Genomic DNA, 56,486 nt, shown 5'->3' on the forward strand with positions numbered 1-56,486 from the left:
ATCGCAAACCATTGCGGTTGATCAAGATTATCCCGCTCAACACACGCCGGTCATCGACACGCGGCTTACCGTGAGACTTGGGAAAGAAGGGGTCCCACGGTAGGCATGGGTTGACGACAAGCGCGTGCTGAGTGGAATAATCCTCTTCAGTTGCAATGACCTGCGTTGGAGTGATACTCCTGCCGCTTATGACCAGCACAAGGCCCCCTACAGCTAGTGGAAGCGTTGGAGTGAGAAAGGGATATTCGCGCGGATGATGGTCGGGCTGGCTTCTGAACTCGGTGAGTAACAGACCGTGATGATCGACGCAACCTATCTGAAGGCCTACCGCACAGCGACCAGCATGGCCGCAAAAAAGGGGGCGTGGCCGTCTGATCGGTAGTAATAAGGTGGCATGAACACAAAATTGCATGCAATCCGCGACAGCCAAGGGCGGCCGCTCAACCTCTTCGTCACCGCCGGTCAGGTCAGCGATTATATCGGCGCACGGGCATTGCTGAGCAGTCTGTCAAAAGTCAAATGGTTGCCCGGGGATCGCGGCTATGACGTCGACTGGTTCCGAGAAGCTTGCAGGACAAAGGCATACGGGCTTGCATCCCCGGTCGAGAGCAACGCAAGTCACCGGTCAAATACGACAAGCGTCGCAACCGCATTGAGATCATGTTTGGCCGACACAAAGACTGGAGGTGGGTGCCAACCCGCAATGAACGCTGTCCAAAGGTCTTCTGCTCAGTCATCGCCCTCGCCGCAACCATTATCTATTGGTTTTGAGCCCCGACCCTAGTCTCTGTGCCCGTTGATTTGGTTGCAGTTTTCGCTCCGGGCAGATTCAAGCCCATGAACTTCAGGAGGCGTGATGAGCAACTTGTTTTGGCCAACCGATGAACAGATGGCTCGGTTGAAACCGTACTTTCCTAAGAGCAGTTGCAAGCTACGTGTCGATGATTGGCGTGTCCAGAGCTGGATTATCTTCATCAATCCCCATTGGTTGCAGTGGCGTAATACGCCCAAGGAATAGGGGTCGCACTAATTGGGCCATTTGTTACCACTCAACTAGAAAAGACCAGATATGTTCAAAGTTTGTTTTGCCCGTGGTGAAACACGCGGCAAAACGAAATTCAATAGTTTCTGAATCCAATAGGTTTCCGGCAGGTGTTGCGCGTTGCACCGGGTTTCGATCTTCGGACCCTCAGGCGGCCCGGCGGGCCTGGAACAGGTTTATGGCAGCAGGGATGCTGATGCCATCATCTGTGGCGAATGTCGCGAAAGCTTCGGCGACTGCGGTCCGGATCGCCTTGATATCTCCGTCTGAGGCGCCAAAATGAGAAATGACCCGCGAGGCTGGGCCGACGCGCATACACAGTGCCGCAGTTTCCTCAAGCGTGTCCGGCCCGTGAAGGAACAGGGATACGGTTTCACCGCGAATGTCGCATAGTCCGGCGCGCGACATCATATCTGTCACATGTTCGATATCGTGGAAGGCAAGGGGGCCGGGCGCATAGCGATCTACTTTTGGGGGTTGGCCAAGCTGATTTGTGGCCGCGATATAAGGCAGCTTGAACCAAGGGTTGTCCGACAATGGTCCCCATGCTGCAAACGTCATCTGCCCGCCGAGTTTCAGCGCATTTGCCATATTCGCGAAGGCGGCGACCGGGTCCTCGAAGAACATGACGCCAAAACGGGAAATCACCGCGTCCTGGATCCCTTCGGAAAACCCAAAAGTCTGGGCGTCCGCGCATTCGACCTCAACCTGCGTCAGCCCCAAATCCAAGGAACGTTCGCGCGTGCGATGTGCGAAGGGTTGTGAGAAATCGGCAGCCAGAACGCGGCCATTCCGACCGACTTCTTGCGCCGAAGCAATTGTGCTGGCACCGGTTCCGCAACCGATGTCCAACACCCGCATTCCCGGCTTCAGCGCTGCGCGTTCCAGCACAAGACCAAGAACTGGCGCAAGAAGATGGTCAAGCTGGTCCTCGTGGATCAACCATTTGGCCCCAAGAACCGATTTTCCCCAATACTCAGCTTGCTCCTCATTTGCTGTAGTCATGACGGCCCCCTGTCAATGGCCGGATTATGACCTCCGGCGGCGGCGCCGGCCAGATTTTTCGTCATCTCCGCCACCTGTGTTGAACGATGGCGATGGCAGGGTGACAACTTGCGCCAGTTCCGGGAACGGATCTGATTTGTGCGGGATCGCGTTGGCGGCGACGAAATGATCCTGGAATTTCGGCTCGATAGCGGTTTCGATCTTGGTGATTTCGCGAACAACCCGTTCGATTTCGGACCGGGATGAGATGTTGCACAATGCAATGCGCGCGCCGGTCCCGGCGGCATTACCTGCGCTGGAAACCTTTTCCAGCGGCGCATCCGGGATCATTCCCAGTACCATCGCGTGTTTGGTCGAGATATGCGCGCCAAAGGCTCCGGCCAGCACCACGCGGTCGACCTTGTCGACCTTCATTTCGTCCATCAAAAGGCGTGCACCGGCATAGAGCGCCGATTTCGCCAGTTGGATTGCCCGGATATCGCCCTGGGTTACAGTAATGCGCGGGCCGCCATCGGCACTGGCGTCGTGGATTAGGTACGAATGCGTCCGCCCTTCGGGGATGCAGCGCGGCGTGCCGGTCTGTTCGGCCGATCCGATCAGGCCGCCTTCGTCCAACAGTCCTGCAATGCGCATCTCGGCCACGGCCTCGATGATGCCGGAGCCGCAAATGCCGGTGATTCCGGTTGTGGCAACATCCAGATCGAAACCGTCTTCGTCGGACCATTTTTCCGATCCAATGATCCGAAAGCGCGGCTCCTTTGTGGCGGGATCGATTTCAATGCGTTCGATGGCTCCGGGGGCGGCGCGCTGGCCGGAACTGATCTGGGCACCCTCAAAAGCAGGACCTGTCGGCGACGAGCAGGCCAGAACGCGGCTGGTGTTGCCCAACAGGATTTCCGCATTGGTGCCGACATCCACGATCAGGACCAGATCTTCGGATTTGCCGGGTTCTTCCGATAAAGCGACCGCAGCGCAATCCGCGCCTACATGGCCTGCGATACAAGGCAGGATATAGACCTGCGCGCGCGGGTTCATGTTGGTCAGATCCATCTGGCGAGCGGGCAGGGACATGCTTTCGGATGTGGCCAGTGCGAACGGCGCCTGTCCCAGTTCGACCGGATCAAGGCCAAGCAGCAGGTGGTGCATGACCGGGTTGCAGACAAACACGGTTTCCACGATCAGGGCCGCGTCGATCCCGGCCTCGTCCGCGATCGAGGTAGTCAGGTCATTGATCGCCTCACGCACGGCTTTCGTCATCTCCCGATCGCCGCCGGGGTTCATCATTGAATAGGAAACCCGGCTCATCAGGTCTTCGCCAAAACGTATCTGAGGGTTCATCAGGCCCGAGGACGCCTTGACCTCGCCCGTTTCCAGATCGGTCAGGTGCGCGGCGATTGTGGTCGAACCCAGGTCGATGGCAAGGCCGTAAAGGCCGCTTTCGTGCAGACCCGGCCAGATTTCGACGATACGCGCGACGCTATCGTTGTGGCCCTTGTGGACGGCGACCGTGACTTCCCACTTTCCCTTGCGCAGCACAGGCTGAAGCTTGGACATCAGCGACAGGTCCGCCGTCACGGCGTCGATCTTCCACTGTTCACGCAGGGCCCGTTCCAACCGCTCCAGATCGCCGGTGGGCGAGTGCATGTCCGGTTCCTCGACCACCACAAAATACAGGCGCGTCGCAGGGTCCATTGTGATGGCGCGGGCGGCGGCTGCCTTGCGAACAACCTGACGGTGGACCTGGCTTTCGGGTGGGACATCAATCACCACATCGCCCTGGACCGATGCCTGGCACCCCAGACGGCGACCGGGTTTCAGGCCACGCTTGTCGTCATAGCGTTGCTCGACCGCGTTCCATTCGCTTAGCGCGCCGTCGGACACGGTGACGCCGTGCTTGGGAAACTCACCATAGCTGGGTGTGATCTGGCATTTGGAACAGATGCCACGCCCGCCGCAGACCGAATCGAGGTCCACACCCAACTGGCGGGCCGCTGTCAGGATCGGAGTGCCAACGGGGAAATGCCCGCGTTTGCCCGATGGGGTAAAGACGACAAGTGGGTCGGTGGTCATGGAAGGCCTGCCTTTTTGTATTCGCGCGTATGCCGGGCAAGATATGAGTTTGCGCGCAAAGGGAAAGGGCATTCAGCGGCACGTTTTGCGCAGCTTGCGTCGTTTTTTACCAGACCGCCCGCCAACCGGGGCAAACTATTGGCACGCGGGGCTTTCCCTTGGGCTGAATCCGTGCAATAGGGTCGCCGTCAAACGGGGTTTTGCATGGGGTTAGCAAATGCAGATTCGTGAGGCACTCACCTTTGACGATGTTCTTCTGGTTCCGGGGGCATCCAGTGTCCTTCCTGCGACGGCGGATACAACCACGCGTGTGACGCGCAACATCAGCATGAACATCCCATTGCTCAGTTCGGCCATGGACACCGTGACCGAGGCGCGTATGGCCATTGCAATGGCACAGGCGGGCGGAATTGGCGTCATTCACAAGAACCTGTCAGTCGAGGAACAGTCCCGCGAGGTTCGGCGTGTCAAACGGTTTGAATCCGGCATCGTGTACAACCCCGTAACCCTGCGGGCGGATCAGACGCTTGCGGACGCCAAGGCGTTGGTCCAGCGCTACAATTTCACCGGATTTCCGGTAGTCGATGGCGATGGCCGCGTTGTTGGTATCGTGACCAACCGCGACATGCGGTTTGCCACTTCCGAGGACACTCCGATTCACATGATGATGACATCGGACAATCTGGCCATGCTGAAAGAGCCTGCGGACCTGGAAGAGGCCAAGAGCCTTATGCGTGCGCGCCGGATCGAGAAGCTTCTGGTTGTTGATGGCAGTGGCAAGCTGACGGGTCTTCTGACACTGAAAGACACCGAGCAGGCCGTTCTGAACCCCACGGCGTGCAAGGATCATCTGGGTCGCTTGCGGGTTGCAGCCGCAACCTCGGTCGGAGATGCGGGTTTCGAGCGTTCTGGAGAGCTGATTGACTCGGGCGCGGACATCATCGTCGTAGATACGGCGCATGGGCATTCACAGGGCGTTCTTGATGCCGTAAAGCGCGTCAAGGCCCTGTCGAATGAAGTCCAGATTATCGCGGGAAATGTCGCGACAGGTGAGGCAACCAAGGCACTGATCGACGCGGGGGCCGATGCCATCAAGGTTGGGATCGGTCCGGGGTCGATCTGCACGACACGGATGGTCGCAGGGGTCGGTGTGCCGCAGTTGACGGCCATCATGGATTGTGCCGCCGCCGCTGGCGAGGTTCCGGTGATCGCAGATGGCGGTATCAAGTTTTCCGGCGATTTCGCAAAGGCGATTGCAGCCGGCGCATCCTGCGCCATGGTCGGTTCGATGATTGCAGGTACCGACGAAAGCCCCGGCGAGGTGATCCTTTATCAGGGACGCTCTTTCAAATCCTATCGGGGGATGGGCAGCCTTGGTGCAATGGCACGTGGTTCAGCCGACCGGTATTTCCAGAAGGACGCCGCCAACGACAAGCTGGTGCCTGAAGGGATCGAAGGGCAGGTGCCCTACAAAGGGTCGGCCAGCGCTGTCGTGCATCAGCTTGTGGGCGGGCTGCGTGCCGCAATGGGCTATACCGGATGTGCTTCGGTTGAAGAAATGCGTCGCAACTGCACCTTTGTGAAAATTACTGGCGCGGGGCTGAAGGAAAGCCACGTTCACGACGTCCAGATCACGCGTGAAAGCCCGAATTATCGCGTTATGTAATTGCGATGGTTCAACAAGTGGCGCCCTTTACCGGGCGCCGTTTTGGTTTTTACGATGATCTGTTCCGACCATTCGTTTGACGACGGAGTTGCCTTATGACCCCTGCCGCCCGCATTCAGGCCGCCATCGAAATACTGGATGAGATTCTGGATGGCGCACCGGTCGAAAAAGCATTGACCGGATGGGCCCGGCGCAGCAGGTTTGCAGGCTCGAAAGATCGGGCAGGGGTGCGGGATCACGTGTTTGACGGCCTGCGCTGCAAGCGCTCGTTTTCGGCACTGGGCGGATCTGAAACCGGTCGGGGTCTGATGATCGGGTCGGCGCGTGCCAAGGGCGAGGATATCGCCGGGTTGTTTTCGGGCGCACGACATGCACCGCCCCCTGTTGCCGAACACGAGACAAGCCGGGGTTTCTCCTCCAAAGCGGAGGAGTTTGACATCCCGGAATGGCTTTGGCCAAGGTTCAGCGCGTCTTTGGGTGAGGATGCAATTCCTGCCGCCCACGCCCTGCAGTCCCGGGCCCCCGTTCAATTGCGTGTTAATCTGGTCAAGTCCGATGTGACTGAGGCTGTTCGAGTGCTTGAGTCGGACGACATCCTGACCAGACCGCACCCGGCCTGCGACACTGCGCTTGAGGTGATCGAGGGTGCCCGCAGAATCTCGCAAAGCCGGGCGTTTGCGTCCGGGATGGTCGAATTGCAGGATGCCGCGAGTCAGGCAGTCGCCGCATCGATCGACCTTGAACCCGGAATGCGCGTGCTGGACTATTGCGCAGGCGGCGGGGGAAAAGCACTGGCATTGGCGGCCCGGCCCGGAGTTCAGGTTTTTGCCCATGATATCAATGAAGCCCGGATGCAGGATATTCCAACACGGGCAGAACGGGCAGGGGTCAACGTCGAGCGACTGTCCGCTGACGACATCCTGCGGCAAGCCCCATTTGACGTCGTCTTGGCGGACGCGCCATGTTCCGGCAGCGGATCTTGGCGCAGGGCACCGGCTGGAAAATGGGCGTTGACCGAAGCAAAGTTGCAGGATCTTTGCGTCATTCAAGCACAAATACTCGAGCAGATTTCACAACTGACCCATTCAGGCGGGCTGCTGGCTTATGCGACGTGTTCTATGCTTGTCGACGAAAACGAGGCAATTGTGAACGCGTTTCAGACAATGCACCCGGATTGGCGCCTAGCGTTTCAGAAGTCATGGCAGGTGACACACGGAACTGATGGGTTTTTTACGGCACACTTGACGCGACAAGAAACGGAGCATTAACAACCTAAACGAGAGAGTCCTGCATTGATGTTATGTTAAGCGGGAATTAACCGTATTGGGTCCGTCATACTCGGTATCCAACATTCCGAGTCGTTTATGTCTGACACCACTGAGTTTTTTCCTGATCCTTCCGTTCGTCACACAGCTTACGTATCGCGCCTGTTGGCGCTGGCCTTGGTTGCGCTGGGATTGTGCTTTGCACCGTTTCTGAATGCGGTTCCGTCTGAATGGTCGATTGGGCTGATTGTTGTTGGCGGATCTTTGGCAGCTGCTGGAAGTATTGTCGTGTTTCGCGGGCAGTTGGCGGACAGGTGCGCAAGAAACGCAAAATCCGTTATGGCGGCGTTTGTTGAAAAGGACTTGTCCCCATGTCTTATCGCGGACAGTCAGGGTAATATTCAGATCATCAACCAGGCAGCCGTCAGGCGGTTTGGGGCAACGCAGGGGCAGCGTCTCGACCATTGTCTTCGATCTGTCTTTGCCAACCCCGCAGCACTCTTGTTGCGGCTGCAATCGAAGGTCGCCCAAAATGGCCGTGCGCGCGAGGATGCCGTGACGCTGGGTTCGACCATCCCTGTCAGCGTTTTTGGCTTTGGCAATGGGTTGTACTGTTGGCGGTTCGGATTGGACGAAAGTTCGCGTTGGGAAGGTTTGGATATTCCAGTTCTGACGGAAGGTAGAAACGGATCCGTTCTGCAAGCCAATAGCGCTGCGCAGGCACTGTTGGGGGGACAACCCGAAACGTTGGATCAGGCCATTGCCGGTGACGTTCCTGAGCCGGGCAGCATTCTGCAAATCAAGACAGGTGAGGGCGCTGTCCCTGGAACGTTTGTTCAGATTTCGCGATCGGGTATGGTGCGCGATTTTGCCCTAGTGCCGCTGAAAATCGCGCCCGAAAGCCGAACACGGATGACATTCTCGGATTTGCCTGTGCCGGTTCTTTGTCTCTCTCCTGACGGATGCATTCTTGAAGCCAACATATTGGCCAACAAACTGATCGGAGATATTGAGCCCGGTGTGACCAATGTCGTCGCAATCATGCAGGGGCTGGGGCAGCCGGTTCCCGATTGGCTGTCACGCACGGTCGCCGGTGAGGATGGCCCGCGTTCCGAGTTCCTGAAACTGACGCGGAAGGACAAGGATATCTTTATCCAGGTTACACTTAGCCGTGTCCTGCATGAAGGGCAGGTTTGCCTGATTGCGGTTCTGAACGACGCGACCGAACTGAAGACGCTTGAAGCCCAGTTTGTGCAGGGGCAAAAAATGCAGGCGGTCGGACAATTGGCCGGTGGCGTTGCGCATGATTTCAACAACCTTCTGACGGCGATCTCGGGTCACTGTGACTTGCTGTTACTGAGGCACGATCAGAATGATCCGAACTACGGTGATCTTGTTCAGATCAACCAGAACGCCAATCGCGCTGCGGCGCTTGTCAGCCAGTTGTTGGCATTTTCCCGCAAACAAACCCTCAGACCCGAAGCGTTGGATCTGCGCGACACGATTTCCGATCTCATCCATCTTCTGAACCGTCTTGTCGGGGAAAAAATCCGATTGACGCTCAGCCATGATCCGGTGCTCAAGCCAGTTCGGGCGGACAAGCGGCAGCTTGAGCAGGTGTTTATGAACCTGGTTGTCAATGCGCGGGACGCGATGCCTGAAGGCGGGGAAATTCGAATTGAAACCGAGGTCATCGAGATGGCCCAGCCGCTTAGGCGGGACCGGGCGACCGTTCCGCCGGGCGAGTATGTGACGGTCAAGGTGATCGACAGCGGTGTCGGAATTGCAGCGGACAAGCTGCAAAAGGTTTTTGAGCCGTTTTACACAACCAAAAGAACTGGCGAGGGCACCGGATTGGGCCTGTCGACTGTTTACGGAATCGTAAAACAGACCGGCGGCTTCATCTTTGTCGACAGCGCGCAGGGCTTCGGAACCGAGTTCACTGTATTTCTACCGGTGTCGGTTGCCCCGGCTGAGCCAGTGCCATCGCAGCAGGAAAGTCGGGTTCCGCAAAATGCAAAACAGGGTGACGGTGTTGTCTTGCTGGTCGAGGACGAAGCGCCCGTTCGAGCTTTTGCCACACGCGCATTGAGGTTGAAGGGGTACAAGGTGCTTGAAGCGGATTCCGGCGAAGAGGCTTTGCGCCTGCTCGAAGATTCCACTCTGAAAGTCGACGCATTCGTAACTGATGTCGTCATGCCGGGGTTGGACGGGCCGACATGGGTGCGCAAAGCGATGGAAACCCGGCCCGATGTCAGCGTGATCTTCATGTCAGGTTATACCGAAGGCGCGTTCAGCGGTTCAGGTCCCGAAATCGCCAGATCGACCTTCCTGCCCAAGCCGTTTTCGTTGAATCAGTTGACTGAAGCGGTCTTCCAGCAACTGAATTGAACGACTTAGAGCGCGGAGTCATGCAGGGCGAACTCGGCGCCATGTATGTTGCGGAACTTCTGTTCGGTTTCTTCTGGCAAGGCCAAGTCGCCAGGAGGAGATACGTTCTCCCACTGCAGATCAATTTTGACGTTCAGACGGTCCTGAAGAAAGTCCAGAATTTTGTCTTGATGCTCGTATTTGAAAACGTGACGTGCGCCGAAACCATTGCTGCGGGTGCGAAAGAACTGGGTTTGAGTGCCGACATCCGCAAACTCAGGTCGCGGGGTCTGCATGTAGGCTTGAACGAACTCATCAAAAGTCAGGCCACGTGTTGAGTGCGCGTGACCAACGCGGTCCTGACGGCTGCGAAACCTGTACCAGCTACCCAGCCAATCAATGGGTTCGCGTACAACGGCCATGATTTCCATCTCGGTATCGTACACTTTACGAAAAATGTTCTGAAAAAAGCGATCGTACCGGCGAACGGGCGCATGCTTGAGTTCAGGCGGACCAGCGACGACGATATCCGCGTGCTCCCGGAGGGCGGTGTGATAGGCGGTGCTGCCGGTTTTGGGGACCGACAAAAAAGCCAGTCGTTCCTTATAAAAAACAATCATTTACCTGCGTCCTTCTCACGTTCGGCTTTGACGCAGATTGGCGTAAACGGATCTTTAACACAATTCCGGAACAGTGAGTTACATAAGTTTTTGTTGAAATGTTCTACTTTTGGTCCCATAAGGAACAAGAGGCGAACAAAGCAGCGATTGCCGCCCGTTCAAGGGTGTGACAAAAGGGAAAGCGACAGGACAATGGCGGATCTTCTGACGATGAGCGACAAGAAAAACGCAGACAAGCAAAAGGCGCTGGACAGCGCACTGGCCCAGATCGAACGCCAGTTCGGCAAAGGGTCGATCATGAAGCTGGGCGAAGACGCCAGGCAGGACATCGAAGCAAGCTCAACCGGATCGCTGGGATTGGACATCGCGTTGGGTATTGGCGGTCTTCCGATGGGCCGGATCGTGGAAATCTACGGCCCGGAAAGCTCGGGCAAGACCACGCTGACCCTTCACTGCATTGCCGAACAGCAAAAGCGCGGTGGTGTCTGTGCGTTTGTGGATGCCGAACACGCGCTGGATCCGCAATATGCCCGTAAGCTGGGCGTCGACCTTGATGAATTGCTGATCTCGCAGCCTGACACCGGTGAGCAGGCACTTGAGATCACCGATACGCTGGTGCGATCAGGGGCCGTGAACATGGTTGTCGTCGATTCGGTTGCGGCACTGACGCCGAAATCGGAACTCGAAGGCGACATGGGCGACAGTAGTGTCGGCGTGCAGGCCCGTCTGATGAGCCAGGCAATGCGCAAACTGACCGGCTCGATCAGCCGTTCGAAGTGCATGGTGATCTTCATCAACCAGATTCGGATGAAGATCGGCGTCATGTTTGGCAGCCCGGAAACCACCACTGGTGGTAACGCGCTGAAATTCTACAGCTCGGTCCGTCTGGATATTCGCCGTATCGGCGCGATCAAGGATCGTGACGAAGTGGTCGGTAACCAGACCCGCGTGAAAGTCGTGAAGAACAAGGTGGCGCCGCCCTTCAAGCAGGTTGAATTCGACATCATGTATGGCGAAGGCATCAGCAAGATGGGTGAGTTGCTGGACCTCGGCGTCAAAGCCGGCGTGGTCGAAAAGTCGGGTTCGTGGTTCAGCTATGGCGACGAAAGGATCGGGCAGGGCCGAGAAAACGCCAAGCAGTTCCTGCGTGACAACGCCCGCGTGGCGCTGGATATCGAGGATAAGATACGCGCGGCTCACGGTCTGGATTTCGAATTGCCCCCCAATGCGGACGAGGATGATATTCTCGAAGCGTAATCGTCGCGCCGAAGCGAACGACAGAAATCCCACGGTTCCTTTCAGAAGGATGTAGAAAGCACGGAACAGGGCGGTCCTCCAGGGTCGTCTTGTTTCGTTCCGCCAAACCAATGCTGTGGACACTGCGAGGGCACGGGGCTAAACCTTCGCAGACCAAGATGATTGCGCGCTGAGAGAGCCTTATGCCCACGCTGAACGATATCCGATCCACCTTCCTGAACTACTTTGCAAAACAGGGGCACGAAGTGGTGGCATCCAGCCCGCTGGTCCCACGAAACGACCCGACACTGATGTTTGTCAACTCGGGCATGGTGCAGTTCAAAAACCTGTTCACCGGAGTTGAAACTCGCGACTATCAGCGTGCTACAACTGCGCAGAAATGTGTGCGTGCGGGCGGCAAGCACAACGATCTGGACAATGTGGGATACACCGCGCGGCATCACACGTTCTTTGAGATGCTTGGGAATTTTTCATTCGGCGATTACTTCAAGAATGATGCAATCCCGTTTGCATGGGAGTTGATCACCAAGGAGTTCGGGATCGACAAAAGCCGTTTGCTGACCACGGTGTATCACACCGACGACGAGGCGTTTGAGATTTGGAAAAAGGTCGGAGTGCCCGAAGACCGGATAATCCGCATCGCAACCAACGACAACTTCTGGCAGATGGGGCCGACTGGCCCGTGCGGCCCGTGCACCGAGATTTTCTATGATCATGGCGATCATATCTGGGGCGGTCCTCCGGGTTCGGCCGAGGAAGATGGCGACCGGTTCATCGAAATCTGGAACATCGTTTTCATGCAGAACGAACAGTTCGAAGATGGCTCGATGGTGGAGCTCGACATGCAGTCGATCGACACGGGCATGGGGCTGGAACGGATTGGTGCGCTTCTGCAGGGCAGCCACGACAACTATGACACCGACTTGTTCAAGACGCTGATCGAAGCTTCTGCTGAGGCAACCGGCGTGGATCCGTACGGTGATCAGAACGTGCATCACCGCGTTATCGCGGATCACCTGCGGTCAACCTCGTTCCTGATTGCCGATGGCGTAATGCCTTCAAACGACGGGCGTGGTTATGTTCTGCGTCGAATTATGCGCCGGGCCATGCGGCATGCCCATCTGCTGGGTGCCAAGGACCCGGTTATGCACCGCCTTGTGCCTACGCTGGTCCAACTGATGGGCGCGCAATACACCGAACTGGGGCAGGCGCAATCGCTGATCGAGGAATCTTTGCTGCTTGAAGAAACCCGTTTCAAGCAAACTCTGGACCGCGGATTGAAGTTGCTGGATGACGAGATGTCCGGACTGCCTGAAGGCGCGCCGCTGCCGGGGGATGCCGCGTTCAAACTGTATGACACCTATGGCTTTCCACTGGACCTGACTCAGGACGCGCTGCGCGAAAAGGGTCGGACAGTCGATACCGACGGTTTCGATGCGGCCATGGCCGAACAGAAGGCCAAGGCGCGCGCCGCCTGGGCCGGGTCCGGAGAATCGGCGGATCAGGCTGTGTGGTTCGATGTTCTCGATGCTGCCGGGGCTACGGATTTTCTGGGATACGATACCGAAAAGGCCGAAGGTCAGATCGCCGCGCTGATTGTTGATGGTTCTTTGGTCGACAAAATCGGGCAGGGCGGCAGCGGCTGGGTCGTTGTGAACCAGACGCCGTTCTATGGCGAAGCCGGTGGTCAGATCGGCGACACAGGCGAAATTCGCCGTCTGGAAGACCGCGATGATGTGGCGTTGGTCGAAGACACCAGAAAATTTGCCGACGGCAAAGTTTACGCCCACAAGGTGACCGTGGATCAAGGTACGCTTTCCAAGGGCGACGCAGTCGAACTTGAGGTCGATCACGTCCGCCGCACGGCCATTCGCGCGAACCATTCGGCCACGCACCTATTGCACGAGGCCTTGCGCGAAACGCTGGGCGATCATGTGGCGCAGCGCGGCTCGCTTAACGCAGCGGATCGGCTGCGGTTCGACTTCAGCCATTCCAAGGCTCTGACACTGGAAGAGGTTAAGAAAGTCGAACGAGAGGTGAATGATTTCATTCGCCAGAACTCGGCCGTCGAAACTCGGATCATGACGCCCGACGATGCGCGCGAACTTGGCGCGCAGGCATTGTTCGGCGAAAAGTATGGCGATGAAGTCCGCGTGGTGTCGATGGGCAAGGCGCCGACTGGCAAAGGCAGCGACGGGGAAACCTGGTCGATCGAGCTGTGTGGTGGAACGCATGTGCGCCAGACTGGGGACATCGGCACATTCGTTGTGCTTGGTGACAGTGCCAGTAGTGCGGGTGTACGCCGGATCGAAGCCCTGACCGGGGATGAAGCGTTTCGATATCTGTCGGCACAGGATCACCGCGTCGCCCAGATCGCTTTGGAACTGAAGGCCCAACCTGACGATGTAGTGGGACGCGTGAAGTCCCTGCTGGATGAACGAAAGTCCTTGCAAAATGAGGTCGCTCAGTTGCGCCGTGATCTTGCCATGGCTGGTCCGTCGACCGGCGGTGGCGCGGAGGCCAAACAGGTGAACGGTGTCAAATTCCTGGCTCAGGCCTTGAGCGGCGTTTCCGGAAAAGATCTTCCGTCGCTGATCGACGAACACAAAAGCCGCCTCGGGTCAGGGGCGGTGTTGCTGATTGCCGACGCCGGCGGCAAGGCGGCCGTCGCGGCGGGTGTCACGCCAGATCTGACGGATCGGGTCTCCGCAGTCGACTTGGTGCGGGCTGCCGTGGCTGAACTGGGCGGAAAGGGCGGCGGTGGCCGTCCGGATATGGCGCAGGGCGGAGGCAAGGACGCCTCGAATTCGGATGCGGCGATCAAGGCTGCGGAACAGGTATTGGGAGGATAAAATGGCTGCACTCTGGATTGCGCACGTAACAGTGACTGATGCCGAGGCATATGGAAAATACGCCGAGTTGGCCGGGCCAGCCATCGCCAAGCACGGGGGTGAGTTCATCGCCCGTGCTGCGCGTTACGTTCAACTGGAAGGCAAAGAGCGGCCGCGCAACGTTGTCGCCCGCTTCCCGTCACTAGAAGCAGCGGTCGAGTGCTACAACTCGGACGACTACCAGCAAGCGCTGAATCATGCCCGTGAGGCGAGCGAACGCGAGCTGGTTGTGGTTGAAATCACTGAGTAACTGTCAGTTTACAAAGCTCGTCTTGTAGATTTCTTTGGGATACGGCGACAGATCGGCAATCTTTAGCCTATGTCACAATCCATTTTAGAAGCGCGGCCCGTCTATATGGGTTGCAATTTTTTATTAACTATAACAATATCTTACGCAAACTGGATCGTACAATCTTGAAGGTTTCGCGCCGCAATTATGACCGCGCCATCCAACTTCTAGCGCGAAAAAGTCAGATTGAAGATCGAATTTTCGCCCTTTTTTCCGTCCAATTTTTTAAAGTGATTGCCCAAGCTGGGATGTTCGCAGGTCGTTTCCCATGACGGAGTGCGGCCCTGTTTAATGCGCGATCGTGCAAAAAACACAGGATTGGGGTGTAGGAATGTCTTTATTTATTGCACTGGCGAAGCGCTTCCGCACCAGAGTTTTCCCAATATCGGCGTGCGTCGCTACCGTTTGCGTCTTGAGCATCTGCACGATTGCCTCGGCACCGTCAGCACACGCATCCGAGGGAGGCTTTATTCCAAGTGTTGCATCTTCACCGCCACCTTCCGGCGCCATCAACCTTTGCAATCAATACAATTGGGCCTGTGTAGGAAAACGATCTGTATCCATGTCCAGCCAACAGGAATTGAAGGTTGTGGAGCAGGTTAATCGGCGCGTGAATAACTCGACCCGCGAAGTGACCGATCAGTCCCAGTATAACACCCGCGAGAGATGGGCACTGCCAACGGCAAGAGGCGGTGATTGTGAAGACTTCGCCCTGCTGAAGAAAAGAGATTTGATCCACGCAGGGGTAGATCCAAGCAAACTGTTAATCGCTACAGTATTGGACAGGCGCCGGGGGCCGCATGCAGTTCTGGTTTATCGCTCAGCCAACGGCGATTTAGTTTTGGACAACCTCACAAACCGGATCAAGCACTGGACAGCGACGCGGTACCTTTTTCTTCGCATGCAGGACCCAAAACGACCTAGCCACTGGGTGGGTGTTTACGGTCATAGCTGAGCCCAACGCACCTTATTTGAGTTGCTGAGACACGTTGCATGGGTACAAATTCTTTGCACCCATGTTTTTCAGGCAGGTTTCAAAACACGAAGAGCTACGTGTGCGCTGCTAAATGAGCTATCTAGGATCAAATCCGGACGTCTGACCGCAACTTCCGTGATCCCTCACGTTGGCTCTTCTTCACCGCCTGGTTCTTCACCACCCGGCTCCTCGCCACCCGGCTCCTCGCCACCCGGCTCCTCGCCACCCGGCTCCTCGCCACCCGGCTCCTCGCCACCCGGCTCCTCGCCACCTGGCTCTTCACCACCTGGCTGCTCGCCACCTGGCTGTTCACCACCGGGCTGTTCACCACCTGGCTGCTCGCCACCGGGCTGTTCACCGCCGGGCTGTTCACCACCGGGAGTTCCTCCTCCTGTGGTTTCTGGACCACCACTTGGACCGGTCGCTTCAACTCCGCCGCCCGAGTTTTCTCCGCCGGGAGTACCGGTATCGCGGTTCTCATCTGGGTGACCGTCCCCGGATCTTTGATTTGAGGTTCCGGTAGACGCTGTTGGAAAATCCGTAAGCAGTGCAGCCAGAGGCGCACACTCAGCGCCAAGTCGTGCCAGGATCTTGTCGAAATCGGCGCGACGTTGGACATAACGTATCATTCTACTCGTAACCGCATCACATTCGCACAAGACTTGAGATGATGCGCCGGACTGGCGCGCAGTTTTGACATCGCACACACCGGCAGCGAAAGACTCGTCAGCCGAAACGACGAAGAAAGCAGTCGCCACGAGGTAAGTCGGAAAGGTACGGGACAGGGTTCCCATGTTGTACTCCTTGGTACTTTTTACTCAACCATGCCGATCATATGCACCGTCTAGTTCAAGGCGCGTATGAAGAGCATCACACAATTGACGCAAATACACCTTGATAATAACCAAACCACAAGATGTAGTTTGGGAGAGTGACTTCGAATTAATACAATTTAAAGGAGAGACGCTATTCTTTTTAAAGGAAACCGGGCAATTTGCCCAGGTTTCCGCTTTCTAGTTTTAATCTTTATTGGAAGCAAATATGCCACACAATCGCCATTGTTTCCGTTTCGGACATGCACAGTCTGCAGTTGATCAGGCTGATTTTGCCATACGTTTACGCTCATGCGGGTCCAGAAAACGCTTGCGCAGGCGGACCGCGTTGGGTGTGACTTCGACCAGTTCGTCATCGTCGATATAGGCAATCGCCTCTTCCAGAGAAAACTGTACATGCGGCGTCAGACGCACGGCGTCGTCCGAACCGCTGGCACGCACGTTGGTCAGCTTCTTGCCTTTCAGAGGGTTCACTTCCAGATCGTTGTCGCGCGAATGTTCACCGATCACCATGCCCTGATACACGTCGGTCTGAGGGGCAACGAACATGCGGCCACGCTCTTCAAGGTTCCACAGTGCATAGGCGACTGCCTGGCCGTTTTCCATTGAGATCAGAACACCGGCACGCCGGCCGGGGATAGGGCCTTTGTGTGCCGCCCAACCATGGAAGACGCGGTTCAAAACGCCGGTTCCACGCGTGTCGGTCAGGAATTCGCCATGATACCCGATGAGACCACGAGAGGGCACATGGGCAATGATGCGGGTTTTGCCTGCACCAGCAGGGCGCATCTCGACCAGTTCACCTTTGCGTGCACCTGTTACCTTTTCGATTACGGCTCCGGAGTATTCGTCATCCACATCGATGGTGACTTCTTCAACCGGCTCAAGCCGTTGTCCGTTTTCCTCGCGGAAAAGAACCTGCGGGCGTGAGATGCTGAGTTCGAACCCTTCACGTCGCATGTTCTCAATCAGAACGCCCATCTGCAATTCGCCGCGGCCTGCGACCTCGAATGCTTCGCCGCCGGGCGTGTCGGTGACGCGAATGGCAACGTTGGACTCGGCTTCTTTCATAAGACGGTCCCGGATCACCCGAGACTGGACCTTTTTCCCGTCGCGTCCGGCAAGCGGAGAATCGTTGATCCCGAAGGTCACTGTGATGGTCGGCGGGTCGATCGGTTGCGCGGGCAGGGCCTCGTCAACCTGAGGCGACACAAGCGAGTCCGCCACGGTGGCCTTGCTCATACCTGCGATGGTGACAATGTCGCCGGCTTCGGCCACATCGATCGGCTGCTGGCTCAGGCCGCGGAAGGCGAGAATTTTGGACGCGCGGAAGTTCTCGATCAATTTACCGTCCCGGCTGAGCGCCTTGAGGCTGTCGCCCGCCTTCAGGGTGCCACTTTCCACGCGACCGGTCAGGATGCGGCCGATGAAGGGGTCGCTGCCCAATGTGGTGGCGAGCATGCGGAAGGGCTCGTTTTTCTTCTCTGCCTGCTTTGGGGCAGGGACGTGATCGACAATTAGGTCGAACAGGGCGGTCAGGTCCTTGCGCGGCCCGTCCAGTTCCATGTCGGCCCAGCCCGAACGGCCCGAGGCATACATGGCCGGGAAATCCAGCTGGTCATCGTCGGCGCCAAGGTTGGCAAACAGGTCGAAGCATTCATCCAGAGCCCGGTCGGGTTCTGCATCCGGCTTATCAACCTTGTTCAGAACCACAATGGGACGCAGTCCCAGCGCCAGCGCCTTGGAAGTCACGAACTTGGTCTGCGGCATGGGTCCTTCGGCAGCGTCAACCAGCAGGACAACGCCATCCACCATGCTGAGGATACGCTCAACCTCGCCACCGAAATCGGCGTGGCCGGGGGTGTCGACGATGTTGATGCGCGTACCTTTCCATTCGACCGAGGTTGCTTTGGCCAGAATGGTGATGCCACGTTCGCGTTCCAGATCGTTGCTGTCCATGGCGCGTTCGGCTACGGCCTGGTTTTCCCGGAAAGCACCGGATTGTTTGAGCAGCTCATCCACCAGGGTCGTCTTGCCGTGGTCAACGTGAGCGATGATTGCGATATTGCGCAGGTCCATGAGAGGTCAGCCTTTGAACTGGAAGTTGTCGCGCGCATAACGCGGCGCGACAAAATATACCAGCCCTAACGCGCGTTCAGTGGCCTGCGGTCTTGGAAAACAGATGAATGATCAGGATTCCGGATAGAATAAAGGTCAATCCGATCACGGCTGGCCAGTCCAGCCTTTGGCCGAACACCACGAAGCCAATGATGGCGATCAAAAATATTCCAAGCCCAGACCAGATTGCGTAAACGACGCCAACCGGCATGAATTTCAGTGTCAGTGCCATGAAGTAAAAGGCGAACCCATAGCCCACAACAACCAGAACCGACGGCCAGAAGCGTGTAAACTGCTGGCTGGCCTGCAATGCTGTGGTTCCGATCGTCTCGGACAAAACGGCTACAAGAAGGAAGAGATAGGCTTTGGGCAATGGAAAACTCTCACAACGAATGTTCAGGTGTGCTTGAGCATAAAAACCTGTCAAACGGCAAGAATTTTCTGTCATGCGGGGCAACGACAGTAGACGTCGAAAGGTGACCACAGGTCAGGATTACCAGACTATTTGCAGAAGTCTGAATGTGATATGCCAGCTTTTGTATTAAGTTTAGTAGTTTGAAGAGTTTGTCATGACGAATTTTGCAAGAACCGTCATTATTTTATCGGTGTTGGTAGCGGCGCTAGGGTGGCTTGCAGACGGGGGGTCCGTCGACAATGATGCAGCCCAGGTTGTTGAACGGTTAAAGGGTACACAGGTTTAAGTGTCCGCGAAACGCCAGAAAAAGGGGCTTCTGCCCCTTTTTTTTTTTGATGCACCCTTAACCGGCCGTAACTTCGAAAAACTCGGCAATTCTGGGTCTGAGCCAGCCCCAAAGCCGCGGAGCCCCGCGTTGTATGGGAGCGCCCACCCGCTTTTCGATTTGCCCAAAAGTGACGTTGTAGTCGGCCCATGTCCCGCCCTGGGTTTCCAGGTTTCCGATCGGTGCCTGAAACCGGTCAACCGCCTTTGCGAACTGGGCGTCCGGGCTCTGCGCCGCTTCAAATTCTCGCCACAATGACTGGAACGTATCCCGTTGTGTTGCTGGCAAAAGTCCGAACAGACGTTCGGCTGCGGCTTCTTCCTCGGCGGCCTGCGCGGCGTGATCGACCTGCCCGTGGATCGGGTGATCACCGGCGTCGATTTCGACGATGTCATGCAGCAACAACATGCGCAGAACCCGATCGATTGACACAGATGGATCCGAGTATTCCGAAAGGATCCACGCGTAGAGCATGATGTGCCAGGAATGCTCGGCCGAGTTTTCGAACCTTGAATCGTACAAAAGACGCGACGCACGGTATACGGTTTTCAACTGATCCGTTTCGGTCAGAAATGGTAGTCGGTCCCAGAAAGGATCGGTTTCTTCCAGGTCTGCGCCATCCAGCATGGCCCGGGATCGTCGGAACGCAAAAGGAAATGCGGTTTCGAGATAGGCAGCGCGGCCGCCATCCAGATTGTCCTGCACAACGGTCAGGTGTTCGGGATCAGGGTTTGGTGCGCAGAGCACTTGAAACATCGGCTGGCACCGATCAAGGATTTTGGCAAAACGGGCATCAGGTGTCGCATCGGCCTCGAACTCCGCCCAAAGGGACAGGAACTCCGAGGTCTGATCGAACGGCAGCAAGCCAAACAGCGTTTCGGCGGCAGCCTGTTCTGCCTGCTCCACCGCTGACCAATCTGTCGCCAGATGGATCGGATGATCGCCAACGATGATTTCGACCAGATCGTGCAGCAAAAGCATTCGGATGACGCGATCAATATCGACATCATCCTCAGCCAAGGGCGCCATCACCAAAGCCCACAACGCCAGATGCCAGCTGTGTTCCGCTGAGTTTTCCTGCCGGGACTGATCCAGCAGTGTATTTGCCCGATCAACTGATTTCAGCCTGTCCGCTTGTTTCAGAAACGCGATCTGTGCGGACAGTCTGTCAGTCATTGTTTTTCAATAGCCTTGAGTTTCGAGCGATGTGCGGACAGGTGTTTGACCAGGAATTGCCGCGCCTTGCGCTCGGCCATGCGAACCCGGATTTCGGTCAGGAACGCCTCTTCCAATGATTGGGAAGCCGCCGCAAGAACCTCGCCGACTTCCACAAAGAACCGGTCATTGCCGGTTTCATCCATAACCTTCAACGTATCTTCGGCCAGCCTTGCCGCCAGAGTGCCGATGGTATCCGACATCAGCGGGTGTTCTCGGTCAGGCGGCGCTTTACATAGTCGGTTGTGGTGTCGATCAGCGTATCCATATGGCGGTCCTGGAAGAAGTGGTCTGCGCCTTCCACCTCGGTATGCGTGATGGTGATACCTTTTTGTTCGTGCAGCTTGCTGACAAGCGAAGTGGTATCGGCCGGCGGCGCGACCCTGTCCGAGGTGCCGTTGATGATCAGGCCCGAAGACGGGCAGGGCGCCAGGAATGAAAAGTCATACATGTTTGCCGGGGGCGACACGCTGATGAAACCGGTGATTTCCGGGCGACGCATCAGCAGTTGCATTCCGATCCATGCGCCGAATGAAAACCCAGCAACCCAGCAATGCTTGGAGTTGTTGTTCATCGATTGCAGGTAATCCAGCGCGGATGCCGCATCGCTCAGTTCACCCACGCCCTGATCGTATTCACCCTGGCTGCGGCCCACGCCGCGGAAATTGAACCGCAACACGGTGAAGCCCATGTTATAGAACGCGTAATGCAGGTTGTAGACCACCTTGTTGTTCATGGTCCCGCCAAATTGAGGATGCGGGTGCAACACGATGGCGATCGGTGCGTCTTTTTCCTTTTGCGGGTGGTAGCGGCCTTCCAGGCGGCCTTCTGGTCCGGGAAAGATCACCTCGGGCATATGTGCTTTAGTCCTGTCTTTGTACTACTGGCGGCCGGAAATACTTGACGGTTATCGTCGGACACCTTAGAACGGTTCTAATTACGTTGCATTGCGTATGACGCTGCCTGACGGAGATACGCATTGGTAGCGGCGGCGTCAATGATTTCGCACTGAACTTGCCACGAAGGAAAGTGAATGAAGCTGTCGACCAAAGGCCGCTACGCAATGGTTGCTCTGGCTGATATCGCTTTGCAACCAACAGATGGGCTTGTGACTCTGGGGGAAATCTCTGAGCGGCAAGACATTTCCCTGCCGTATCTTGAGCAGTTATTCGTCAAACTCCGGCGCGCAGAACTGGTGTCTTCGGTTCGCGGGCCGGGGGGCGGTTACCGACTGGCACGCCCTGCGTCAGAAATCCGCGTTGTCGAAATTCTGGCCGCAGTGGATGAGTCCCTAGATGCTCTGCAAAAGGGCGCGGGTGCTTCGGGGGCTTCATCGGGAAGCCGGGCCCAATCCCTGACCAACCGTCTGTGGGAAAGTCTCAGCGCGAATGTCTATGTGTTTCTGCATCAGACGCGTCTCTCGGATGTCATCAAGAACGATCTGGCACCGTGCCCGGCGGTTCCTAGTCTGTTTGCGGTTGTGGACGAATAAAAAATGAGTATCTCGGGCGGCAAAACGGCTTGTGCTTCTAACTTGGAAAAGATGCATCTATGAATCGCATTTATCTGGACCATAACGCTACCACGCCGTTGCGGCCCGAGGCGCGCGACGCGATGATCGCGGCGATGGATGTCTGCGGAAACCCGTCATCTGTCCACGCGGAAGGACGTGCCGCTAAGGCGCTTGTTGAACGCGCACGCGCTCAGGTGGCGGCCGCATTTGGGGCTGATGGGGCGGACATCGTGTTTACCTCTGGCTCCACAGAAGGCGCTGCTTTGGCGTTGTCGGGGCGCGGACTGCACGGATCAGCAGTTGAACATGATGCCGTAAGATCATGGATCGTTGAAGATTTGTCGGTTCTTCCTTCAGGTGAAGTTAAAGTGCTTGAACCCGAGAACTCATGCTTGCAACTGGCCAATTCTGAAACCGGTGTCGTGCAATCCTTGCCCGCAGGGCTGGCCGTAACGGATGCCACGCAAGCTTTTGGAAAACTTCCCGTGGCCTTCAACTGGCTGAACGTGCAGATGGCCCTGATCTCGGCCCATAAGATGGGTGGGCCCAAAGGGGTTGGTGCGGTTGTGATGAAACGCGGAACGGATCTGCCGGCCCAGATCAAGGGTGGCGGGCAGGAAATGGGGCGTCGGTCCGGGACGGAAAATGTCATAGGAATTGTAGGGTTAGGGGCTGCAGCTGAAGCAGCCGCGCGGGATCTGGCCAACGGCGTTTGGGATGAAATCGCAGAATTTAGAAATATTCTAGAAAACGCTCTTGAGGCCGGCTCCAAATCGACTATTTTTGTCGGAAAAGGTCATGAGCGCCTTCCAAACACATTGTGTTTCGCGTCGCCCGGTTGGAAGGGCGAAACGCAAGTCATGCAGATGGATCTGTCAGGATTTGCGGTCAGCGCGGGTTCGGCCTGTTCAAGCGGAAAGGTTCGGGCCAGCACCGTATTGACCGCCATGGGATATGACGAGGTGACGGCCGCAAGCGCGATCCGCGTGTCGCTGGGTCCTCGGACGAGTGAAGAAGATGTGCTGCGTTTCGCCGAAACGTGGCTTGAAAAAGAGAAAAAGCATCGCGCGCGTGCCGCGTGATCTGACGGAGGGTGTCATATGGCCGCTTTGGACCAGACCCAGGTAAAAGAAGGTGTCGATCAGGAAACCGTGGACGCGGTGCGTGAGGTCGGAACCTACAAATACGGATGGGAAACCGAAATCGAAATGGAATACGCGCCCAAGGGCGTGAACCCGGATATCGTCCGTCTTATCTCGGAAAAGAATGAAGAGCCGGAATGGATGACCGAATGGCGCCTGGCCGCGTTTGACCGCTGGACCCAGATGGACGAACCGACCTGGGCGATGGTCAATTATCCCAAGATCGACTTTCAGGATCAGTATTACTATGCCCGCCCCAAGTCGATGGAGGAGAAGCCCAAGTCGCTGGATGACGTCGACCCTAAGCTGCTGGCAACATACGAAAAGCTGGGTATCCCACTGAAAGAACAGATGATTCTGGCTGGCGTGGAAGGTGCAGAGGATGCACCCGCAGAGGGCCGCAAGGTTGCTGTGGACGCGGTATTTGACTCGGTTTCTGTCGGCACGACCTTTCAGGCAGAACTGAAAAAGGCCGGTGTGATCTTTTGTTCGATTTCAGAGGCGATCAAAGAGCATCCCGAACTTGTCAAAAAATATCTTGGCACCGTAGTTCCGGTATCCGACAACTTTTATGCCACTCTGAACTCTGCCGTGTTCTCGGATGGATCGTTCGTATATATCCCCCCGGGCGTGCGCTGCCCGATGGAGCTGAGTACCTATTTCCGCATCAACGCGGAAAACACCGGACAGTTCGAGCGGACCCTGATCATCGCCGACAAGGGCTCGTATGTGTCCTACCTGGAAGGCTGCACTGCGCCGCAGCGCGACACCGCGCAGCTGCACGCAGCCGTGGTCGAAATCATCGTCGAAGAAGATGCCGAGGTGAAATACTCGACCGTTCAGAACTGGTTCCCCGGGGACGAGAACGGCAAGGGCGGCATTTACAACTTCGTGACCAAGCGTGCTGATTGCCGGGGCGACAGGTCCAAGGTGATGTGGACGCAGGTCGAGACCGGTTCTGCCGTGACCTGGAAGTATCCGTCCTGCATCCTGCGCGGTGATGACAGTCAGGGCGAGTTCTACTCGATCGCCATCACCAACAACTATCAGCAGGCCGATACCGGTACGAAGATGGTTCATCTGGGCAAGAACACCAAGTCGCGGATTGTGTCCAAGGGGATCAGCGCGGGTAAGGCTCAGAACACTTATCGCGGGCTGGTGTCGATGCACCCCAAAGCCAAGGACAGCCGCAACTATACTCAGTGCGACAGTTTGCTGATCGGCGACAAATGCGGGGCCCACACGGTGCCGTATATCGAGGTCAAGAACAACTCGAGCCGGGTTGAACACGAAGCGACGACGTCCAAGGTGGACGACGACCAGCTGTTCTACTGCCGCCAGCGCGGTATGGACGAGGAAGAGGCCGTGGCGCTGGTCGTTAACGGGTTCTGCAAGGACGTGCTTCAGGCGCTGCCGATGGAATTCGCGATGGAAGCGCAGCAGCTGGTTGCCATTTCTCTCGAAGGCTCGGTTGGCTGATGGCGCGTAAGCCTGGCAAGACCATCCGAAAGGATGACGTGTTGACCCTGTTGGGTTACGCACTCCCGGTTTTGGGCGGATTGCTGGGTGTTGCCTATGTCAACATCAATCACATGGACTTCATCAACCCGGTTTGGGCAGTCGGTGGAGGAGCGATCCTGGGATGGGTTGCTGCACGCCTCATGCGCCGGATGCTGGGATAGACATTGACTGGGGCTATCGGATGCCCCTTGCGGTACGCAAAAGGACAAAAAATGCTGGAAATCAAGAACCTGCACGTGAAACTTGAGGAAGAGGAGAAGCAAATCCTCAAAGGCGTCGACCTGACCGTCGAGGCAGGTAAAGTGCATGCGATTATGGGTCCGAACGGCTCGGGCAAGTCGACACTCAGCTACGTACTCTCGGGCCGCGATGGCTACGAAGTTACCGAAGGCTCGGCCACCCTGGACGGCGAGGATCTTCTGGAAATGGAACCGGAAGAGCGTGCCGCTGCGGGTATTTTTCTGGCGTTCCAGTACCCAGTCGAAATCCCCGGCGTCGGCAACATGACGTTCTTGCGCACTGCCGTAAACGCTCAGCGCAAGGCGCGCGGGGAAGACGAACTGTCGGCCGCCGACTTCCTGAAAGAAGTACGCGCCAAGGCGAAATCGCTGAAGATCGACGCGGATATGCTCAAGCGTCCGGTGAACGTCGGCTTCTCGGGTGGTGAGAAGAAGCGGAACGAAATTCTGCAGATGGCGATGCTGGAGCCTAAGATGTGCATCCTGGACGAAACGGACTCGGGTCTGGACGTGGATGCGATGAAACTGGTGGCCGAAGGTGTAAACGCTCTGCGCGACGAAGGCCGTGGTTTCCTGGTGATTACTCACTATCAGCGTCTGCTGGACCATATCAAACCCGACGTCGTGCACATCATGGCAGACGGTCGGATCGTCAAAACCGGCGGCCCGGAACTGGCGCTGGAAGTTGAAAACAACGGCTATGCCGACATTCTGGCCGAGGTGAACTGATGGGGCTGCCCGAAGTTAAACAAACCGCGACAGAGGCTCGGCTGGCCAGCCTGGTCATGCCCGACGCCGGATGCACGCGTGCCGCCCGCGAAGATGCGCTGGCGCGGGTTCTGGAAATGGGCCTGCCGGGACGGCGCGATGAGTATTGGAAATACACACGTCCGGACACGCTGATTTCGCCCGAGGCCCCTCAGGCCGCTCTGTTCCGGTCCGATGAGCCGTTGCTGTTCCATGATCTTGACCGTTTGAAAATCGTGTTCATCGACGGTGTGTTCAGCGCTGAGGATTCCGATGACCTGACGCTTGAAGGTGTGACGATCGATCGGATCGAAGACATCTGCTGCAAAGATATCCATTGGGCCAAGGAGTTGTACGGCGTTCTTGAAGCGCGCGGGCAAACTCCGGTTCAACGGCCTCTGGCGGCGCTGAATACGGCCTTTGCGGCCGATGGTGTTGCGATTCACGTGACTGGCACGCCCAGCAAGCCAATCAGCCTGATCTATCAGCATGCCTCTGAAACCTCGGATGCCATGTTGCATCACATCGTGCGCGTTGAAAGCGGGGCCGAGGTGACCATTCTGGAAAACGGTCCGGCAGCTTCACGGTTTAACAAATGCATGGAGATCGACATTGCCGACGGCGGCACGCTGCATCACGTGCGCGCGCAGGGTCGGGATCATGAGCGCCGCGCAGCCACGCATATGTTCACGTGTCTGGGCCACGAGTCGGTTTACAAATCCTTTACTCTGACGGTGAACGGAGTTCTGACGCGAAACGAGCAAGTGGTCGAGCTGACGGGCGATGACGCAGTTGCTCATGTAGCGGGGGCCTGCGTCGGAGACGGTAATTTCCATCACGACGACACGGTGTTCGTGACGCACGACGCGGCAAATTGTGAAAGCCGCCAGGTCTTCAAGAAAGTTCTGCGGAATGGCGCAACAGGCGTGTTCCAGGGCAAAATCCTTGTGAAAGCGGGGGCCCAGAAAACTGACGGCTATCAAATCAGCCAGTCCTTGTTGCTGGATGATGATAGCCAGTTTCTGGCTAAGCCCGAACTGGAAATCTACGCCGATGATGTGGCCTGTTCGCACGGGTCCACATCGGGTGCGATTGACGAAACGGCCTTGTTTTATCTGCGTTCGCGTGGGGTATCGCTCAAAGACGCCACGAACATGCTGACGCTGGCCTTTCTGGCCGAAGCGGTGGACGAGATTGAAAACGAGGTGCTTGCCCAAGCCATCGTGACCCGTCTGGAAGGCTGGCTGGCGCGTCGCAGCTGATGCCTGTGACGACGGATATCGTGGCCACGTACAGGGGGCCGGGGCGTGTCATGCGCCGGCTTCTGGATATGGGACCACGGGAAGACCGGGCGCTGGCTTTTGTCATGGCGTTCTGCACAATCGCCTTTATCGCGCAGATGCCTGGAATGGCGCGGCGCGCGCACCTGGAAGGTGTCGAGCTGAACATGCTGCTGGGCGGCGCCTTGTTGGGGTCGGTTATCATCCTGCCATTGCTTCTGTATTTTGTGGCCCTTGTGTCTCATTGGGCGGCACGGCTTATGGGTGGGAGCGGTTCCGCCTACGGCGCGCGGTTGGCTTTGTTTTGGGCTTTATTGTCGTCCGCGCCGCTGGTTCTTTTGAACGGATTGGTGGCCGGATTTATCGGTCCGGGGCCGACCTTGTCCGTAGTTGGGCTACTTTGGGTTGCAGTCTTTGTCTGGTTCTGGTTGTCAGGCCTCAGACAAGCACAGAGGCCTGAGACATGAATCTGAGTTTTCTGGGGAACCTCGCGGTGATGACTTTGGTCAGCCCGGCCGAGGCAGCCCGACGCCTGATGAAACTACGCCCAGGGCGCGAGATCCTGTGGCTGGCGTTTTTTCTAGCTGTCGTGCTCAACTCCATTGTGCAGTTTGGCCTTGACTACTTTGTGTGGCTGTCTGGCCCGAATGTGGCGCAGGCACCCGGTCCGGTCCTCATGAATCTGGTAACGTCAGCGGGTGCAATGCTGCTGAGCGTCGCGTCATTTCTGTTTGTCGGACGACTTCTGGGCGGACGCGCCACGTTTGAAGACATCATGGTTCTGATGATCTGGCTGCAGTTCCTCCAGATACTTGCCTTGCTGGCTACGCTGGTCATTGCAATGACACTGCCGTTCCTGATGGTTCCGATGTTGCTGGCAACGGCGTTGGTCAGTTTTTATATCACCCTGCATTTCCTAAACGAGGCGCATCAGTTCGCATCCTTGGGAAAGGCGTTTGGCCTGATCTTACTGGCCGCGCTGATTGCGATACCTTTTGTCCTCCTCCTGACCCCAAGTGGGCCCGTATAGGGAATATGACCATGTATGATGTTCAGAGAATCCGCTCTGATTTTCCCATCCTGTCGCGAGAGGTGAATGGGAAACCCCTGACTTATCTGGACAATGGTGCCTCGGCGCAGAAGCCACAGGTGGTAATTGATGCAGTTACCCGCGCCTATGCCGAGGAATACTCGAACGTGCATCGCGGTCTGCACTATCTGTCCAACCTTGCAACGGAAAAGTATGAGGCCGTCCGCGGCACGGTTGCCCGGTTTCTGGGTGTGGCGAACGAGAATGAAATCGTTCTGAACTCCGGCACAACCGAAGGCATCAACCTTGTCGCCTATGGCTGGGCCATGCCGCGCCTGAAAGCCGGGGATGAAATCGTTCTGAGTGTCATGGAGCATCACGCCAATATCGTTCCCTGGCATTTCCTGCGCGAACGTCAGGGCGTGGTCTTGAAGTGGGTCGATGTGGGCCCGGACGGCGGACTGGACCCGCAGGCCGTGATTGATGCCATCACACCGCGCACAAAGCTTGTTGCTGTGACGCAATGCTCGAACGTGCTGGGAACGGTCGTTGACGTGAAGGCGATCACAAAAGGAGCCCACGCAAAAGGGGTGCCTGTTCTGGTGGATGGCAGTCAGGGTGCCGTGCACATGCCTGTCAACGTTCAGGATATCGGCTGTGATTTCTATGCCATCACCGGGCACAAGCTGTACGGCCCCTCCGGTTCAGGTGCGATCTACATCAAGTCCGAACGCATGGCCGAAATGCGCCCCTTTATCGGCGGCGGCGACATGATCAAAGAGGTCAGCAAAGATCAGGTGATCTATAACGATCCGCCGATGAAGTTCGAGGCCGGTACACCCGGGATCGTTCAGACAATCGGACTGGGTGTGGCGTTGGATTACATGATGGATCTGGGGATGGAGAACATTGCCGCCCACGAATCCGCCTTGCGGGACTATGCCATGCAGCGTCTGACCGGCCTGAACTGGGTGCAAGTGCAGGGCACACGCCCGGACAAGGCCGCTATTTTCAGTTTTACACTGGACGGGGCAGGGCACGCGCATGATGTGTCGACCATTCTGGACAAAAAAGGCGTCGCCGTTCGCGCCGGTCATCACTGCGCCGGTCCGTTGATGGATCATCTGGGGGTAACGGCCACATGCCGCGCCAGCTTCGGGCTTTACAATACCACTGACGAGGTCGACACACTGATCGATGCACTGGAACTGGCCCACGATCTGTTCGCGTGAAACCTGATGTCGGGCGACAGATTTGCAGTTGCACCCGGAACGGAACAAGGTTAGCTAACGGCCAAGGCACCTGTAGCTCAGCTGGATAGAGCGCTGCCCTCCGAAGGCAGAGGCCAGAGGTTCGAATCCTCTCAGGTGCGCCATTTATCTAAATTAGATGTTTCGGGCACATGAGCGAGTAGCGTTTCCGCTGCAAATGCTCTGTTCGAACTCCCAACGTATGCGTGCCTTCATCTAAAAAAAAGAGCGCCCAAAGGCGCTCGTCACTTCGAAATTGTACGTAGTGTTTAGCCGCCCCAGCTGCGAACCTCGCCGCAGTCCATGTGGACAAAATTCGAGCGGTAGTATTTGCCGACGCCCCCCGCGCGGCAGGAAATGGCGGCTTTGGCCATTTGCGAAACCGAGCGTGAAGACAACCGCAAGTCAGCCGCCTGACCCTTCATGTGCAGGGAATTCTTGGCAACGCGGCGGGATTTCGATCGCAGCATCGCGTTAGTCTGAGGGGACCGGTAGCCGGACAACAGCATATAGGGTTCGTTGACATCCAGCAGGTTGTGAGATGCGGCCATGATGTCAATTGTGCGCAGGTCCATGGACTTGGACTGATCGGTACGCCAGTCGCGCATGAAGTGGTTCACTTCCTTGACGGCGTCTTTGATGTAATTGCCGTCAACCCAGTAAATCATGTCGATGCGTTCACCGGTGCGCCCGGAATACATGCGAATGCGGCGAATATCACCGCCGCCGCGAAGGAATCCTGCTGCATTGGAATAGGTCGGTGCGGCTACTACCGCTGTGGCCGCGAACGCACCCAATAGGGCGCGCCGGGTCAAGCCCGAAGCACTGCTCTTGGTCATTTCGTTTTTCGTCCCGTACTAGTTCCTGCCTGCACACGATGTTACGTGCGCCGTATTAATTTTTTCCCATCCCAGATGCGGAAGTTATGACACAGACGGATTCGTCCGCCAAGAAATCTTTCGGATACACCAATTCAAGGGGGAAATATCGGCAGGTTTTTGCGCAACTGATGCAGCGATGCATATATTACAGAAGGTTAGGGAAATCACTTTCCAAGGCGATGCAATCACGCATCAGCAGATGTTAGAAGCGCAGATTTGATGAATTTGTGAATAGACAATCGGGCGGTCCGCCAATCATACTGGCTCGGCGCTGAGTGTATCGGTGCAAAGCATTGAATAACCAAGGCCATCTCATGTTTTCTGTTTTCCGGACCTGTACCAGTATCCTCGCGACCGCCTGTTTCGCAGCAGCAGCGGCCTTTGCCGATTCCGAGACAAACCCACCGACCGCCTTCCGCATGGCGGTTGCCGAGTCGTTGGATTCGGGGTCTTCGCTGGCTGAATACTACAAAACAAACGGGTTTTCGCCGATCTGGGTTGGGCAGACCGAACAGCATGCTGAACGCCGGACTGCTTTGATTAAGGCCCTGTCCAATGCCGCGTTCCACGGGTTGCCGGATGCGCGTTATGATGTCCAGGCTCTGCTGGACCAGATGCGCGCTGCCCGTTCCCAGAGGGACTTGGGTTCAGTCGAAGCGGATTTGAGCCGGGTTTTCCTGCGTTATGCTACGGATATGTACTCGGGCGTGTTGAGCCCTTCACAGATTGACGATGGTTTGGTGCGCGAAGTCGATCGCAGGTCGCCGCAGTTACATTTGCAAGGTGTCGCATCAGCCACAGGGGCGACGTACATAGAACAACTGGTGCCAGAGTCCCTGCAATACCGGTCTTTGCTGAAACAGAAAATGGTCCTTGAAAATCTGGTTGAGCAGGGCGGTTGGGGGCCGACTGTACCAGTTGCAAAACTCGAATACGGTGATACCGGACCCAATGTCATTCGGTTGCGTGACCGTTTGGTGGCTATGGGTTACCTGAGACCAACCGCCAGCCCGGAATTTGATGCCGCAATGCTGGGGGCCGTGCGGGCGTTTCAGACTGCCCATGGGCTCGAAGCGGATGGCGTTGCCGGAAATGGAACCCTGACCGAAATCAACCGTCCGGCCAGCGACAGGCTCAAAGCTGTCTACGTCGCGCTTGAGCGGGAGCGTTGGTTGCCACACTCACGAGGCGCGCGTCATATCTTGGTGAATCAGGCGGACTTCTCGGCGAAGATCGTGGATGAAGGTCAGGTATCATTTGAGACGCGGGCCGTAATCGGCAAGAACACCCATGATCGGCGCAGTCCCGAATTCTCGGACATGATGGAACACATGGTGATCAACCCGAGCTGGTACGTACCACGCTCGATCATCACCAAGGAATATTTGCCAAAACTTCAGTCCAACCCTAATGCGGTCGGTCACATCCAGATCACGGATCGAAGTGGCCGTCAGGTCAATCGTGGCGCCGTGGACTTTACGCAATTCACTGCACGGGATTTTCCGTTCGCGATGCGGCAACCACCCAGCAAAAGCAATGCGTTGGGCCTGGTGAAGTTCATGTTCCCAAACAAGCACAACATCTATCTGCATGATACGCCGCATAAAAACCTGTTTGCCCGCGAGGTTCGCGCTTTCTCGCATGGCTGCATCCGCCTGGCGCAGCCCTTCGAGTTCGCCTATGCCTTGCTGGCCCGGCAGGAAGAGGACCCCAAGGCTTTTTTTCACAGGGTTCTGAATACCGGCAAGGAAACAAAGGTAAACCTCGCGCAGTCGGTTCCTGTTCACATCATCTATCGGACGGCGTATGTCGGTCCAAAGGGTGAAGTTCAGTACCGCCGGGATGTCTACGACCGCGATCGCAAGATCTGGGAGGCTCTGCAAAAGGCAGGGGTGGTCCTGCCGGACGTTCAGGGGTAATCACTGGGGCAAGTCCTGATACAAGGAAGCCCTCTATGCAATTCACAATCAAGCAAATCGCCGAAGCGCTGGACGCCGAATGCCAGGGCGATACCAGCCTGATCGTCTATCGTGCCGCCGAACCCCGAGATGCAGGCGCAGATGATCTGGCCATGGCCATGTCGCCCAAATACGCCGACGCACTGTCCGGCGGGTCGGCAAAGGCGGCGGTTGTGTGGGAAGGCGCGGACTGGCAGGGGATGGGCTTGCAGGCCGCTATCTTTGTGCCGCGCCCGCGGATGGCGATGGCAGGAATTACGGCGATGCTGGACCGAGGCCAGGGGGTCGCTCCGGGTATTCACCCTTCGGCCGTAATCGATTCGACCGCAGAGATTGCCGAAAACGTTTCCATTGGCCCACTTACGGTCATTGGTGCGCGGGCTCGCATTGGGGCCGGTTCAGTTATCGGCGCGCATTGTGTTGTCGGAATGGACGCCGTTCTGGGAGAATCTGCGGTTCTGCGAGAAATGGTCAGCATCGGTGCACGTGCAAGGATCGGTGACCGCTTTGTCGCGCAACCGGGTGCGCGCATTGGCAGCGACGGGTTCAGCTTTGTCACTCCGGAAGTGTCTGGCGTGGAAAACGTTCGCAAAACGATGGGAGATGCGGGGGATGCCAAGGCCCAGAACTGGCTGAGGATCCATTCGCTGGGCGCGGTGGAAATCGGCGATGATGTTGAGGTCGGCGCGAACTGCACCGTTGACAACGGCACCATACGCAACACCGTGATCGGATCGGGTTCCAAGCTGGATAACCTAGTCCACGTGGGACACAACACGCGCGTTGGGCAGGACTGCCTGTTATGCGGGCAGACCGGTGTTTCGGGGTCCGTTGAGATCGGAAATCATGTTGTTCTGGGTGGCCAGACCGGCGTCGTGGACAACATTTTCATCGGGGATGGCGTGATTGCCGGCGGGGGCACCAAGATCCTGTCCAATGTTCCGGCCGGGCGGGTAATTATGGGTTATCCGGGCATAAAAATGGAATCTCATACCGATATCTACAAGGCCCAACGCCGCTTGCCGCGCATGGCGCGTGACGTAGAGGCGCTGAAAAAGGCTGTTTTCAAACAGTCTTCGAGCGATTAAATCACAACCACCGTGATAATCAGAGGACCGATATGAGCATCACCGACCGCGTCATCTCCATCATTGCTGAGCAAGCCGTGCTGGAGCCTTCGGATGTGACGCCCGAAAGTACGCTCGAGGACCTGGGTATCGACAGTCTGGGCCTGGTTGAAAGCATCTTTGCTATCGAGGAAGAGTTCGACATCTCGGTGCCGTTCAATGCCAACGAACCGACGGCCAGCGATTTCGATATCTCAAATGTTGCAGCTATCATTTCAGGTATCGAAAAGCTTGTGTCGGAAAAGGTCTGACTGAGCCTCATGAAACGCGTTGTCATTACCGGGGCGGGCACGATCAACTCGCTGGGCCATTCCGTTCCCGATACACTAGAGGCCATGCGCGAAGGCCGCTGCGGCATCTCTGAACTTGAGTTTCGCGATGTCGATCGTTTGGCTATCAAGATCGGTGGGCAGGTCAGGGGGTTCGAGGCCGAAGGCCGGTTCAATCGCCAGCAAATGTCGCTCTATGATCGGTTTACCCAATTCACATTGACGGCTGCCAAAGAGGCCATCGATCAGTCCGGGATCGAATTTCATGGCGACCTTGCGGCGCGTTCCGGTGTCGTTCTGGGAACGGCCGGTGGCGGTGTTTCCACATGGGACGACAATTACCGGTCAGTCTACGAAGACGGCAAGAACCGTGTTCATCCTTTTGTTGTTCCCAAGTTGATGAACAACGCAGCCGCCAGCCATGTGTCAATGGAGCATAACCTCAAAGGCCCGAGCTTTACCGTTTCGACGGCGTGCGCCTCGTCAAATCATGCTATGGCACAGGCTTTCCAAATGGTTCGCAGCGGGGCTGCGCCCACGATGATCACAGGCGGTTCGGAATCCATGTTGTGTTTCGGGGGCGTAAAGGCCTGGGAAGGCCTGCGTGTGATGTCCAAGGACGCATGTCGACCGTTCAGCGCCAATCGAAACGGTATGGTCCAGGGCGAGGGCGCCGGGGTGTTCGTGTTTGAAGAATATGAACATGCGCGTGCGCGCGGCGCTGACATCCTGTGCGAGGTTGTGGGTTTTGCAATGTCGTCTGATGCATCCGATATTGTCATGCCCAGCAAACAGGGGGCATCCCGTGCGATGGCCGGGGCCCTGGCTGATGCAAAGCTGAACGCGAGCGAAGTGGGCTACATTAACGCCCATGGGACCGGCACCGCCGCCAACGACAAAACTGAATGTGCAGCGGTCGCGGACGTTTTTGGACCGCATGCGGATGATCTTATGATCTCGTCCACAAAGTCCATGCATGGACATCTGATCGGCGGGACCGGAGCGGTGGAACTGCTGGCCTGCATCATGGCTTTGCGGGACGGGATAGTTGCCCCGACAATCGGCTATGAGGAGCCTGATCCGGAATGTGCGCTGGATGTGGTCCCTAATATTGCGCGCGAAGCAAAAGTTGACGTTGCACTCAGCAACGCGTTTGCCTTTGGCGGATTGAATGCAGTCCTGGCATTGAAGCGGATCTGAAGCCAAAATAGCTTACCAACCAAAAACGCCGCCGAAGATTATTCGGCGGCGTCTTTGATTGTTGGTCCGGATGATGTTCAGTTGATTTCCAACTTGTCGAATCCTGCAGTGAACCCTGCCAGAGAAATCTCAATCTCAAGAAGTTGGTTGGGTGCCAGAACCGAGACGACAGACATTTTGGCCGTGCTGCCCGCCTTCATGGCATCGACATCGCCTTGAGTGAACCCAAGCTGGGCCACGCAGCCGATGGGGTTGCAATGGTGGTAGTCATAACGTTTCCCCGGAGCGCCATCGATCGACAAAGCCAGTTGCGCTTGCAACATGATTTCGAGCGGTACAATGACTGTTGCGCCTGCAACTGCTGCGACACCTTCGGGCAATTTGTTGACCGATATCTCCGCAATTGGCTGGCCTTCTTGCCCGGACAGCGTCTGCCGCAGCAAGCAGGGGTCCTTACCTGCTTCTGTTTTGAGGCATCTGATTTCCCAGTCGCCGCTTTGCTCTTTGACGTATTGTTCACCTACGCGCGGACCGGTTTCGCCCAGGTCCAGATCGGAAGCCGCTTCCGTCTGCGGTGTCTCTGCCGGAGTTTGGTCGTCCTGAGATGTTTCCTGCGCGGCTGCGGTGCTGCACCAGAGTGCCGCGGAAACAAGGCTGAAAGACAGGATGTTCTTGATCATGAGTGCCTCGGTTGCGTGATTGAGCTTTTTGCCCGGTCTATCATCGTTAAAACAGGGTGTCAGTCACTAAGCTGCATTATTGGACGGATGTGAACGGATTCTTGCCCATTTGTTCTGTTATTTACAAAGTCCGGGCCAATGGAAAAGGGAGCCGGTGGAGCGGCTCCCTTCCTAGAATTTTCTCCCCGTCGGACTGGCCGACTTATTTATACGCAGACGTTACGAAAGGGGGGCGCACGGGTCAACTGCTAACCTGAATTTTTAATATACTGACCAGTTCATTTTAATGCGGGCCGAAATCAAAAATGCCGTGCCCGAAGGCACGGCCAGTCGACAGGGAGGAAGTCTGCCACCCCGGAGCCTTCGCCCATGAGGCGGCAAATAAACTATCGCAGTCAAAGGTTAACTTTGTATGCTGTCGTGGGATCGGTGATAAGCAAGGCGAATAATTCATGAACAACAGTATTTTCCTGGGTGGCGGTGGCAAGGATTACGCTGAACCGCAGGGCCTGACGCTGAAGTATGCCAACCGACACGGTTTGATCGCCGGGGCCACCGGGACAGGCAAGACCGTTACGCTACAAATTCTGGCCGAAGGTTTCTCTAAGGCGGGCGTGCCTGTGTTTCTGTCAGATATCAAAGGTGACCTGTCTGGTCTGGCCTTGTCAGGAAGCCCGGATCACAAATTGCATCAGGCGTTTCAGGATCGCGCGCAACGCATCGAGCTGACTGATTTCGCCTACGCTGCCTGCCCGGTAACTTTCTGGGACCTGTTTGGCGAGCAGGGACATCCGGTCCGAACCACAGTCACCGAGATGGGCCCCTTGCTGCTGTCGCGCCTGATGGAACTGAGCGAGGCACAGGAAGGAATCCTAAACATCGCATTTCGTGTGGCCGACGAAGAAGGGATGCCGCTGTTGGACCTCAAGGACCTGCAGGCTTTGCTGGTCTGGATCGGTGAAAACCGCGCGCAGCTGTCCCTGCGATACGGCAATGTATCTACAGCGTCGATCGGGGCGATTCAGCGCCGCTTGCTGGTTCTTGAAAACCAGGGCGGAACCAAACTGTTCGGAGAGCCAGCGCTGGATCTGGCGGATCTGATGCGAACCGATCAGAACGGGCAGGGGATGGTGAATATTCTGGCCTCGGACAAATTGATGGGCGCGCCTCGACTATACGCAACGTTCCTGCTGTGGCTGCTGAGCGAACTATTCGAAGAACTGCCCGAAGTGGGCGACCCCGAGAAACCCAAACTGGTTTTCTTTTTCGACGAAGCCCATCTGCTGTTCGATGATGCCCCGAAGGTTCTGGTGGACAAAGTTGAACAGGTCGCGCGCCTGATCCGGTCAAAGGGAGTCGGTGTGTATTTCATATCCCAAAACCCGGCCGACATACCCGAGGATATTCTGGGCCAGTTGGGCAACCGCATTCAGCATGCCTTGCGGGCTTTCACGGCACGGGATCGCAAGAACCTGCGGTTGGCTGCGGAAACCTATCGTGAGAATCCCGAGTTCGATACCGAGGAAGCCATCCGAGAGGTCGGTGTGGGTGAGGCGGTAACGTCAATGCTGCAGAAGAAGGGCATACCCGGGATCGTCGAGCGCACATTGATCCGGCCACCGGGGTCACAGCTTGGCCCGATCACGCAAACCGAACGGCAGGCGATCATTGATGCGTCGGGGATGCGGGCAAAATACGATCAGCCCGTCGATCGAAAGTCGGCGTTTGAAATACTTCAGGCCCGGGCCGACGCAGCAGCAAAGGAAGCCGAAGCTGCCGAGGCAGAAGATCTGTTTGAAACACAGACACCTGCCGAGCGCGAGTTTGCCGCGGCCCGCAGATATTCCGGGCAGCGCGTCAGCCGATCCTCTTCCCGCGTTTCGCGGAAACAGGACACGTTTGCATCAGCCATGAGTCAGGCGGTGATCAAGGAACTGAAAGGGACGACCGGCCGTCGCATCGTGCGTGGCATACTTGGCGGGTTGTTTCGCAATCGCTGAGTGAATGCGCCGTTTCTAATTGAGGCGGCGCTGACCTTCCTGTCGGCAGTATGCGTCCGCCTCGGCGACTGACATCTTAGTTGCCGGATAGTCGATGGCCCGATCCCAAATGACCCGGTTCAGAGTATAGAGCTGGCAGGTCACAACCCCTTTTGGTGTTTGGATCTGGACAGGTGTTGTTTCAAGGCTTTCTGGGGACGGAACGCAGGCTGTCATAGCCGCGAGAACAGGCAGAACCAGTGCTGCTTTGGTGGTTGGTGCTTTCATGGTGGAACACAACTTTTCTAGGTTAACATACAAAATCGTTACAGATCGGCGGTTTAAGTGTGAGTGAGTGCCGAACAACAGCCAGAAACCATCTGGCTGATATACCCGTCTAGTCAGTTTTTCCTATCGATGCAACAAACCGCGCCGGATAGCCGGCGCGGTTCACTTAATTGTAAGAAGTTTGAAATTATTTTTCGGGGATCAAACCACGCGGGCTGAATCTAAGAACAATCAATAGAATCAATCCCATGGTAAACAACCGCATATGCGCGGCGCTGTCGATCAGGTGCGCTTTGAGTGCACTTCCGTCAGGCATACCCGCAGTGATCAGATTCATCAGCCACAGACCGATGGGCTCTACCTGAACCCAAAGGAACCAGATCAGGAACGCACCAAGGACGGCGCCAAAGTTGTTGCCCGATCCGCCCACGATCACCATGACCCAGACAAGGAAGGTGAACCGCAGCGGGTTGTAGGTGCCTGGCGTCAGTTGCCCGTCCAGCGTCGTCATCATCGCGCCCGCTATGCCGCAAATGGCCGAGCCCAGAACGAAGATCTGCAGGTGGCGGCGGGTGACGTCTTTGCCCATCGCCTCGGCGGCGACCTCGTTGTCGCGAATGGCGCGCATCATGCGACCCCACGGGCTTTTCAATGCCATCTGCGCCATCCAAAGCAGAACCAGAAGGACAATTAGGAACAGCAAGGAATAGCCAAGTTTAACGGACAGTGTTGAAGCCGTCACCGGGTCCAGTCCGAACCATTCGGCACGGGCAACGAAGCCGGGGTCATTCTGCAGGTCGACCTCATACCCGACCACAGGGGAAGGGCGGGGAATGCCGTAGACGTTCTTGACACCACGCGCCAGCCAGTCCTCGTTCTTCATGATCGCGATTATGATCTCGGCAATACCGAGCGTCGCAATTGCCAGATAGTCCGAGCGCAAACCCAGTGCGGTTTTGCCGATCAGCCAGGCCGCTCCGGCGGCCAGCAGCCCACCAGCAGGCCAGGCCAGCAGCACGGGTAAGTTCAGACCGCCGATATTGCCTGCAACGGCAGGGTCAATCGCCTCGATTGCGGCAACGTTGGGATCGAAGATGGCGCGGTAGATAAAGAAACCAACGACCAGAATACCAATGATTGCCAGGGTCTGTGTGCGCCCCTTGGGCATCTTCTGTGCAACCATCACGGCCGCAACAACGGTTGCGGCCCCCAGCAACAGCGCGAGGATCACGCCAAAGCCACCACCGGACCAGGCTCCCGGCGTTGGCGCGGTCGAAACCAGCACAACAGCCAGCCCGCCCAGCGCAACAAAGCCCATGACGCCGACATTGAAGAGGCCCGCAAAGCCCCATTGCAGGTTCACCCCAATCGACATGATGGCCGAGATCAGGCCCATGTTCATGATCAGGATCGCCGCGTTCCAGCTTTGCGTGAACCCGGTCAGCAGGATCAGAGCGCCAACGACAACAAATAGCAGTGTGTTTTTGACGGGCTCGCTCATATCACTTTCCCCTTGAACAGACCCGTGGGCTTAAACAGCAGCACAATCAGCAGGATCGCAAAGCTGACGGCGAATTTGTAATCGGTGGACAGGAACTGGACCAAGCCTGACGGCTCCAGACTTTCCGGCGCCAGATAGGTCAGTACCTTTTTCCACGCGTAGGTGATCGTCACTTCGGAAAACGCGATGATGAACCCGCCCGCGATGGCGCCCAGAGGGTTGCCAAGCCCGCCTACGATCGCCGAGGCAAAGATAGGCAGTAGAAGCTGGAAATAGACAAAGGGCTTGAAGCTTTTGTCGAGGCCGTAAAGCACACCCGCCGTGGTCGCCAGCGCAGCCACGATGATCCAAGTGATCATCACCACACGTTCAGGGTTGATGCCCGACAGCAGAGCCAGATCCTCGTTATCGGAATAGGCCCGCATCGATTTACCGGTGCGGGTTTTGTTCAGGAACCAGAACAGCAGCGCCACGGCAACAACCGCCACGATCACAGTAATGCCCTGAGAGGTCTTGATCGCCAGCCCTTCTTGCAGGCCGGTCATCGCTTTGAAGTCTCGCGCCGAAACAATGAACCGGGCGCCGTCCGAGAACCTTTGGTCGTCCGGGCCGATGATAAAACGCACAAGCCCATTCATGATGAACATCACGCCCATCGAAACGATCACCAGAATGACCGGCTTGGCCTTTTGTTCTCGGTAAAAACGATAGACCAGCCGGTCGGTGATCAGCACCAGAACGATACAGCCCAAAATGGCAAAGGGCAGGGCCAGCAGAGCGGTCGGCAACGGCCCGAAACTGACCCCGGCGGCCTGCAGGCCCCATGTGACCAGCACGGCAATCATCGCACCAAAGGCCATCGTGTCGCCATGCGCAAAGTTCGAGAACCGAAGGATGCCATAGATCAGCGTCACCCCCAACGCGCCCAGCGCCAACTGGCTGCCATAGGCGATCGCGGGAACAAGGACGAAGTTGGAGAGCGCCACAAAGGCGTTGAGAAAGTCCATTAATTTGCTCCTCCGAATGACGAGCATTTTCCATGCCATTGGGAGATTACGAACTCTCCGACGGTAGAAGTGTGACGAGAACGGACTGAAGACCCGTTCTCCGAGATTGATTTTGTTTGAGCTTTCAAAGACTGTGGTGCTAGAAGATTGGCGATGGCAGCGGAGTGTAGTGGTCGCATTCTCACCCCCCCAAAAAACTCTTACGAACTTCGGGATCGGCCAGCAGTTCCTTGCCCGTGCCGGTATAGGCGTTCCGCCCCTGAACCAGCACATATCCCTTGTCCGCGATCTCCAGCGCCTGACGGGCGTTCTGTTCCACCATCAGGATCGGCAACCCGGTGCGGGAAACCTCGATGATCCGGTCAAACAACTCATCCATCACAATGGGTGAGACTCCGGCGGTCGGTTCGTCCAGCATCAGAACTTTGGGCTGAGTCATCAGCGCACGGCCCACGGCGACTTGCTGGCGCTGTCCACCCGACAGCTCTCCGGCGGCTTGGTTGCGTTTGTCGCGCAGGATGGGAAACAGGTCATAGACCTGCTCCATCGTCTGACTGATGTCGTCGCGCCGGATGAAGGCGCCCATCTCCAGATTTTCTTCCACCGTCATCGAAGTGAAGATGTTCGAGGTCTGCGGCACAAACCCCATCCCCCGGATCACACGGTCCTGCGGGGTGAGGTTGGTAATATCCTCGCCGTCCAGTCGCACCGAACCGGACCGGACGTCCAGCATTCCGAAAACGGCCTTCATTGCGGTCGATTTGCCGGCTCCGTTCGGGCCAACGATCACGGCGATTTCGCCCTTGTCGACGGCGATGGTGCAGTCATGCAGAATATCCGGACCCTTGCCGTAGCCACCCGTCATCGTGTCGCCGATCAGAAAGGGACCACCTTCGACCCTGTGGGTTTCGCCGCTTTTGCTGTGTGCAGGCGTCATGGTGCCGGCACCGCGGGTGTTGGTGATCGAGGCGTCCTTGTTGCCGTGGTCATCCTGATAGGGATTGTCGCTCGTGCCAGCGGTCATGTTTGGGCCTCCAGCTTGTCCTTGTTTTTCAAACCGGTGCCCAGATAGGCTTCGATCACGTGCTCATTGGCCTTGATTTCGTCCAGCGTACCTTCGGCCAGCACCTTGCCCTCGGCCATACAGATGACCGGATCGCAGATCTTGCCGATGAAATCCATGTCGTGCTCGATGACCACAAACGTATAGCCGCGTTCCTTGTTCAGGCGCAGGATCGTGTCGGCGATGGTCATCAGCAGCGTGCGGTTCACGCCCGCGCCGACCTCATCCAGAAACACGATCTTGGCGTCGACCATCATGGTGCGGCCAAGTTCCAGCAGCTTCTTCTGCCCACCCGAAACCTGACCGGCTTTGTGGTCGGCCAGATGCTCGATGGTCAGGAACTCCAGAACCTCGTCGGCTTTCGCGCGCAAAGCGCGTTCCTCATCTGCGATGCGCTTGCGTCCGAACCACGTGTTCCACAGCGATTCCCCTGATTGGGCACCGGGAACCATCATCAGGTTTTCGCGGCAGCTCATCGACGAGAATTCGTGCGCGATCTGGAAGGTGCGCAGCAAGCCCTTGTGAAACAGCTCATGCGGAGGCAGGCCGGTGATGTCCTCGCCGTCCATGAACACTTTTCCGCTTGTGGGGGGCAGTACCCCGGCGATCACGTTGAACAGAGTGGTTTTTCCGGCCCCGTTCGGCCCGATCAGACCGGTGATTGAACCCTTTTGGATTTCCAGCGATGCCCCATCCACCGCATGAAACCCGCCGAAATGCTTATGCACGTCTTCGACGACGATCATATTATCCCCTTGCCGCCCTGTTCGGCGTTCTTGTTGTCCCATCCCCAGAGAAGAGGTGCGGTCTTTTGTCATTGAAACAGCCCGGACACAAGGCCCGGGCTGCTCGATTTATAAGTTGTGCTGAGGCGTCAACGGAAGTTGACTGTCTTGTTTTCGCCGTCGGTCACTTCGATCTCGCGGTAAGAACCAGCGCTCTCGCCGGGGCCGATCAGTTCCACGCCCGAGGCGCCGACATAGTCGATGTCCTGACCTGCAGCCAGCAGTTCCAGACCCTTGGCCAGTTCACCCGGATAGATCTTTTCACCCGGAGCGTTGGCGACGTCCATGATCTTGGCACCGTAGTCGGCCGGGTTGGTCGACCCAGCGGCCTGCATGGCCAGCATGAACAACGCGGCGGCGTCATAGGATTCAGGCGAATAAGGCGACGAGCCGTCGAAGCCACCGGCCTCGGCCATGGCAAAGTACTTCTCGGCACCTTCACCACCCGAACCGGCGATCTGACCGAACGAGCCGTTCAGGTCTGGTCCCACATTCGCGGGCAGCGAGTCACCGATCATGCCGCCGGGCAGACCGAACGTGTCGAATGCACCGCTGTCCAGTGCCGATTGGATGATGCCCAGACCGCCCTGGTCCAGATAACCGGCAACCACCAGAATATCGCCACCTGCCGACGCCAGAGCGCCAACTTCGGCCGAATAGTCGGCTTTGCCGTCTTCGTGCGCCGCAACAATGGTGATTTCACCGCCAGCTGCTTCGAACGAAGTCTGGATCGCGTCCGCCAGACCCTTGCCGTAATCGTTGTTGGTGTAAGTCAGAGCGATCGAGTTGATGCCGCGGTCTTTCAGAATGTCTGCCATCACCTGACCTTCGCGCGCATCCGAAGGTGCGGTGCGGAAGAACAGGCCGTTGTCTTCCATGGTCGACAGACCGGGCGACGTTGCCGACGGCGAGATCATGACCATGCCGTTCGGGATTGCGACGTTCTGCAGGATCGCTCCGGTCACACCCGAGCAGTCGCCGCCGATGATGCCGGCAACGCCATCGGCAATCATGCGTTCGCCGTTCGAGGTGGCCAGACCGTTGTCGATGCAGCCGGTATCGGCCCGGGTTCCGGTGACGGTTGCGCCATCCAAAAGTTTGCCGGATTCCGTGACTTCGGCCATCGCCATTTCTGCGCCGGACCCCATCGCCGGTGCCAGTGATTCAATTGGGCCGGTGAAGCCGAACAGGATACCAAGTTTGACATCTTCGGCCATGGCGGTACCGGCCAGCAAAGCGGTTGCTGCAGTTGCTGTTAGCAGCTTTTTCATAAGGTTACTCCCATATTGGAACGTTAACGTCCGGCCATGACCCTAGGCAAGCAATGCGAAAAAGGAAAGTCCTAACGAAAAAGTGCTTTTGCTTGTCCGAACTCTATTTGTTTTGTTGGGTTTAACCAAAACTTGGGCGTCTGGCCAAAGCAGGAGGGTAATGATGATCAGGGTTTGCGCGATTCTTTCGATGCTGGGGATTGCTGTGACCGCATGGGCGGACGAACTGCAAACCTCGCAAGGCCCGGTAAGTGTCGAGGAAATGGCCACCGGGCTGGATACGCCGTGGGCGATCGGGATCATCTCCGACGACATATTTCTGGTGACGGAGCGAGACGGCGATCTTTTGTACTTCGACGGGGACAGAAAACATCTGGTCTCGGGTGTGCCTGCCGTGATCGCATCGGGGCAGGGCGGTTTGCTGGATGTCACAATCGCACGTGATTTCGCGCGTAGCAGAGAGATTTTCCTTACCTTCTCCAAAGCTCAACAGGGTGGTGCCGGCACAGCGGTCGCGGTGGCGCGTCTTGCGGAAGACGGCAAAAAGCTCACCAACGTCCGCATCATTTTCCAGGCCGTCCCGGGCGGATCAGGAGGCCGCCATTTCGGCTCGCGCGTGGTCGAAGCAACGGATGGCAGATTATTCGTGACGCTGGGCGAGCGTGGGGACCGTCCTGCGGCCCAGGACAGGTCCAATCATCTGGGGACGGTCATCCGGATCAATCGCGATGGCTCAGTTCCCGCAGACAATCCCTTCGTGGGTCAGGCCGCGATACGGCCTGAAATCTGGTCTTACGGCCATCGAAACCCGCAGGGCGCAGGGCTTGACGCCCGGGGCCGTTTGTGGGTGTCGGAACATGGGGCCAAGGGTGGTGACGAGGTCAATCTGGTTCAGCCCGGCGCCAATTACGGTTGGCCCGTTATCTCGTACGGTGTTCACTATTCCGGTCAGAAGATCGGTGAAGGCACGTCGAAGCCGGGTATGAAGCAGCCCGAACATTACTGGGACCCCTCCATCGCCCCTTCGGGATTGCTTGTCTATTCCGGCAAAATGTGGCCCAAGTGGAAGGGGGATATCTTTGTCGGGTCGCTCAAGTTTGACTATATCGCGCGTCTGGCAGGTTCTCCGCTGCGCGAGGTGGAACAGATCAAAGGCCCCATGACCGAGCGTGTGCGGGACATCGTCGAAGGTCCCGATGGGGCAATCTGGTTCATTTCCGTGGGGCAGGGCGCGGTTTACAGGATGTCACGCTGAGAGCGCCAACCGCGCGGCCCTTAAACCGACAACCGCCCGCTTTGCGTTCCGCGCTCACGATAAGGGGTCGTGTTGTAGTGCGCCCGGTAGCATTTCGAGAAATGCGAAGGGCTGGCAAAGCCGCAGGCGAGTGCCACGTTAATGACGCTCATATCCGTCTGCATCAGCAGGTTGCGGGCCTTGTGAAGACGCAGTTCCATATAATACCGCTTGGGTGATCGGCTTAGGTAGCGACGGAACAGACGCTCCAGCTGGCGGGTCGACATGCCGACTTCTTTCGCCAGAATCGAAGGCGAAATCGGCTCTTCGATGTTTTTTTCCATCATCAGAATGACCTGACTCAGCTTGGGGTGCCGCACACCGATCCGTGTCGGGGTCGACAGCCGCTGCGTATCCTGATCTGTGCGGATCGATGAATAGATCATCTGGTCGGCCACGGCGTTTGCCAGATCCTCACCGAATTCATCAGCGATCAGCTTGAGCATCAGGTCGATGGACGAAGTACCGCCTGCGGTCGTCATGCGATTGCCGTCGATCAGGAACACCGATTTGGTCAGTTCCACTTCATCGAACTCCTCGATGAAACTGTCGGAGTTTTCCCAGTGGATCGTCGCCCGTTTTCCGTCCAGAAGACCGGCCTTTGCCATCGTGTAAGCCGCTGTACACAGCCCGCCGACCTTGAGCCCTCGGCGTGCCTCGCGACGCAACCAGTTCAGCACTTTTTTCGTGGTTGCGGACTGAACATCGACACCGCCGCAGATCAGGACAACCTCGTCGCGCCGCAGTTCGATCAGGTCGGCGTCCAGTTTGAAGGTTGTTCCGGCGGAACAACTGACGGTCTCACCGCCTTCGCCCACCAGTGACCACGTATAAAGCTGGCGACCGGCCATGCGGTTGGCGATCCGCAGGCTGTCCAGCGCGGACGCAAAGGACAAAAGTGAGAATTTGTCCAGCAAAACGAAAACAAAGTTTTGCGGATTGGACGCAGTGTCTGGCACCGTGACAACTTGGCGTTGCTCTTTCATGGCGTGATGTCCTTGATTCGGCGCCGGGTGATCGTTTTCCCGGCGTCAGCTTTATCAGTCACCATGACCAAAGCTTGTTTGCGGCGTCAAGGGGCGCAAATGGGATATGGTCACTCTTCAATACATTTTGTATAGAGGCGACCTGACTACTTCAGCGGAGATCAAAGCTATGACAGAATGGCAAAAAACGGACTGGCGCAACAAGCCACGGGTTCAGATGCCAGACTATACCGACGCGGCCGCCCTGGCCAAGGTCGAGGCCCAGCTTTCGCAGTATCCCCCGCTGGTTTTTGCCGGTGAGGCGCGGCGCCTCAAGCAACATCTGGGTGCCGCCGGTCGCGGCGAAGCCTTCCTGCTGCAGGGCGGGGATTGTGCTGAAAGTTTTGAACAATTCAGCGCGGACGCGATCCGCGACACCTTCAAGGTGATGCTGCAGATGGCGATGGTTCTAACCTATGGTGCAAAGGTGCCGGTGGTCAAAGTCGGCCGCATGGCCGGCCAGTTCGCCAAGCCGCGCAGCGCCCCGACCGAGGTGATGGATGGCGTCGAACTGCCCAGCTATCGTGGTGACATCATCAACGAATTGGCCTTCACGCCCGAGGCGCGGATTCCGAATCCGGACAAGATGCTTCAGGCCTACACGCAGGCGGCGGCCACGCTGAACCTGTTGCGCGCATTTTCGACCGGCGGATTCGCGGACATGAGCCGTGTCCACTCCTGGACACTGGGCTTCACCGACAAACAGGATGTCCAGAAATATTCCGAGATCGCGGATCGTATTCAGGACACCATCGATTTCATGGGCGCAGCCGGGATCACGGCGGATACAACGCATGAGTTTTCGACGGTTGAGTTCTACACCAGCCACGAAGGGCTGTTGCTGGAATATGAAGAGGCCCTGACGCGGCTTGATTCCACGTCCGGCAACTGGCTGGCTGGCTCCGGTCACATGATCTGGATCGGCGACCGCACCCGTCAGCCTGACGGTGCGCATGTCGAGTTCTGCCGTGGCGTTCAGAATCCGATCGGACTGAAATGCGGCCCGACCACAACGGCCGAAGACCTCAAGGTTCTGATGTCGAGGCTGAACCCGGAGAATGAAGAAGGCCGCCTGACCCTTATTGCACGCTTTGGTGCGGGTAACGCGGGCGAGCATCTGCCGCGCCTGATCAAGGCCGTCAAGGAAGAGGGCGCCAAGGTGACCTGGGTCTGCGATCCGATGCACGGCAATACGATCAAGTCGGCCACGGGCTACAAAACCCGCCCGTTCGACTCGGTCCTGCGCGAAGTGCGCGACTTCTTCGGTGTGCATCAGGCCGAGGGCACCATCCCCGGCGGCGTTCATTTCGAGATGACAGGTTTGGACGTGACCGAATGCACCGGTGGCGTGCGGGCCGTGACCGAAGAAGACCTGTCAGACCGCTATCATACCGCCTGCGACCCACGCCTGAATGCGTCCCAGTCGCTGGAGCTGGCGTTCCTGGTCGCTGAGGAACTGACCAACCTCCGCCGCGACCGCGTTAAGCGCGAAGCCAGCTGATAGTGCTTCCCAGAAAAGCAGAACGGCGGGCCATGGTGCCCGCCGTTTTCATTTGATCGGATTAGTTCAATCCTTTCGCGAAACGACAAGCCGCAAATGAGAGGCGGGGTGTTTGAACCCTTCTTGTTTCTCGGCAAACCCCTCGGCCAATTGTTTCTGTACGTTTTGGGGGGCTTGGATTTCGGAAACAGCGCGGATCCGACTTTCCTTGATCGCAAAACGTCTGGGGGTGGCACCAATGGTGCCGTCGCTGACCATCACGCCCAGTATCCGGCTGACATCGCCCAGATCGCTTCTCAGTGGCAAAAGGATCATGCGTGCCTGCAAACGCGCGCTGCCCAAACGTCCTTTTGAGAGCAGGTCCATCTCTGCCAGCGCGGGTTCCGAAAAAAACCCGTTCCAGAACTTCGGTAATCTGCCGCCTCGCAGAGGCCTCGAAAAATGCGGTAAGGGGCATGCCGCGGACTTCCATGCCAGCCAGTTTGGTCTGATGGCTGCCTGCAAGGCGGAACCGCGCCAGACCGGGGGCGATACGTTCAAGAACAAAGGTGTATTCCAGAATATTCTCAAGTCCGCGCGGGTCGATCTGTGACCGCATCGGAACGCCGTCACCGGTTAAAAGAGCCGTCCAGTAGGCTTCGGCCTGACGGATCGGAGTAAGACTGCGCCCACTGTCAAAACGATCCATTGCAACGATCTTTCCAAATTTGGACCCGGAACCATTCCCGAAAAGAGACTTCACTTTCGTCACCCCGTACCAATCAAACGCCATTTTCATAAAATGCTACGCATTACGGCCATAGGCGTTCCAACAACCATGAAAGGAAGATTGGCACGGGTTAACTCAATTTTGGAGGAATTCTTTAACGAATGGTTAACTTCCGGGAGTTCACGCAATCACAGCAAGGTCTTGCCCTGTGGCGGTCTATGGCATTAGGTGCGGCAAGCACGCAGGAAATGGCATCGACAGAAAGGGCAGGCATGATCAGATCCATGACCGGATTTGCCTCGGGTAAGGGGGCTTTCGGGCCGCATAGCTGGACGTGGGAGCTCCGCAGCGTGAATGGCAAGGGTCTGGACATGCGCCTGCGCCTGCCGGATTGGCTGACCGGATTGGAAGCCGCCTTGCGGGGGGAACTGTCCAAATCTCTTAGCCGCGGCAATGTGACTTTGTCGTTGCGGCTGAGCCGCGAAGAAACGGCACCAGATCTTGTGCTGAATGAAACCGCGATGGAATCGGCATTGGATGCGCTGGCTCGAACAGAAAACATGGCTGCAGCGCGTGGCTTGACGCTTGCGCCATCCTGTGCCGCAGATTTGCTTGCGTTGAAAGGCATGATGGAAGCGGGCAATGATACGGACGATGCCGCGCCTTTGGTCGCACATCTTCAGTCTGAATTTCCTGCACTTCTGGGCGCCTTTATCGACATGCGGCGGGCCGAGGGGAAAGCGTTGGCCGGTATACTTGACGGGCAACTGGATCAGGTCGCGGCGCTGACAGCTCAGGCGGCTGAGTTGGCCGAAAAGCGCAAAGGCAAGGCTGCCGAGGCGTTGCAGGAGAACCTGGCCCGCGTTCTGGACAACGCTCAGGGTGCGGACCCGGACCGCGTCGCGCAAGAGCTTGCGCTGATCGCCGTTAAGGCGGACATCACCGAAGAGATTGACAGACTGGGTGCCCACGTGATCGCCGCCCGCACTTTGCTGGCGCAGGACAGTGCGGTAGGACGCAAGCTGGATTTTCTGATGCAGGAGTTCAACCGCGAGGCCAACACCTTGTGTTCCAAGGCGCAAAGCGCGGAGCTTACCGCCGTAGGCCTCGAACTTAAGGCTGTGATAGATCAAATGCGCGAACAAGTGCAAAACGTGGAATAAGATCGGAGCGTAAGGATATGGCGGATAGACGAGGCCTTCTTATCATTTTGTCCTCGCCATCGGGCGCGGGCAAATCCACGCTGGCCAAACGGTTGATGAGTTGGGACACAGAGCTGGAGTTTTCAGTTTCGGCAACAACCCGCGCGCCGCGACCGGGCGAAGAACACGGGCGCGATTACTATTTTTTAAGCGAAGACACGTTCCGTCAGCAGGTTTCAGACGGTCAGATGCTGGAACATGCGCATGTTTTCGGAAACTTCTATGGCTCTCCCGCAGGTCCGGTTCGCGAGTCGATCAACAGTGGCAAGGATGTCCTGTTCGATGTCGACTGGCAGGGTGAGGTGCAGATCCGGAACTCGGATCTGGGCAAACATGCGCTTTCGATCTTTATTCTTCCGCCTTCGATTCCGGAATTGCGACGCAGGTTGGAAAGCCGGGGGCAGGACAGTGAAGAAGTGATCGCCAAACGGATGCTCAAAAGCTGGGACGAAATCAGCCATTGGGGGTATTACGATTACGTGCTGATCAATGACGATCTGAATGCAACCGAAGAAAAGCTGAAGACGATCGTCAGCGCCGAGCGAATGCGCCGCATTCAGCAACCCGCGTTGCAGGATCATGTGCGGACATTGCAAAGTGAGTTCGAGGGTTTGTCATGACCATCTACGCATTGGGCGAACACACACCGCAACTTCACGAGGATACCTGGGTTGCGCCCGACGCCAATTTGATTGGGAAGGTCGTGCTGGAGCAAGGCGCCTCGGTCTGGTTCGGCTGCACCATCCGCGCCGATCACGAGGAAATTCGCGTGGGTGCGGGCAGCAATGTGCAGGAAAACTGCGTCATGCATATCGACGCCGGTTTCCCGCTGACCATCGGGGCCAATTGCACCATTGGCCACAAGGTCATGCTGCACGGCTGCACAATCGGTGAGAATACCTTGATCGGGATGGGTGCCATCGTTCTGAACGGGGCCAGGATCGGCAAGAACTGCCTGATCGGGGCCGGGGCGCTGATCACCGAAAACAAGGAGATTCCGGACAATTCCCTAGTCATGGGATCGCCCGGAAAGGTCGTGCGCCAGGTGGATGAGGCGACGGCGCAGCGGCTTACACTCAGCGCGCTGCACTATCAGGACAATATGCGGAAATTTCGTGAAACCCTGAAGCCGATTTCATAGGCCTTTTGAAGAGACAAGTAGAAAGGCCGCGCAATGGCAGAAGATCAGCTAAACGAATTTGTTTCGGCCATTCCCATGCCAGCATTGATGGTCGACCAGACAGAGCGGATCGTTGCTGCCAACACTGATGCCATAACTCTGTTGGGCCGCAACATTCATGGCCGGCATTTCGCAACCATCCTGCGGCAGCCTCAGGTTATCGAAGCGATGGAGCAAAGCCTGAGCACGAAAGGGGCCGCGAGAACAAAGCATCTGTCCAACGACGGTGCGCAGGACACCACGTTCGAGGTTCAGTGCAGATACGTAAACGGGGTCGGTGCCGTTTCCGGCGGAGCAGTTTTGGCCATCTTTCAGGACGTGAGCCATCTGGAACAGGCAAGCCAGATGCGGCGGGACTTTGTAGCCAATGTCAGTCACGAGTTGCGCACCCCCTTGACCGCCCTGATGGGGTTCATTGAAACACTGCGTGGCCCGGCCCGAAAGGATGAGGCCGCGCGGGACCGGTTCCTGCAGATCATGATGGATGAGGCGAACCGGATGAACCGTCTGGTGGGCGATCTGTTGTCGCTAAACCGGGTCGAGAGCGAGGAACGTATCCGGCCAAAGGAAGCAGTGGACCTGACGGGGCTGTTGCAATCAACGATAAACACGCTGCGCCCGCTGGCAGAGGATGTGCAAGTCGCTTTGTCTCTGAACGCGCCGCCGGATTCCGTGTCGCTGCCGGGTGATGCCGATCAACTGCGTCAGGTCTTCACCAACCTTATCGAGAACGCCATCAAATACGGCAGCAGCGGCGGCGTCGTTGATGTCACGCTTGAGCTTTTGGAGCGTGACGCGACCGTACGTGGCCCGTCTGTGCGTGTTCAGGTGGCGGACAAGGGGCCAGGTATCGACTCAGTACATTTGCCCCGGCTGACGGAACGGTTTTATCGGGCCGACAGCCACCGGTCACGTCAGTTGGGGGGGACGGGACTTGGGCTGGCGATTGTAAAACACATCGTCAACCGGCATCGCGGCCGGTTGCGTGTGGAAAGCGAATTGGGGCAGGGCACAACGTTCACTGTGATCCTTCCCATCGGACACAGCGAAACCTGAAACCTGCTCACGGAAGCCTTGCGGCAAATGCATGACAGCTTTGCGCAAAGTTATGCAACTTTCCTCCGGCTTGTCATGAAACTGTTACACACCTGTCACAAAAGGCTTACGCGCGCCTCTTAGGGGTTCGCCCAAGATCATCATGGGGATGATCACTACATATCTTTGTCAAGGAGACTGAAATGTCCTTTGTAAAACTGTCGGCTTCTGCACTGGCCATCGCGGCCGTTTCGGCGACTACTGCTGCTGCGCGTGATCAGGTACAGGTTGCCGGTTCGTCAACCGTGCTGCCTTACGCTTCGATCGTTGCTGAAGCCTTCGGTGAAAACTTTGACTTCCCGACACCGGTTGTTGAATCGGGCGGTTCCTCGGCGGGTCTGAAGCGTTTTTGTGAAGGTGTTGGCGAAAACACCATCGACGTTGCAAACGCGTCGCGCCAGATCCGCGAAAAGGAAATCAAGGCCTGTGCCGACAAGGGCGTGACTGACATCATCGAAGTTCAGATCGGTTATGACGGCATCGTTTTCGCATCCGACATCAACGGCAACTCGTTCGAGTTCACGCCGGAAGACTGGTACAAAGCCCTGTCCGCTCAGATCGTCGTTGACGGTGAACTGGTCGACAACCCGAACAAAACCTGGGCCGACGTGAACCCGAACTTCCCGGCACAGCCGATCGCAGCCTTCATCCCGGGCACCAAGCACGGCACCCGTGAAGTGTTCGAAGACAAGGTGATCCTGGCCGGTTGTGAGCATCTGGGCGACTTCGACGTCTACAGGGCTTCCAACGGCGACGATAAGAAAGCCGCTGAAAAAGCCTGTATCGCGCTGCGTACCGACGGCGTTTCGGTCGACATCGACGGCGACTACACCGAAACACTGGCCCGTATCGAAAGCAACAAGGACGGCATCGGCGTCTTTGGTCTGGCGTTCTATGAGAACAACACCGACAAGCTGCAGGTCGCGACTATGTCCGGCATCGTTCCTTCGACCGAGTCGATCGCATCTGGCGAATACCCTGTTTCGCGCCCGCTGTTCTTCTACGTGAAGAAGGCCCACATCGGCGTGATCCCCGGCCTGAAAGAGTATGCCGAGTTCTTCGTCGCTGACGAGATCGCAGGCCCCGATGGCCCACTGGCAGAATACGGCCTGGTATCCGACCCCGAGCTGGTCAAGGTACAGGAAACCGTAGCCAACGAAACTGTTCTGGGCGGCGGTTCCTAAATATTCATATGAACGGAACCGGGGCGTTTTCTTCGCGTCCCGGTTCCTTTTGACTCCTACTCTGCAATCATTACGGAGTTCTCATGGCGCTATCCTGGCTGTTGGTTATCCTGCTTGCACTGGCAGTGATTGGATTTTCCGCGGGCCGGTCCCGTGCATTGGCGAGCGCGGCTGGAGAGGCCCGTGATTTGCATTCTCTGCCATCATACTATGGCTACAACGTTGCTCTGACCGCGTTGGTTCCGGCATTGGGTGTGCTGATCATCTGGCTGCTGGTGCAGCCGATGATCGTGAACAGCACTGTTTCCGGCCTTATTCCTGATCAAGCGATCCCCGAGGGTTCAGATCGCGGCCTAGTCATGAGCGAGGTCCGCCGGGTCGCATATGGACTGGATGGCGCTGTGGCCAGTGGCGCGATGGCTGAGGCGCAGGCCCGGGATGGCAATGCCGATATCGAAGCCCTGACCAAAACGCTGAAAGAGTCCGGACAGGTTCTGACGCAAGACATCACACAGCCAATTTTGGTGGCAGCGCAGAAGTACCGCAGCATGACGTCAACCGGGAAGGTGGCAATGCAGGTCGTCGTTCTGGCGATTGCTCTGTTTGGTGCCGCTTTTGCCTATATCAGAACGCACAAGGATTTCCGGGCTCGCAATGTGGTCGAGCAGGGGGTTCTAGCGCTGTTGCTGCTCGCCGCGTCGATTGCAATCCTGACAACCGTCGGCATCGTTCTGTCGATGTTGTTCGAGACTATGAACTTCTTCCAGCTGCATTCCTGGAAAGACTTTTTCCTGGGAACCACCTGGGCCCCCAACTTCCGTGGCGGAAGTGAGCTGTCGATTCTGCCGCTGCTCTGGGGCACGCTATACATCTCGCTGATTGCGCTGCTGGTTGCTGTGCCGATCGGTCTGTTCGCCGCAATTTACCTGTCGGAATATGCATCCGGTGCGACCCGGTCGATTGCCAAACCTCTGCTCGAAATTCTGGCCGGTATCCCGACCATCGTTTACGGTTTGTTTGCCTTGCTGACGGTTGGTCCCGCGCTTGTTTCCCTTTTTGGTGATGGTGGCGCTTTGGGGGTGGGCTGGATGGCCAGTTCCAACGCGGTTCTGACGGCCGGTCTGGTGATGGGGATCATGCTGATTCCGTTCGTGTCCTCGCTGTCTGACGACATCATCAACGCTGTACCGCAATCCATGCGTGACGGTTCTCTCGGCCTTGGGGCCACGCATTCGGAAACCGTGCGCAATGTGATCCTGCCCGCAGCGCTGCCGGGCATCGTCGGGGCAATTCTGCTGGCCGCCAGCCGTGCCATTGGTGAAACGATGATCGTTGTGATGGCCGCTGGTGCGATTGCAAAGTTCTCGGGCAACCCATTCGAAGCGATGACCACCATCACCACGCGGATCGTCAGCCAGTTGACAGGTGATACCGACTTTGCCAGCCCTGAAACGCTGGTCGCGTTCGCGCTGGGTCTGACACTCTTTGTGATCACGCTGGGCCTGAATATCCTCGCCCTCTACATCGTACGCAAATACCGGGAGCAGTACGAATGACCGATTTGTCCCAATCGCCCGCCTCCGCACCTGCGGCCAAGCCCAAAGGCGGCTCTCTGTTCGAGCAGGATGCCCGAACCAAGCGTCGGAACGCAGCCGAATCCCGTTTCAAGATTTACGGGATCGCGGCAATCAGCGTCGGGCTGCTGATGTTGGTTGTGCTGGTGACGAATATCGTCACCGCCGGAACCGGCGCCTTTCAGCAAACCTATGTCGAGCTGGACGTGGACCTGCTGGAAAGCAAGCTGGACAAAAAGGGCAACCGTAACATTGACGAAATCAAGAAAGTGTCGACCTTCGGATACGCACCGCTAATTTCGGCTGCGCTGGAATCCGAAGTTGAAAAGCTAGGCATTCAAACAGACCTGAAGCCTAAGGAAATGGGGAAGATCCTGTCCAAGGCGGCGCAGGCAGAATTGCGGAACTACGTCATCGCAAACCCGAACAAGATCGGCGAAACGGTCAGCTTTCGCTTTCTGACCAACAGCCGCGTTGACGGCTACCTTAAGGGGCGCGTAAGTCGCGAGTCGATCGTGAACGACAAAAGCATCTCGGCTGAACAGCTGGATCTTGTCGACCAATTGCGCGATGCCGGTGTTCTATACAAAGCCTTTAACCCTGACTTCATTTTCGGCGCCGATGCGTCCGACCAACGGCCCGAGGCGGCAGGGATCGGCGTCTCAATGCTGGGTTCGCTGTTCATGATGTTCGTCGTGCTGGCGCTGGCATTGCCGATTGGTGTTGCAGCCTCGATCTATCTCGAGGAATTCGCACCGCAGAACCGCCTGACCGATATTATCGAGGTGAATATCTCGAACCTTGCTGCCGTTCCGTCCATCGTGTTCGGTATCCTGGGTCTGGCCGTGTTCATCAACTACATGCACCTGCCAACGTCCGCTCCGCTGGTTGGCGGTCTGGTGCTGACGCTGATGACTTTGCCGACGATCATCATATCGACCCGAGCGTCGCTGAAGGCCGTGCCGCCGTCGATCCGCGATGCAGCGTTGGGGGTAGGGGCCTCAAAAATGCAAGCGGTGTTCCACCATGTTCTGCCCTTGGCCGCACCCGGTATTCTGACCGGAACCATCATTGGTCTGGCGCAGGCGCTGGGTGAAACGGCTCCGTTGCTTCTGATCGGGATGGTGGGCTTTATCGCCTCGAACCCGCCCGACGGAATCGTTGCGGGCTTCCTGTCCCCGAACTCGGCCATGCCGGCTCAGATCTACGAATGGTCCAAGCGCGCCGACCCGGCCTTTTACGAACGCGCATGGGGGGGCATCATCATTCTGTTGATCTTCCTCGTCACAATGAACACGATTGCGGTCATCCTGCGCCGCCGCTTTGAACGCCGCTGGTAAGTGGAGGCAAAAATGAACGACATGACACGAGTGGAGAGAACCGTGGACTCCGAAGAAATCAAGATCGCCGCGAAAAACGTTCAGGTCTATTACGGCGATGCCCACGCCATCAAGGACGTGAACGTGGAGATCGAAGACAAGAAGGTGACGGCCTTCATCGGCCCGTCGGGGTGCGGCAAATCCACCTTCCTGCGCTGCCTGAACCGGATGAACGACACGATCGACATTTGCCGTGTCGAAGGTGATATCCTGTTGGATGGCGAAGACATCTATGACAAGCGTGTTGACCCGGTGCAGCTGCGCGCCAAAGTGGGGATGGTGTTCCAGAAGCCCAACCCGTTCCCCAAGTCGATCTACGACAATGTCGCTTACGGCCCTCGCATCCACGGCCTTGCCAAGAACAAGGCAGAACTGGATGAGATCGTTGAGAAATCCTTGCGCCGGGGTGCGATCTGGGATGAGGTCAAGGACCGGCTGGATGCCCCGGGCACAGGTCTGTCCGGTGGTCAGCAGCAACGCCTGTGCATCGCCCGCGCCGTCGCGACCGAGCCCGAGGTTCTGCTGATGGACGAACCCTGTTCGGCGCTGGACCCGATTGCAACGGCGCAAGTCGAGGAACTGATCGATGAGCTGCGCGCGCAATATTCTGTGGTGATCGTGACCCATTCGATGCAGCAGGCTGCCCGTGTAAGCCAGAAGACCGCTTTCTTCCATTTGGGCAACCTGGTCGAGTTTGGCGAAACCGGCCAGATCTTCACCAACCCGGTGGATCCCCGAACGGAAAGCTACATTACAGGCCGGATCGGCTGAGCACAGGTAACCAGATATGACCGAACAACATATTGCATCCGCATTCGACCGCGACCTTGAAACGATCCAGGCCCACATCATGAAGATGGGCGGTCTGGTCGAGGCCGCAATCATGAGCTCGGCCCGCTCGCTTGAGACGCGCGACGAGGAACTGGCGCAGCAAGTCCGGCAGGGCGACAAGGCCATTGACGCGCTTGAAGAACTGATCAACGAAGAAACCGCGCGTCTGATTGCGCTGCGGTCCCCGACGGCCGGCGATCTGAGGCTGGTGTTGTCGGTCCTGAAGGTTTCGGCCAACCTGGAACGCATTGGCGATTATTCCAAGAACATCGCCAAGCGTACCACGGTTTTGGTCAACGCAGGCGAGATCAACGGAAGCGCTGCGGCTCTGCGCCGTATGGCGCGCGAGGTCGAGCGTATGCTGCGGGACGCCCTGGATGCCTATATCCAGCGCGATGCCGAACTGGCGGCTGACGTGATCGAA

General features: G+C 57.2%; 52 protein-coding genes, 1 tRNA gene and 4 pseudogenes (1 of these 57 running past the window's edge). 35 read left to right on the forward strand and 22 right to left on the reverse strand.

The features are described from left to right. Positions 1-91: pseudogene (locus tag ACR0J8_RS06410) on the reverse strand (IS5/IS1182 family transposase); the annotation flags it as partial. An 18-nt stretch (positions 92-109) separates the two neighbouring features. Between ACR0J8_RS06410 and ACR0J8_RS06415 the strand changes: the two are divergent. Together ACR0J8_RS06415 and ACR0J8_RS06420 are read left to right on the forward strand one after the other, a co-directional pair. Continuing rightward, positions 110-771: pseudogene (locus ACR0J8_RS06415) on the forward strand (IS5 family transposase); the annotation flags it as partial. 85 nt (positions 772-856) lie between these two features. Continuing rightward, positions 857-1,015, forward strand: a pseudogene (locus tag ACR0J8_RS06420) (IS5/IS1182 family transposase); the annotation flags it as partial. A 174-nt stretch (positions 1,016-1,189) separates the two neighbouring features. Here the strand turns inward: ACR0J8_RS06420 and ACR0J8_RS06425 are convergent. Further along, positions 1,190-2,047, reverse strand: a complete 858-nt coding sequence (locus ACR0J8_RS06425) for a methyltransferase domain-containing protein (protein ID WP_480527346.1) — start codon at positions 2,045-2,047, stop codon at positions 1,190-1,192. A gap of 24 nt (positions 2,048-2,071) precedes the next feature. After that, positions 2,072-4,117 carry an ASKHA domain-containing protein gene (locus ACR0J8_RS06430; protein WP_480527347.1) on the reverse strand — a complete coding sequence of 682 codons (2,046 nt, stop codon included), beginning with the start codon at positions 4,115-4,117 and terminating at the stop codon, positions 2,072-2,074. Positions 4,118-4,334: 217 nt separating this feature from the next. Here ACR0J8_RS06430 and guaB point away from each other — a divergent pair, with 217 nt between their 5' ends. From guaB to ACR0J8_RS06445, 3 genes are all read left to right on the forward strand, one after another. After that, complete coding sequence (gene guaB / locus ACR0J8_RS06435; RefSeq protein WP_170614984.1) at positions 4,335-5,783, forward strand: IMP dehydrogenase; 1,449 nt, start codon at positions 4,335-4,337, stop codon at positions 5,781-5,783. Positions 5,784-5,878: 95 nt separating this feature from the next. After that, positions 5,879-7,051, forward strand: coding sequence for an RsmB/NOP family class I SAM-dependent RNA methyltransferase (locus tag ACR0J8_RS06440; protein ID WP_480527349.1), 1,173 nt, complete (start codon positions 5,879-5,881; stop codon positions 7,049-7,051). A gap of 96 nt (positions 7,052-7,147) precedes the next feature. Next, a complete protein-coding gene (locus ACR0J8_RS06445) occupies positions 7,148-9,439 on the forward strand; it encodes an ATP-binding protein (RefSeq protein ID WP_480889240.1) in 2,292 nt (763 codons plus the stop codon). A 5-nt stretch (positions 9,440-9,444) separates the two neighbouring features. Here the strand turns inward: ACR0J8_RS06445 and ACR0J8_RS06450 are convergent, their stop codons facing one another. Then, positions 9,445-10,038, reverse strand: a complete 594-nt coding sequence (locus ACR0J8_RS06450; RefSeq protein WP_480889242.1) for a sulfotransferase family 2 domain-containing protein — start codon at positions 10,036-10,038, stop codon at positions 9,445-9,447. Positions 10,039-10,230: 192 nt separating this feature from the next. Between ACR0J8_RS06450 and recA the strand changes: the two genes are divergently transcribed. The 3 genes from recA to ACR0J8_RS06465 all read left to right on the forward strand — a co-directional run bounded on the left by recA (position 10,231) and on the right by ACR0J8_RS06465 (position 14,436). Further along, positions 10,231-11,295: a recombinase RecA gene (gene recA / locus ACR0J8_RS06455; RefSeq protein ID WP_480527355.1), complete on the forward strand. Its 1,065-nt coding sequence runs from the start codon at positions 10,231-10,233 to the stop codon at positions 11,293-11,295. A gap of 182 nt (positions 11,296-11,477) precedes the next feature. Continuing rightward, positions 11,478-14,147 (forward strand): alanine--tRNA ligase, encoded by a 2,670-nt coding sequence (alaS, locus tag ACR0J8_RS06460; protein ID WP_480527357.1) that lies wholly within the window; start codon positions 11,478-11,480, stop codon positions 14,145-14,147. A gap of 1 nt (position 14,148) precedes the next feature. Beyond that, positions 14,149-14,436, forward strand: coding sequence for a DUF1330 domain-containing protein (locus tag ACR0J8_RS06465; RefSeq protein ID WP_170805679.1), 288 nt, complete (start codon positions 14,149-14,151; stop codon positions 14,434-14,436). 327 nt (positions 14,437-14,763) lie between these two features. On the opposite strand, the gene ACR0J8_RS06470 is transcribed toward ACR0J8_RS06465, so the two are convergent. Then, positions 14,764-14,985, reverse strand: coding sequence for a hypothetical protein (locus ACR0J8_RS06470; protein ID WP_480889503.1), 222 nt, complete (start codon positions 14,983-14,985; stop codon positions 14,764-14,766). Here ACR0J8_RS06470 and ACR0J8_RS06475 point away from each other — a divergent pair. After that, complete coding sequence (locus tag ACR0J8_RS06475; RefSeq protein ID WP_321254929.1) at positions 14,888-15,430, forward strand: transglutaminase-like cysteine peptidase; 543 nt, start codon at positions 14,888-14,890, stop codon at positions 15,428-15,430. The genes ACR0J8_RS06470 and ACR0J8_RS06475 overlap by 98 nt on opposite strands. Positions 15,431-15,594: 164 nt before the next feature. On the opposite strand, the gene ACR0J8_RS06480 is transcribed toward ACR0J8_RS06475, so the two are convergent. The 6 genes from ACR0J8_RS06480 to ACR0J8_RS06505 all read right to left on the reverse strand — a co-directional run bounded on the left by ACR0J8_RS06480 (position 15,595) and on the right by ACR0J8_RS06505 (position 21,213). After that, positions 15,595-16,245 carry a hypothetical protein gene (locus ACR0J8_RS06480; RefSeq protein WP_480889245.1) on the reverse strand — a complete coding sequence of 217 codons (651 nt, stop codon included), beginning with the start codon at positions 16,243-16,245 and terminating at the stop codon, positions 15,595-15,597. A 300-nt stretch (positions 16,246-16,545) separates the two neighbouring features. Further along, positions 16,546-18,363 carry a translational GTPase TypA gene (gene typA / locus ACR0J8_RS06485; protein ID WP_170614992.1) on the reverse strand — a complete coding sequence of 606 codons (1,818 nt, stop codon included), beginning with the start codon at positions 18,361-18,363 and terminating at the stop codon, positions 16,546-16,548. A 76-nt stretch (positions 18,364-18,439) separates the two neighbouring features. After that, entirely contained in the window at positions 18,440-18,775 is a 336-nt protein-coding gene (locus ACR0J8_RS06490) for a DMT family transporter (RefSeq protein WP_321252898.1), read from the reverse strand. A 385-nt stretch (positions 18,776-19,160) separates the two neighbouring features. Further along, positions 19,161-20,318 carry an HD domain-containing protein gene (locus ACR0J8_RS06495; RefSeq protein WP_480889247.1) on the reverse strand — a complete coding sequence of 386 codons (1,158 nt, stop codon included), beginning with the start codon at positions 20,316-20,318 and terminating at the stop codon, positions 19,161-19,163. Further along, positions 20,315-20,560, reverse strand: a complete 246-nt coding sequence (locus ACR0J8_RS06500) for a hypothetical protein (protein ID WP_170614995.1) — start codon at positions 20,558-20,560, stop codon at positions 20,315-20,317. The genes ACR0J8_RS06495 and ACR0J8_RS06500 overlap by 4 nt, the downstream gene beginning before the upstream one ends. Beyond that, positions 20,560-21,213 carry an alpha/beta hydrolase gene (locus ACR0J8_RS06505; RefSeq protein WP_170614996.1) on the reverse strand — a complete coding sequence of 218 codons (654 nt, stop codon included), beginning with the start codon at positions 21,211-21,213 and terminating at the stop codon, positions 20,560-20,562. Before ACR0J8_RS06505 ends, ACR0J8_RS06500 begins: the two co-directional genes overlap by 1 nt. 177 nt (positions 21,214-21,390) lie before the next feature. Between ACR0J8_RS06505 and iscR the strand changes: the two genes are divergently transcribed. From iscR to ACR0J8_RS06555, 10 genes are all read left to right on the forward strand, one after another. Then, positions 21,391-21,849 (forward strand): Fe-S cluster assembly transcriptional regulator IscR, encoded by a 459-nt coding sequence (gene iscR / locus ACR0J8_RS06510; protein WP_480527366.1) that lies wholly within the window; start codon positions 21,391-21,393, stop codon positions 21,847-21,849. 59 nt (positions 21,850-21,908) lie between these two features. Then, complete coding sequence (locus ACR0J8_RS06515; protein WP_480527367.1) at positions 21,909-22,952, forward strand: cysteine desulfurase family protein; 1,044 nt, start codon at positions 21,909-21,911, stop codon at positions 22,950-22,952. A gap of 18 nt (positions 22,953-22,970) precedes the next feature. Further along, positions 22,971-24,491, forward strand: coding sequence for a Fe-S cluster assembly protein SufB (gene sufB / locus ACR0J8_RS06520; protein ID WP_480527368.1), 1,521 nt, complete (start codon positions 22,971-22,973; stop codon positions 24,489-24,491). Continuing rightward, positions 24,491-24,694 carry a hypothetical protein gene (locus ACR0J8_RS06525; protein WP_170615000.1) on the forward strand — a complete coding sequence of 68 codons (204 nt, stop codon included), beginning with the start codon at positions 24,491-24,493 and terminating at the stop codon, positions 24,692-24,694. The genes sufB and ACR0J8_RS06525 overlap by 1 nt, the downstream gene beginning before the upstream one ends. A 51-nt stretch (positions 24,695-24,745) precedes the next feature. Then, complete coding sequence (sufC, locus tag ACR0J8_RS06530; RefSeq protein ID WP_170805685.1) at positions 24,746-25,501, forward strand: Fe-S cluster assembly ATPase SufC; 756 nt, start codon at positions 24,746-24,748, stop codon at positions 25,499-25,501. Beyond that, positions 25,501-26,781: a SufB/SufD family protein gene (locus tag ACR0J8_RS06535; RefSeq protein ID WP_480889251.1), complete on the forward strand. Its 1,281-nt coding sequence runs from the start codon at positions 25,501-25,503 to the stop codon at positions 26,779-26,781. The genes sufC and ACR0J8_RS06535 overlap by 1 nt, the downstream gene beginning before the upstream one ends. Then, positions 26,781-27,266: a YIP1 family protein gene (locus ACR0J8_RS06540; protein WP_480527371.1), complete on the forward strand. Its 486-nt coding sequence runs from the start codon at positions 26,781-26,783 to the stop codon at positions 27,264-27,266. Before ACR0J8_RS06535 ends, ACR0J8_RS06540 begins: the two co-directional genes overlap by 1 nt. Beyond that, the gene (locus ACR0J8_RS06545; protein ID WP_480889253.1) at positions 27,263-27,829 is read left to right on the forward strand and encodes a Yip1 family protein; all 567 of its coding nucleotides are present in this window, start codon (positions 27,263-27,265) and stop codon (positions 27,827-27,829) included. Before ACR0J8_RS06540 ends, ACR0J8_RS06545 begins: the two co-directional genes overlap by 4 nt. Positions 27,830-27,840: 11 nt before the next feature. Then, positions 27,841-29,061, forward strand: a complete 1,221-nt coding sequence (locus ACR0J8_RS06550) for a cysteine desulfurase (protein ID WP_480889255.1) — start codon at positions 27,841-27,843, stop codon at positions 29,059-29,061. Positions 29,062-29,127: 66 nt separating this feature from the next. Continuing rightward, positions 29,128-29,204: transfer RNA gene (locus tag ACR0J8_RS06555), tRNA-Arg, on the forward strand. Between the two features lie 144 nt (positions 29,205-29,348). Here ACR0J8_RS06555 and mepK read toward each other — a convergent pair. Further along, a complete protein-coding gene (gene mepK, locus ACR0J8_RS06560; protein WP_170615006.1) occupies positions 29,349-29,918 on the reverse strand; it encodes a peptidoglycan L,D-endopeptidase MepK in 570 nt (189 codons plus the stop codon). Between the two features lie 356 nt (positions 29,919-30,274). Here mepK and ACR0J8_RS06565 point away from each other — a divergent pair, with 356 nt between their 5' ends. Genes ACR0J8_RS06565 through ACR0J8_RS06580 form a run of 4 tightly spaced genes read left to right on the forward strand, consistent with a single transcriptional unit; the run spans position 30,275 to position 34,514 of the window. Beyond that, on the forward strand, positions 30,275-31,879 hold the full coding sequence (locus tag ACR0J8_RS06565) for a L,D-transpeptidase family protein (protein WP_480524121.1): 1,605 nt from the start codon (positions 30,275-30,277) through the stop codon (positions 31,877-31,879). Positions 31,880-31,914: 35 nt separating this feature from the next. Further along, a complete protein-coding gene (gene lpxD / locus ACR0J8_RS06570) occupies positions 31,915-33,006 on the forward strand; it encodes a UDP-3-O-(3-hydroxymyristoyl)glucosamine N-acyltransferase (protein WP_480524119.1) in 1,092 nt (363 codons plus the stop codon). Positions 33,007-33,038: 32 nt separating this feature from the next. Further along, a complete protein-coding gene (locus ACR0J8_RS06575) occupies positions 33,039-33,296 on the forward strand; it encodes an acyl carrier protein (RefSeq protein ID WP_170806364.1) in 258 nt (85 codons plus the stop codon). 9 nt (positions 33,297-33,305) lie between these two features. Continuing rightward, positions 33,306-34,514 carry a beta-ketoacyl-[acyl-carrier-protein] synthase family protein gene (locus ACR0J8_RS06580; protein WP_170615010.1) on the forward strand — a complete coding sequence of 403 codons (1,209 nt, stop codon included), beginning with the start codon at positions 33,306-33,308 and terminating at the stop codon, positions 34,512-34,514. 77 nt (positions 34,515-34,591) lie between these two features. On the opposite strand, the gene ACR0J8_RS06585 is transcribed toward ACR0J8_RS06580, so the two are convergent. Continuing rightward, entirely contained in the window at positions 34,592-35,194 is a 603-nt protein-coding gene (locus ACR0J8_RS06585; protein WP_170615011.1) for an invasion associated locus B family protein, read from the reverse strand. A 452-nt stretch (positions 35,195-35,646) separates the two neighbouring features. On the opposite strand from ACR0J8_RS06585, the gene ACR0J8_RS06590 reads away from it, so the two are divergent. After that, positions 35,647-37,194 carry a helicase HerA-like domain-containing protein gene (locus ACR0J8_RS06590; RefSeq protein ID WP_480524117.1) on the forward strand — a complete coding sequence of 516 codons (1,548 nt, stop codon included), beginning with the start codon at positions 35,647-35,649 and terminating at the stop codon, positions 37,192-37,194. Positions 37,195-37,209: 15 nt separating this feature from the next. Here ACR0J8_RS06590 and ACR0J8_RS06595 read toward each other — a convergent pair whose 3' ends face one another. The 6 genes from ACR0J8_RS06595 to ACR0J8_RS06620 form a co-directional block, all read right to left on the reverse strand. Beyond that, the gene (locus tag ACR0J8_RS06595; RefSeq protein ID WP_480524115.1) at positions 37,210-37,461 is read right to left on the reverse strand and encodes a hypothetical protein; all 252 of its coding nucleotides are present in this window, start codon (positions 37,459-37,461) and stop codon (positions 37,210-37,212) included. 187 nt (positions 37,462-37,648) lie between these two features. Continuing rightward, the gene (locus ACR0J8_RS06600; protein ID WP_480524114.1) at positions 37,649-38,962 is read right to left on the reverse strand and encodes a branched-chain amino acid ABC transporter permease; all 1,314 of its coding nucleotides are present in this window, start codon (positions 38,960-38,962) and stop codon (positions 37,649-37,651) included. Then, entirely contained in the window at positions 38,959-39,969 is a 1,011-nt protein-coding gene (locus tag ACR0J8_RS06605) for a branched-chain amino acid ABC transporter permease (protein ID WP_170615015.1), read from the reverse strand. The genes ACR0J8_RS06600 and ACR0J8_RS06605 overlap by 4 nt, the downstream gene beginning before the upstream one ends. A 181-nt stretch (positions 39,970-40,150) precedes the next feature. After that, a complete protein-coding gene (locus tag ACR0J8_RS06610; protein WP_170806362.1) occupies positions 40,151-40,993 on the reverse strand; it encodes an ABC transporter ATP-binding protein in 843 nt (280 codons plus the stop codon). Continuing rightward, the gene (locus tag ACR0J8_RS06615) at positions 40,990-41,778 is read right to left on the reverse strand and encodes an ABC transporter ATP-binding protein (RefSeq protein WP_480524111.1); all 789 of its coding nucleotides are present in this window, start codon (positions 41,776-41,778) and stop codon (positions 40,990-40,992) included. The genes ACR0J8_RS06610 and ACR0J8_RS06615 overlap by 4 nt, the downstream gene beginning before the upstream one ends. 128 nt (positions 41,779-41,906) lie before the next feature. Continuing rightward, a complete protein-coding gene (locus ACR0J8_RS06620) occupies positions 41,907-43,088 on the reverse strand; it encodes an ABC transporter substrate-binding protein (protein WP_170615018.1) in 1,182 nt (393 codons plus the stop codon). Positions 43,089-43,251: 163 nt separating this feature from the next. On the opposite strand from ACR0J8_RS06620, the gene ACR0J8_RS06625 reads away from it, so the two are divergent. After that, the gene (locus tag ACR0J8_RS06625) at positions 43,252-44,343 is read left to right on the forward strand and encodes a PQQ-dependent sugar dehydrogenase (RefSeq protein ID WP_480524133.1); all 1,092 of its coding nucleotides are present in this window, start codon (positions 43,252-43,254) and stop codon (positions 44,341-44,343) included. A gap of 20 nt (positions 44,344-44,363) precedes the next feature. On the opposite strand, the gene ACR0J8_RS06630 is transcribed toward ACR0J8_RS06625, so the two are convergent. Continuing rightward, positions 44,364-45,368 (reverse strand): GlxA family transcriptional regulator, encoded by a 1,005-nt coding sequence (locus ACR0J8_RS06630; protein ID WP_480524109.1) that lies wholly within the window; start codon positions 45,366-45,368, stop codon positions 44,364-44,366. Positions 45,369-45,537: 169 nt separating this feature from the next. Here ACR0J8_RS06630 and ACR0J8_RS06635 point away from each other — a divergent pair, with 169 nt between their 5' ends. Continuing rightward, positions 45,538-46,908, forward strand: coding sequence for a class II 3-deoxy-7-phosphoheptulonate synthase (locus tag ACR0J8_RS06635; RefSeq protein ID WP_480524107.1), 1,371 nt, complete (start codon positions 45,538-45,540; stop codon positions 46,906-46,908). A 66-nt stretch (positions 46,909-46,974) separates the two neighbouring features. Here the strand turns inward: ACR0J8_RS06635 and ACR0J8_RS06640 are convergent, their stop codons facing one another. Together ACR0J8_RS06640 and ACR0J8_RS06645 are read right to left on the reverse strand one after the other, a co-directional pair. Beyond that, positions 46,975-47,223 (reverse strand): hypothetical protein, encoded by a 249-nt coding sequence (locus tag ACR0J8_RS06640; RefSeq protein ID WP_480889505.1) that lies wholly within the window; start codon positions 47,221-47,223, stop codon positions 46,975-46,977. 130 nt (positions 47,224-47,353) lie between these two features. Further along, positions 47,354-47,686: pseudogene (locus ACR0J8_RS06645) on the reverse strand (PAS domain-containing protein); the annotation flags it as partial. A 203-nt stretch (positions 47,687-47,889) separates the two neighbouring features. Between ACR0J8_RS06645 and ACR0J8_RS06650 the strand changes: the two are divergent. From ACR0J8_RS06650 to phoU, 9 genes are all read left to right on the forward strand, one after another. Beyond that, positions 47,890-48,780: a YicC/YloC family endoribonuclease gene (locus ACR0J8_RS06650; RefSeq protein WP_480524103.1), complete on the forward strand. Its 891-nt coding sequence runs from the start codon at positions 47,890-47,892 to the stop codon at positions 48,778-48,780. Positions 48,781-48,797: 17 nt separating this feature from the next. Next, a complete protein-coding gene (gmk, locus tag ACR0J8_RS06655) occupies positions 48,798-49,439 on the forward strand; it encodes a guanylate kinase (protein WP_170615024.1) in 642 nt (213 codons plus the stop codon). Further along, on the forward strand, positions 49,436-49,960 hold the full coding sequence (locus tag ACR0J8_RS06660; RefSeq protein WP_480524101.1) for a gamma carbonic anhydrase family protein: 525 nt from the start codon (positions 49,436-49,438) through the stop codon (positions 49,958-49,960). The genes gmk and ACR0J8_RS06660 overlap by 4 nt, the downstream gene beginning before the upstream one ends. 33 nt (positions 49,961-49,993) lie before the next feature. Then, positions 49,994-51,055: a sensor histidine kinase gene (locus tag ACR0J8_RS06665; protein ID WP_480524099.1), complete on the forward strand. Its 1,062-nt coding sequence runs from the start codon at positions 49,994-49,996 to the stop codon at positions 51,053-51,055. A 182-nt stretch (positions 51,056-51,237) separates the two neighbouring features. Next, positions 51,238-52,278 carry a substrate-binding domain-containing protein gene (locus ACR0J8_RS06670; RefSeq protein WP_480524097.1) on the forward strand — a complete coding sequence of 347 codons (1,041 nt, stop codon included), beginning with the start codon at positions 51,238-51,240 and terminating at the stop codon, positions 52,276-52,278. An 83-nt stretch (positions 52,279-52,361) separates the two neighbouring features. Next, positions 52,362-53,834, forward strand: a complete 1,473-nt coding sequence (gene pstC / locus ACR0J8_RS06675) for a phosphate ABC transporter permease subunit PstC (protein WP_480524095.1) — start codon at positions 52,362-52,364, stop codon at positions 53,832-53,834. Continuing rightward, positions 53,831-55,192 (forward strand): phosphate ABC transporter permease PstA, encoded by a 1,362-nt coding sequence (gene pstA, locus ACR0J8_RS06680; RefSeq protein ID WP_480524093.1) that lies wholly within the window; start codon positions 53,831-53,833, stop codon positions 55,190-55,192. Before pstC ends, pstA begins: the two co-directional genes overlap by 4 nt. A gap of 12 nt (positions 55,193-55,204) precedes the next feature. After that, positions 55,205-56,002, forward strand: coding sequence for a phosphate ABC transporter ATP-binding protein PstB (pstB, locus tag ACR0J8_RS06685; protein WP_170677121.1), 798 nt, complete (start codon positions 55,205-55,207; stop codon positions 56,000-56,002). Between the two features lie 16 nt (positions 56,003-56,018). Next, positions 56,019-56,486: the 5' portion of a phosphate signaling complex protein PhoU gene (gene phoU / locus ACR0J8_RS06690; protein ID WP_480524091.1), read on the forward strand. The gene runs 234 nt beyond the window's last position; the window shows 468 of its 702 coding nt (coding positions 1-468); it begins with the start codon at positions 56,019-56,021; its stop codon lies beyond the right edge, outside the window.

It is taken from the genome of Ruegeria sp. N11, from assembly GCF_056531525.1.

Coding starts and splice junctions, on each gene's coding strand:
- ACR0J8_RS06425 (WP_480527346.1), bottom strand. CDS start 2,047: ATGACTACAGCAAATGAGGAGCAAGCTGAGTATTGGGGAAAATCGGTT.
- ACR0J8_RS06430 (WP_480527347.1), bottom strand. CDS start 4,117: ATGACCACCGACCCACTTGTCGTCTTTACCCCATCGGGCAAACGCGGG.
- guaB (WP_170614984.1), top strand. CDS start 4,335: ATGCAGATTCGTGAGGCACTCACCTTTGACGATGTTCTTCTGGTTCCG.
- ACR0J8_RS06440 (WP_480527349.1), top strand. CDS start 5,879: ATGACCCCTGCCGCCCGCATTCAGGCCGCCATCGAAATACTGGATGAG.
- ACR0J8_RS06445 (WP_480889240.1), top strand. CDS start 7,148: ATGTCTGACACCACTGAGTTTTTTCCTGATCCTTCCGTTCGTCACACA.
- ACR0J8_RS06450 (WP_480889242.1), bottom strand. CDS start 10,038: ATGATTGTTTTTTATAAGGAACGACTGGCTTTTTTGTCGGTCCCCAAA.
- recA (WP_480527355.1), top strand. CDS start 10,231: ATGGCGGATCTTCTGACGATGAGCGACAAGAAAAACGCAGACAAGCAA.
- alaS (WP_480527357.1), top strand. CDS start 11,478: ATGCCCACGCTGAACGATATCCGATCCACCTTCCTGAACTACTTTGCA.
- ACR0J8_RS06465 (WP_170805679.1), top strand. CDS start 14,149: ATGGCTGCACTCTGGATTGCGCACGTAACAGTGACTGATGCCGAGGCA.
- ACR0J8_RS06470 (WP_480889503.1), bottom strand. CDS start 14,985: ATGGCGCCGGAAGGTGGCGGTGAAGATGCAACACTTGGAATAAAGCCT.
- ACR0J8_RS06480 (WP_480889245.1), bottom strand. CDS start 16,245: ATGGGAACCCTGTCCCGTACCTTTCCGACTTACCTCGTGGCGACTGCT.
- typA (WP_170614992.1), bottom strand. CDS start 18,363: ATGGACCTGCGCAATATCGCAATCATCGCTCACGTTGACCACGGCAAG.
- ACR0J8_RS06495 (WP_480889247.1), bottom strand. CDS start 20,318: ATGACTGACAGACTGTCCGCACAGATCGCGTTTCTGAAACAAGCGGAC.
- ACR0J8_RS06500 (WP_170614995.1), bottom strand. CDS start 20,560: ATGTCGGATACCATCGGCACTCTGGCGGCAAGGCTGGCCGAAGATACG.
- ACR0J8_RS06505 (WP_170614996.1), bottom strand. CDS start 21,213: ATGCCCGAGGTGATCTTTCCCGGACCAGAAGGCCGCCTGGAAGGCCGC.
- iscR (WP_480527366.1), top strand. CDS start 21,391: ATGAAGCTGTCGACCAAAGGCCGCTACGCAATGGTTGCTCTGGCTGAT.
- ACR0J8_RS06515 (WP_480527367.1), top strand. CDS start 21,909: ATGAATCGCATTTATCTGGACCATAACGCTACCACGCCGTTGCGGCCC.
- sufB (WP_480527368.1), top strand. CDS start 22,971: ATGGCCGCTTTGGACCAGACCCAGGTAAAAGAAGGTGTCGATCAGGAA.
- ACR0J8_RS06525 (WP_170615000.1), top strand. CDS start 24,491: ATGGCGCGTAAGCCTGGCAAGACCATCCGAAAGGATGACGTGTTGACC.
- sufC (WP_170805685.1), top strand. CDS start 24,746: ATGCTGGAAATCAAGAACCTGCACGTGAAACTTGAGGAAGAGGAGAAG.
- ACR0J8_RS06535 (WP_480889251.1), top strand. CDS start 25,501: ATGGGGCTGCCCGAAGTTAAACAAACCGCGACAGAGGCTCGGCTGGCC.
- ACR0J8_RS06540 (WP_480527371.1), top strand. CDS start 26,781: ATGCCTGTGACGACGGATATCGTGGCCACGTACAGGGGGCCGGGGCGT.
- ACR0J8_RS06545 (WP_480889253.1), top strand. CDS start 27,263: ATGAATCTGAGTTTTCTGGGGAACCTCGCGGTGATGACTTTGGTCAGC.
- ACR0J8_RS06550 (WP_480889255.1), top strand. CDS start 27,841: ATGTATGATGTTCAGAGAATCCGCTCTGATTTTCCCATCCTGTCGCGA.
- mepK (WP_170615006.1), bottom strand. CDS start 29,918: ATGACCAAGAGCAGTGCTTCGGGCTTGACCCGGCGCGCCCTATTGGGT.
- ACR0J8_RS06565 (WP_480524121.1), top strand. CDS start 30,275: ATGTTTTCTGTTTTCCGGACCTGTACCAGTATCCTCGCGACCGCCTGT.
- lpxD (WP_480524119.1), top strand. CDS start 31,915: ATGCAATTCACAATCAAGCAAATCGCCGAAGCGCTGGACGCCGAATGC.
- ACR0J8_RS06575 (WP_170806364.1), top strand. CDS start 33,039: ATGAGCATCACCGACCGCGTCATCTCCATCATTGCTGAGCAAGCCGTG.
- ACR0J8_RS06580 (WP_170615010.1), top strand. CDS start 33,306: ATGAAACGCGTTGTCATTACCGGGGCGGGCACGATCAACTCGCTGGGC.
- ACR0J8_RS06585 (WP_170615011.1), bottom strand. CDS start 35,194: ATGATCAAGAACATCCTGTCTTTCAGCCTTGTTTCCGCGGCACTCTGG.
- ACR0J8_RS06590 (WP_480524117.1), top strand. CDS start 35,647: ATGAACAACAGTATTTTCCTGGGTGGCGGTGGCAAGGATTACGCTGAA.
- ACR0J8_RS06595 (WP_480524115.1), bottom strand. CDS start 37,461: ATGAAAGCACCAACCACCAAAGCAGCACTGGTTCTGCCTGTTCTCGCG.
- ACR0J8_RS06600 (WP_480524114.1), bottom strand. CDS start 38,962: ATGAGCGAGCCCGTCAAAAACACACTGCTATTTGTTGTCGTTGGCGCT.
- ACR0J8_RS06605 (WP_170615015.1), bottom strand. CDS start 39,969: ATGGACTTTCTCAACGCCTTTGTGGCGCTCTCCAACTTCGTCCTTGTT.
- ACR0J8_RS06610 (WP_170806362.1), bottom strand. CDS start 40,993: ATGACCGCTGGCACGAGCGACAATCCCTATCAGGATGACCACGGCAAC.
- ACR0J8_RS06615 (WP_480524111.1), bottom strand. CDS start 41,778: ATGATCGTCGTCGAAGACGTGCATAAGCATTTCGGCGGGTTTCATGCG.
- ACR0J8_RS06620 (WP_170615018.1), bottom strand. CDS start 43,088: ATGAAAAAGCTGCTAACAGCAACTGCAGCAACCGCTTTGCTGGCCGGT.
- ACR0J8_RS06625 (WP_480524133.1), top strand. CDS start 43,252: ATGATCAGGGTTTGCGCGATTCTTTCGATGCTGGGGATTGCTGTGACC.
- ACR0J8_RS06630 (WP_480524109.1), bottom strand. CDS start 45,368: ATGAAAGAGCAACGCCAAGTTGTCACGGTGCCAGACACTGCGTCCAAT.
- ACR0J8_RS06635 (WP_480524107.1), top strand. CDS start 45,538: ATGACAGAATGGCAAAAAACGGACTGGCGCAACAAGCCACGGGTTCAG.
- ACR0J8_RS06640 (WP_480889505.1), bottom strand. CDS start 47,223: ATGATCCTTTTGCCACTGAGAAGCGATCTGGGCGATGTCAGCCGGATA.
- ACR0J8_RS06650 (WP_480524103.1), top strand. CDS start 47,890: ATGATCAGATCCATGACCGGATTTGCCTCGGGTAAGGGGGCTTTCGGG.
- gmk (WP_170615024.1), top strand. CDS start 48,798: ATGGCGGATAGACGAGGCCTTCTTATCATTTTGTCCTCGCCATCGGGC.
- ACR0J8_RS06660 (WP_480524101.1), top strand. CDS start 49,436: ATGACCATCTACGCATTGGGCGAACACACACCGCAACTTCACGAGGAT.
- ACR0J8_RS06665 (WP_480524099.1), top strand. CDS start 49,994: ATGGCAGAAGATCAGCTAAACGAATTTGTTTCGGCCATTCCCATGCCA.
- ACR0J8_RS06670 (WP_480524097.1), top strand. CDS start 51,238: ATGTCCTTTGTAAAACTGTCGGCTTCTGCACTGGCCATCGCGGCCGTT.
- pstC (WP_480524095.1), top strand. CDS start 52,362: ATGGCGCTATCCTGGCTGTTGGTTATCCTGCTTGCACTGGCAGTGATT.
- pstA (WP_480524093.1), top strand. CDS start 53,831: ATGACCGATTTGTCCCAATCGCCCGCCTCCGCACCTGCGGCCAAGCCC.
- pstB (WP_170677121.1), top strand. CDS start 55,205: ATGAACGACATGACACGAGTGGAGAGAACCGTGGACTCCGAAGAAATC.